This is a genomic window from Antrihabitans cavernicola, from assembly GCF_008297975.1.
Taxonomy (GTDB): domain Bacteria; phylum Actinomycetota; class Actinomycetes; order Mycobacteriales; family Mycobacteriaceae; genus Antrihabitans; species Antrihabitans cavernicola.
Window position 1 is genome coordinate 54,713 of the sequence record NZ_VLNY01000005.1, and the last position, 57,671, is coordinate 112,383.

Below are 57,671 nucleotides of genomic sequence, written 5' to 3' on the forward strand. Positions count from 1 at the left end.
TGGAACGTCGAAACCAGCCCCGCGTCTTGGTCGTGGAAGATTCCGCGGCCATTCGCGAGACCGTCGTTGCCGCCCTCACCGATTCCGGCTACGCATCGACGGGCCGAGCCGACGGCTCCGGGCTCGAGGACCAGATCGACGCGTTTCGTCCCGATCTGGTGATACTCGACGTGATGTTGCCTGGTGAACGCGACGGCTTCACCTTGATCGACGTGGTTCGCGGTAGTTGCGACGCCGGGATCGTGATGCTCACGGCCCGAGATGAATTGGTCGATCGGCTGCGTGGCTTGGACGGTGGCGCGGACGATTACGTCGTCAAGCCGTTCCTGCTCGACGAGCTGGTGTCGAGGGTCGGTGCCGTGCTGCGGCGTCGGGGTCGCTCACCCAGCGCGACCCAGGTGGGCGACCTGGTCGTCGATCGGGCAGCGGGTACCGCGAGCCGAGCGGGCGCCGTCCTCGACCTCACCGCGACCGAGTTGAAAGTGTTGGCGTTCTTGGTCGCTCAGCGTGGACGAGCGATGAGCAAGACCCAGATCCTGACAGCTGTGTGGGGCTATGACGCGTACGACCCGAACCTCGTCGAGGTGTATGTCAGCGCATTGCGTCGAAAGCTGGAAGTTCACGGCCCGCGGCTGATCCATACGGTGCGCGGTATCGGTTACACGTTGCGAGCCGAGCAATGAGCACGCACACTCCATCACTTCGTCGTCGAGTAACGCTGACCGTGCTCGGGCTGTTCGCGCTGCTGCTGGTGTTGGTGGGCATTGCTGTCGACGTGGCGTTGGGCGCTCAGCTTCGCAAAGACCTCGACGCGCGCATCGCGGATCGGATCCAGCGGGCGACGTCGTTGGCCGAAAGTGGCACCACGCCAGAGCAACTCGTATCGGCGCTGAACGGGCCGGGCATCCGAGTTCGAGTGACTACCGCCGACGGACAGTCGTACGGCGACCCCGGCGTGCCGTCGACGCCCGACGCCTGTCCACCACCGCCGCCGGCGCCGGGCAACGGTCCAATCCCACCGGCTCCCCCGTGCCCGCCACCGGGCCCGCCGGATGCGGCACCGACGATCGTCACGCGCGACCTTCCGAACGGATCGTCCGTCACACTGCTCGGCGATACTGCTCAAATCGCCGATGTGCGAAAAGAATTGCGCGAGGTCATGATTGCCGCCGCCGTTGCAACCCTCGCGGTCGCGGGCGTCGTTCTCTACATCTCGATCGGACAGGCGCTCCGACCGTTGCAGGCAATGACAGCGGTCGCGCGGCAGATCACCGCGGGTGATCGGGGACGACGACTGCGTCCGGACCGCAGTTCCAGCGACCTCGGACAATCGGCATCCGCATTCGACGGCATGCTCGACGCGCTCGAGCACGCCGAGACACGCGAGCGCGACGCCGCTGAGGCCGCCCGCCTCGCAGAGGCCGACACCCGCCGCTTTCTGTCCGACGCGGCGCACGAACTGCGCACGCCGGTAGCCGGAATACAGAACATCGCGGAGACTCTGGCCAGGGACGACGGAACCCGTCCCGAGCGCCGCGCCCGATTCACCGAGCTGCTGGTCACCGAGTCCGGTCAGGCGGCGCGACTGGTCGCCGACATGCTCGAACTCGCCCGCATCGACAGCGATCTGCCACCGAACACCGTCGCCACAGACCTTGTGCGGATCGCCGACAACGAGGTGGAGCGGGCGAAGCTGCTGGTCACCGATCTGACCATCGAACGGACGGGCATCGACACCGCGCCGGTGACCGTCGATCCGGACCGGATCGGTCGAGTGCTGCGGAATCTGCTCAACAACGCGTTGCGACACACGCCGTCCGGTGGTCGGATCGTCGTCGAAGTCTCCACTACGGCAACGGAAGCCGCAGTGACCGTCACCGATACAGGCCCCGGCATCCCCGATGCGGAACGCGAACGCATCTTCACCCGACTCGTCCGCCTGCAGGAAGCTCGTGATCGCGACAGCGGCGGCTCGGGCCTCGGCCTCACCATCGCTCGCGGCCTCGCGCGAGCCCATCACGGCGACCTGACCTGCGAGCCCTGCACGAGTGGCGCCGAGTTCGTGCTGACGCTGCCGTTGCAATCAGCCTGATCGCAAAGGTGTCGTATCGCTCGTCGATGGCATGAACTGACTCGGTTGTCTGTCATCACGAGTTCAGGAGCCACAGCCATGTCACGCGAGATCCGTTTCAACGCCTTCGACATGAACTGTGTCGCTCATCAATCGCCCGGTCTGTGGCGCCACCCCGACGATCAGTCGGCGCGGTACAAGGAGCTCGGTTACTGGACCGAGCTGGCAAAGCTGTTGGAGGTCGGCAAGTTCGACGGCCTGTTCATCGCCGACGTCCTCGGCACCTACGACGTGTACGGCGGCAACCACGAGGCGGCCATTCGTCAGGGTGCGCAGATCCCGGTGTCCGACCCGCTGTTGCTCGTGACCGCACTCGCGTCGGTCACCGACCATCTGGGCTTCGGAATCACGGCCGGAACGGGTTTCGAGCATCCGTACCCGTTCGCGCGTCGCCTCTCCACCCTCGATCACCTCACCAACGGACGGATCGGCTGGAACGTCGTCACCGGATATCTACCCTCGGCAGCGCAGAACATGGGCCACGACGACCAGTTGCAGCACGACGACCGCTACGACCACGCCGACGAGTACCTCGAGGTTCTCTACAAACTGTGGGAAGGCTCCTGGGAAGACGACGCCGTTGTCCGCGATCGGGAGACCGGAGTGTTCACCGACCCCGCAAAGGTGCACCCGATCGAGCATCGCGGCAAGCACTTCACCGTTCCTGGAATACATTTGGCGGAACCATCGGTACAGCGCACACCGGTGATCTTCCAGGCAGGGGCATCACCTCGCGGCACCCGTTTCGCCGCCGAGAATGCGGAAGCGATCTTTGTCGGCGCACCCACCAAAGCCATCTTGAAGAACACGGTGGCCAACATTCGTGAGGCACTGAAGAAGGCCGGACGCGACCCCTACTCGGCGCGGATCTACCAGCTCCTCACCATCATCACCGACGAGACCTCGGACGCGGCACACGCGAAACATGCCGAGTACCAGTCGTATGCGAGCGATGAGGGTGCACTGGTCTTCATGTCGGGGTGGATGGGCATCGATCTGTCGAAGTACGACCTGGACGAGCCGATCGGCAACGTGGAGAGCAACGCGATCCAGTCGTTCGTCAGCGCATTCCAACAGGCCAGCGGCGACGGTAGTGAGTGGACCGTGCGCGATATCGCGGCGTGGGGCGGCATCGGCGGTGCGGGGCCGCGCGTCGTCGGATCGCCTGCGGAGGTCGCAGACGAATTGCAGGCCTGGGTCGACGAGACCGATGTCGACGGCTTCAATCTCGCCTACGCGATCACACCGGGAACGTTCGAAGACGTCGTGAAGTACGTGGTCCCCGAGTTGCAGCGGCGCGGCGTCTATCGCACCGAGTACACGGAAGGGACGCTGCGAAACAAGCTGCTCGGAAAGGGCGATCGACTGCCTGACGACCACCGAGGCGCAAGCTACCGAATCGGCGCGAGCGGCTAGTCGCACAGCTCGACGCAACGAATTGTCGTACCTCGCCGATACGGTCCACAGAGAGGTTCGAGGAGCGACCATTCCTCACCTCGACCGCCGTGGAAGAGGAGAGTGCGATGTCGGAATCGGATTTCGATCGTGGGATCGACAACGCGTGGGCCGACTTCCAACGGGTACTTGGCGACTATGTCGGCGCAATGCAGGACGACGACGTTTTGGTATTGGAATCCCGTCACGAGAGCACCAACGACATCGCGGACGTCGGCGGCTGTGTGCAGTTCTTCGCCTGGGGCAACGACATGGTGCGCTGCGAAGTCCCGTCGAATCAGTTCCTCCATCCGCTGCGACAGCTGAGCTCGGCGCAGCAAGATCAGGTTGCAGGCTGCGGTTTCCGGCGCCCGGACGACTCCGCGAACGGGCCGGCGTCGTTCTACGTCGACCGAAACCGGGCGTGGGGCGACTATCTGGCGTTGCGCTGCGTGCAGGTGTTGCGCCAGGTGTGGAACGTCGCGCATCCCTCCTTCCTTGCCGCGTCGACAACGGGCGGCAAGACGACACCGGCCTTCGATTTCACGCCCGCACCTGCGCGCCCTGTTCCAGACCTGGGCTCTGCGGTCGATCCGATCGACCACGAACATCTCCAGGCATTGGTCGACGCGACGATCGGGGCGCTGCTCGGCCACGCCCCGATCAAAGACCGCGAGGGTGACATTCCGCTGCACCTCGACAATCTGACGTTGTTCGTATCTGTGCTCGAATCCGAGCCTGCGGTGGAGGTGGTTGCGCCGCTGATCAGCAATATCGACGATCTGACCCGAGCCGCCGAGGTGATCGCCGATCAGAACCGTCGTTGGCCCGAGATCAAGCTGCTGCTCGCGCACGAAGGTGTTGTTGCCGTGATGCGGATCGATGCGGACCCGTACGTGGGACGGCACCTGCTGAGTGCACTCGATAAGTTTCGTGAGCTTTTGGGTGCCGTCGACCAGGAATTCGTCGAGCGGATCGGCGGCAGCGGACTATGGGCCGACACCGCAGACGAGGCGTTGGTCGACCAGCCTGCGCGCGACGTTCCCGAAGCATTGCTCGATATCGCTCACGAACTCGCGATTGACCCGAAGGACGTCGCACGGCTCTGCGACAACACGCAGGCCACCATTCTCGAGTACATCCGGATCAGCCGCGAGCAAGTAGCCACCTGGCGCGAATCAGAGCTGGAAGCAGCCTATGCCGACGACACAGCGAAGGCACAGCACTGCCACAGCGAGGCACTCGGCTGGGAACAGACCACAAGGGTGCTGTGGGAGGCGCTACGGGTGAATCGGCGCCCCACGCTGCCGATACCGAAGCAGGGGCGACAGCTGGAATTGTTCGGGAACACCTCGGAAGCAACGCTTTTCGACGACACGGCGGAATGAGCAGTCACGCCCTCAGACTTGTCTCAGCTGTCGATGGCACACTCGATAAGAGACAATGCAGACAGCCGTGACTTTCGAGTGGGTGGGATCGACGTGGACGTGGAGGGCATCCCGGATGCCGTGACGAGTGCGGAGCTTGTTCATTTTCGCGCGGAGTTCACGCGATTCATGATGGCCTATCAGTTCGGCGTCGCCGAGTTGATGACCAAGATCAACATCTTGAAGGACGAGTTCACACACATCCACAGCTACAGCCCGATCGAGCACGTCACGTCTCGGATGAAGTCGCCGCAGAGCTTGCTGCAGAAGGTGCAACGCAAGAACACCGCCTTCACCCTCGATGACATTCGCAAGAACATCGTCGACATCGCGGGTGTTCGGATCACGTGCAGCTTCATCAAGGACACGTACCGGATCGCCGAGATGCTGACCAGCCAGTCCGACATCACCGTTCTCGAGGTTCGCGACTATATCGCGGATCCGAAGCCCAACGGCTACAAGAGCTTGCACATTCTGCTCGAGGTTCCCGTCTTCATGAGCGATCGGGTACAGCAGGTGCCCATCGAACTCCAAATCCGCACCATTGCGATGGATTTCTGGGCGAGCCTCGAGCACAAGATCTTCTACAAATACAGCGGGGAGGTGCCGCCGGGATTGCAGGCGGAGCTCACCGAAGCAGCCGAAGCCGCCAACAAGCTCGACGTGCGGATGGAGCATCTGCACGACGAAATTTCGCAGGTCAGAGCTGAGCATCCGATGGCCGACGATCAGTTCGGATTGTCGATCGAGTTGTTGGAATCGTTCGTTCGGCGCCACCGAGAGATCAGCTGACCCAACGACTCACCCGCGCTTCACAATCCACTCGTCGAGCAGTGGACCGATCTGGGTCAACGACGCCTCTGCCAGCATCTCGGTGTGCCGCGACATGATCGGCTGATTCTCGATACGCCCCCGGACGTACGGCTGCCACTTGGAGGCGTCGGCTGCACTCGCCAGCCCCTCCAATTGCGCTGTGAAGAACAACATGTCGCCGTCGAATGCCTGGGGCCGATATTCGTTGACCAGTTTTGCCGCCCCTGCCGCATCGGCAAAGATTCGCTGAATCCGATCTGCGGTGAAGTCGGCGATATCGGCCTGGGTAGCGGCGATGAACTGCTCAGCCTTCTCGGTCGAGAGGTCTGCCAGATCCATGTCGTCGCGGACGGCCACCCCCGTGGATCTGAAGAAGGCGCGCAGCGCCTTCATGAACAGGTCGCTGTCCATTTCGAGGTGGCTGTCCGCCAATGCAAGAACCGACACCTCCGCGCCGGTCGCCTGCAGGTGCACAGCCATCGCATGCGCGACTACGCCGCCCAGCGACCACCCGAACAGGCGATACGGCCCCTCCGGCTGGACCGTACGAATCTCCGCGACATAGCGCGCCGCCATCTGGTCGATCGATGTCGGCGACGGCTCGGAAGCAACGATATTGGGCGACTGAATTCCGACGATGTCGGTTCGGTCGAGGTGCCGCGTCAACGCTAGGTATTGCCACGCGAGTCCACCGACCGGATGAACGCAGAACAGCGGCGGTCCATCACCTGATTCTCGAATGGGAAGCAACACTTCCAGCCCCCCCGTGTCCTCCATGACGACGTCCGGTCGTTCGATCTTGGCCGCCAGCTCGGCCACCGTGCGATGGGTGAACAACCAGCGCAGCCCGACATCGAGCGCGGTCGCGTCCTTGATCTTCGTGATGGCTTGCGCGCCGACCAGCGAGTTGCCGCCGAGTGTGAAGAAATCGTCGTTGCGCCCGACCCGGTCGATGTCGAGCAGTTCGGCAAACACCTCGGCGACAGCGCGCTCCACCGGCGTACGCGGCTCCTCGAACACCAAGTCGTTGGATCGGGTCGGCTTCGGCAATGCCTTGCGGTCCAACTTTCCGCTGGAGTTCGACGGAAACGATTCGAGCACCACGATCGTGTCCGGAACCATGTAGCCGGGCAGCCGATCACGTAGAGCAGACAGCAACCGTTCCGGGGAGGGCGCGGTGCCGGTCACGCCGACCACGTAGCCGACCAGCTGCTCCCCCACCGCCGTTGCGACCACTTCGACGGCCGCCTGCGATACCTGCGCAGACTCGGTCAGAGCAGCCTCCACCTCGCCGAGCTCGATCCGCTGGCCTCGCAGCTTCACCTGGAAGTCGGTGCGGCCCAGGTAGTTCAAACCACCCCGAACGTTCCAGGAGGCCAGGTCACCGGAACGGTACATCCGAGATCCGGCTGCGCCGAACGGATTTGCGACAAACCTGTCCGCGGTCAGATCGGGGCGCGCGACGTAGCCGCGCGCGAGTTGCGCACCGGCCAGATAGAGTTCACCGGTCACACCGACAGGCACCGGTGCCAGATTGGCGTCGAGAACGTAGACCTGGGTGTTCCAGATCGGCCGCCCGATGGGTACCGGTAGCCCATTGGCGAAAGCGCGTGCCGCCGTGACGGATACGGCAGCTTCCGTGGGACCGTACAGGTTGTGCAAGGCGGCATCGCTGACACGGCTCAACGCTGTCACCGTCGCAGGCGGCAAAGCCTCGCCGATCACGAAGACGCACCGCAACGTCGCCAACGCGCTGGGATCGGCTCCGCCTGCAAACACTGCGAGCATCGACGGCACGAAGTCGGTCACCGTGATCCGTTGCTCCGCAATGAGCTTGGCAACGTAGGAAGGGTTGCGATGCCCGTCCGGCGTAGCGAGCACCAGTCGGGCGCCGGAGCGCCACGGCACGAAGTACCCCCACATCGACACGTCGAACGTGGTGGCAGTCTTCTGGAGGTACGCATCTTCCGCGGACATCGGGTAGGTCGACTGCATCCATTCCAGCTGATTGAGGAAGGCCCCGCGTGACACCGAGACGCCCTTGGGGCGACCTGTCGATCCCGACGTGAAGATGACGTAGGCAGGGTTCGTGGCGACCGCGGGCCTGAAACCGGTTGCGGTGGCTGAGTATTCGGCCGCGTCGAGCAGATCGACTCGAACGACGGGCAAGTCATCGGGCACCACCAGGTCGATATCGCCGTTGGTCAGCACGCATACCGGCCCGGCAGTCTCGAAGATGTAGGCGTTTCGGGTCGGCGGGTGGTCGGGGTCCACCGGAACGAACGCTCCCCCGGCTCGCAGAACGGCATACATGGCGACGACCAGATCGACCGACCGGCGAATCGCCAGCGCGACAAGCGACTCCGGACCCACACCCAGCGTCGTCAAATGCGCCGCCAGCAAATCGATCTGCTCGCCGACCTCGGCAAAGGTCATGGCGACGCCCTCGAACGCCAACGCCGTCGCGTCGGGTGTTCGGCGAACTCGATCATCGAATGCCGCCAGGATGTCGGCGTCGACAACCTTGTGCGCGGTGGCATTTCGCACGACCAGCAATTCGTGTCGCTCGTCCGGCGTCACGATGTCGATCGCGCCGATTCGGCAGTCGCCCTCGTCGGCCATCGCGGTCAGGATACGAATGAGACGCTCGCCGAGTGCACTGACCTCGGTGCGGTCGAAAAGGTCGCTCAGGTAACGCAATTGCAGATGGATACCGGTGTCCACGGTCGTCACGAGGGTCAACGGATAGTGAGTGGCGTCCTGCAGCCTCACCCCCGTCAGCGCCATTCCGTCGACGGCACTTGCTTGTTCCGCCAAACCCTGCGCATCGATCGGATACGACTCGAAGACCGTGAGAGTGTCGAAGACCGCCGCACCGTTTGCGGCGCTCTGGATCTCGGAGATGCCCAGGTAATGGTGGTCGAGCAATCGTGCCTGTTCGGTTTGTACTCGAACCAGCAGATTTTCGACGGTCTCGTCCAGGTCGAGGCGGACCCGCACGGGCAGGGTGTTGATGAACAAGCCGACCATCGACTCGACACCCGCCAAACCAGCGGGCCTACCCGACACGGTCGCGCCGAACACCACGTCGTCGCGCGCCAGCATCCGTCCGAGAAGAACGCCCCACGATGCCTGCACCACCGTGTTGAGCGTGACTCCGAGATCCCCTGCCCGGGCTGTCATTCTGGTCGTCAGATCCACATCGAGGTCGAGGCTCACCGAATCCGACAACGCACTCAGCTCGCGCCCAGGATCGATCGCGGCCACCAGCGTGGATTCGGCGCCGGCCAGCTCTGCCTGCCAGATGTGCAGCGACACATCGCGATCCTGCTCACCGACCCAGGCCAGATAGGACCGGTATGGACGCACGCGCGGTAACGCCGAGCCGTCGCCACCGGTCGCGTAGAGGCTCAGGAGATCTTTGAGCAACAGCGGCATAGACCAGCCGTCGAGCAGTATGTGGTGGTTGGTCACCACTAGGGCGGCTGTCCCGTCGCTGAGCGTGAGAAGGGTGAATCTGATCAACGGCGGCCGAGTCACGTCGAAGTGCGCAAGACGGTCCTGGGCGAGCAGCGCCGCCACCGCGCCGTCACGTTCGACCGGCGGTAGGTCGCTGAAATCGACTGCGCGCCAGGGGACGGCCACCGATTCGAGAACCACCTGTGCCGCCGTGCCGTGCCGGTCGCTGACGAAGGCCGTTCGCAGGTTCGCGTGCCGATCCAGCAGTCCTCGAGCAGCGTCGCGCAGCCTCGCGGCATCGACCGCTCCCGACAAATCGAGCACCACCTGGACGTAGTACGCGTCGACCGATGATTCGGCGAGCACAGCGTGGAAGTGCAGGCCGGCCTGCAACGGCGCCAACGGCCATACATCGACCGCGTTCGGGTAACTGGTCTCGAAACGCTCCAGGTCTTCCTGGTCGATGTCCACCAGCGGCGAATCGGACGGCGTCAGGCCTTCGGAGCCGGGCGAAACCGCATGCTGCGCGAGTCCCGTCAGTGCCGCCAGCCAGAGGTCGGCCAAGCGTCGAACATCCTTCTCGGACAGCAGTCGCGACGCGTAGGCGAAAGATGCGCGCAGGGCGGGACCTGCGGCTTCATCGGTGACGATTGCGTTGATATCGATCACCCTGTTGGCGGGCATGTCGAGGTCGGCGGGTGCGGTCACGTCGTCGAACTGTCCCGACGGCGCCCAGCCGACAGGACCCGAACTTCCCGCCATCCCATCCAACAGCACTTGGCCGAGGTAGTTGAAGCTGATCTGCGGTTCCACGAAATCCGCTAGCACCGAGCCGGTTTCAGCATTCAGGTAGCGGAGCAAGCCGTAGCCGATTCCCCGGTCCGGCACGGCGAGCAGTGCTTCCTTGACCCTCTTGATCGCCGCTCCCGCAGCCGCCCCACCGGCGAGAGCATCATCGATCTCGATGCCCGACACATCGAGCCTGACCGGGAACACACTGGTGAACCACCCGACCGCGCGGGAGAGGTCTGCCCCGCTGACGACCTGTTCCTCGCGGCCGTGCCCTTCGAGTTGCAGCAGCACCGACGTGGCGTCGACGCCGCGCTCGGTGCGCCACATTGTCACCGCCAGTGCCAATGCGGCGAGCAGCCCGTCGTTCACCCCACCTCGGAATTGCCCCGGAATGGCTTTGAGAAGCGCGGCTGTGACGTCCGGCGGAACCTGCAGTTCGATCCGCTCGACCGTCGCGACCACGTCGACCGCCGCGTCGAATGCGCGAGCACCCAGCAGTGGATCATCGCCCGCGAGAGTGGCACTCCACCAAGCCAGTTCGGTGATTCGATCGGGTGCGACGGCCTCGTCGGCCATGGCGTGCGACCACCGTCGTATCGATGTCCCAACCGGCGCCAACGTCGTGTCCGGCTGCGCCCATGCGACTGCGAAGTCCGGCAACAGGATTCGCCAGGACACGCCGTCGACCACCAAATGATGCGCGACGATCAACAATTGCCCTGCCGTGGCCCCGCCCCTGTCGAGCCACACGAACTGCAGCATTCGACCGGCGACTGGGTCGAGTCGGCCGAGAGCCTCGTTCATCGCAACGGACGCGACATCCGTCGCCGCAGTTCGATCGAGCGAGTCCGCCAACTCGACTCGGGTGAGCAGTCTTTCGACATCTATGCCGGGTGGCAGCGTCTCGAGACCCCAACCCCGATCATCGTGCACGAGTCGTGAGCGCAACATGTCGTGGTGATCGACCACTCTGGCAATGGTCGCCAGCAGACCGCCCCGATCGATCCCGACAGGCAGGTCGACAACCATGGACTGGTTGCTCCGAACAAATCCGCCCGGGCCCTCCACGAGCGCACGCGCAACCGGGAGTGGCGGCATCCATCCGACGCCGGCGCCGGGCAGTTCCTGCAGCACAACAGCTCTCGACTCGTCGCTCTGCAGCGCCACCTCGGCAAGTTTCGCCACCGTCTTGCGTTCGAACACCTGACGCGGTGTCAGAATCAGGCCGCGAGTCTTGGCCCGCGAGACGAGCTGAATCGAGACGATGCTGTCGCCGCCCAAGGCGAAGAACGAATCATCGAGACCGACGCGCTCGACACCGAGCACCTCGGCGAACACCTCCGCCAAGACCGATTCGACGTGGCTCTCCGCAATCCGGAAATCGGCTGTGCTGGCGAATACCGGTGCGGGAAGGGCTTTACGGTCGACCTTGCCGTTCGGCGTCAACGGCAACGCATCGAGGACCATCACCGCGTCCGGCACCAGATGGGCAGGCAACGACGCCGATACGAAGTGTGTGACTTCGGCGGGCTGCACGGCCACACCGCTCACCGGCACGACGTACCCCACAAGCCGATCGCCCGTCACCTCGTTGGCCCGAACGGCTGCCACAGCGTGCCGCACTCCGGCGAATCTGGCGAGCGCGGATTCGATTTCGCCGAGCTCGATCCGGAAGCCGCGCACCTTGACTTGAGAGTCGGCGCGACCGACATACTCGAGCGAGTTGTCCGCCGTCCACCGGACGAGATCACCGGTGCGATAAAGGCGGGCTCCGTGCGTGCCGTAGGGATCGGGCACGAAACGCGGCGCGGTCAGGCCCGGACGACGGAGATAGCCGCGCGCCAACTGCGTTCCGCCCAAGTACAGTTCGCCGACGACACCCGTCGGCGTCGGCCGAAGCTTCGCATCGAGTACCAACGCGCGGACTCCCCGAATCGGTCCGCCGATGGTGACGCGCCCGCCGGGTACCAGCGGATCGCTGATGTTCGTCATCATCGACGTCTCGGTTGGGCCGTATCCGTTGAACAGGCGGGGAAGAATTGACGGATCGTCCGATACCCACGCTTGCACCAGCGCGGGCGAGCACGCCTCGCCACCGGCGACGATCACCTCGAGGTCGTTCGTGGCTGCATGATCGAGCGTTGCCAGCGCGGCCGGGGTGAAGAAAGCATGCGTGACATGTTCGTCGGTAAGCAATGCCTCGACTTCCGCGCCGCCGTACATGCGTTGCGGTGCAACGATCATCGTCGCACCGGTAGGAACGGCGAAGAGCAGCTCGAGAACGGACGCGTCGAAACTCGGGGACGCGAAGTGCAATGTCCGCGAGTCCGGGGTGATCCGGTATCGGTCCCGCTGCTCGGCACTGAAGTTGGCAAGACCCGCGTGCGTCACCACGACGCCCTTCGGCACCCCGGTGGAACCGGAGGTGTAGATGACGTACGCGGGGTGCTGCGACTGCAGCGGCAAAGTGCGGTCGTGGTCGGTCAGTGCAGCGCCGTCTCGCTTCGCCACCCGGGCAAGGAATTCCGGTGCATCGATGTCGAGCCAGTGCGTTTCCTGTGGTAGCCGTTCTCGATTCGCGCTCACTGTGAGGCCGACCGAGCAGTCCGCATCCGACACCATGTAGTGCGTGCGCTCACTCGGATAGGCGGGATCGATCGGCAGGAATGCCGCACCGGTCTTCGCGATCGCCCACAACGCGACGATCGATTCGATCGACCGTTCGATCCCGATGGCGACGACGTTCTCGGGGCCGACATCGAGGGAGATCAGTTCCCGCGCAATCCTGTTCGATTGCCGATCGAGTTCCGTGTAATCGATCTGACGACCCTCGTATCGAACGGCGATGCCTACGGGGTTCGCCGCGACGGCCGCCGCCAGCAGGTCGGGCAGCGTCGCGGCCATTTCGTCCGGTGCACCGCTGATCTGCGTCAGAGCCGCGCGCTCGTCGGCGCTGGTCAGCTCGATATCACCGACCAGCACCGATGCATCCGCCGCAACCGCCGCAACCGCTTCGATGATACGAAGAAGCCGAGCACCCAGACTCTCTATCGTGGGCCGATCGAAAAGCGCACCGATGTATCGCAATTCGAGATGCATCCGGGTGTCGACGGTCGTGATCAGCGTCAGCGGATAGTGCGTCGCATCCGCCATGCTCACACCGACCAGGGCCATCCCGTCGATCGACTTCGCTTGATCCGCAAGCCCCTGTTGGTCGATGGGGTACGACTCGAACACCGTCAGGGTGTCGAACACGAGGTCCGTGGCACTGGCCGCGATGATGTCGGGCAGCGCCAAGTGGTGGTGGTCGAGCAGCGCGGCTTGCTCACGCTGGACGCGCCGCAACAGGTCCTCGATGCTCTCCTGCGCATCGAGCCGTATGCGGATCGGCAGCGTGTTGATGAACAGACCGACCATGGATTCGACGCCGGGCAGCCCTGCCGGACGGCCCGATACCGTCGCACCGAAGACCACGTCGTCGCGACCCAGCAACCGGCCAAGGAGGATTCCCCACGCGGTTTGCACGACGGTGTTGAGGGTGACACCCCACCTACCAGCGAGTGCGCCGATCGCCGCCGTAGTGTCCTCGGCCAGGTCGACCGTGTAATCGTCGGCGAAGGAATCGAGTCCTCGACTCGTGGCGGCAGGCGCGATCGATGTGCCAGTCGCCCCGGCCAACGCCTGTGACCACGCCTGCTCGGCTGCGTGGCGATCTTGCTCGGCCAACCACCCGAGATACGAGCGATACGCGCGTGCCCGAGGGAGCATCGTGGCGTCGCCGTGGGTGACGTAGAGCGCCAGCAGGTCTTTGAGGAGCAGCGGCATGGACCAGCCGTCGAGCAAGATGTGGTGATTCGTCACGACGAGTATGGATTCGTCGTCGCTCACTGTGACCAGTGTGAACCGCAACAGGGGCGGAGCGGTCACGTCGAAATGTGTTGCGCGATCGGTGGACAGCAGATCAGCCATTGCCGCCGCGCGTCTCGAGTCGTCATCGATACCGCGCAAATCGATTGCGCGCCATGGCACGGGAATGTCGTCGACAACCACCTGCAGCGATGTGCCGTCGTCATTGCTGACAAATCCGGTGCGCAGGTTCGGGTGCCGATCGAGCAAGGCTTGCGCCGCCGCGCGCAACCGAACGGCGTCGACGGTTCCGGACAGCGTGAGCTTCACCTGGACGGCGTAAGCGTCGAGGGAGTCGTGGGCCAGGAGTGCGTGAAACAGCAGGCCGAACTGCAACGGCGCGAGTGGCCAGACGTCGCTGAGAGTCGGGTAGCTGCTCTCCAATTGTTCGATCTCCTGCTGCCGCAGGGTGATCAGGCCAAGATCTGACGGTGTCAGTCCACCTGCGGTCGACCCGCTGGCATGCTCCGCCAGTGCGGTCAACGCACGCACCCACAACGATGCCAAGTCACGGACGGCCGCTTCGGAAATCGCGGTCGACGCGAAGGCGACAGACGCACCGAGAGTGGGACCGTCCAGCCGGTCGGTCACGATGGCGTTGATGTCGACGATCTTGTTGGCAGGCATGTCCGAGTCACCGCGGGCGGAGAGGTCGCCCAGCGCGTTTGCGGGTGCCCAACCGACATCCTCGGCGCCCTCGCCTAGCGATACCTTCCCGAGGTAGTTGAAGCTGATCTGCGGATCCGCCAAATCGGCAAGCTCGGAACGGGTTCGGTCGTTGAGGTGCCGAAGCAGGCCGTAGCCGAGACCTTTGTCCGGAATCGCAAGCAATTGCTCCTTGATGACCTTGATCGCGCGGCCCGCTGTGGGACCACTCGCGAAGGCGTCATCGATGTTCACACCGGACAGATCGAGCCGGACAGGAAACGCCGTGGTGAACCAGCCGACGGTCCGAGCGAGGTCGGCACCCACGACGTCTTCCTCGCGACCATGGCCTTCCACCTGGATCAGCGCCGACGGCTCGTCGATCCCGCGGTCGGCTCGCCACTTGACAAGGGCGAGAGCAAGACCGGTGAGCAGTGGATCGTTCACACTGCCTCGGAACAGCTCCGGGATGGTCGTGACGAGCGCCGATGTCACATCGGCGGGCACAACGATGTCGACGCTGTGCACCGTTGCGACAGTGTCGCGCATCGGATCGAATCGGCGATCTCCCAGTGCGGGGTCGGCTTTCGTGAGCATCGATTGCCACAGTGGCAGTTCGGCAACACGAGACTCGCGATGTGCGTCGTCGACGAGGGCGTGCGCCCACCGTCGCATCGACGTTCCGACTGGCACAAGGGTTGGTTGCTTCCCGGCCGCACTCTGTGCCCACGCGGACATCAAGTCCGGCAGAATTATTCGCCACGACACACCATCGATCACCAAATGGTGCGCAACGACCAACAGGTATCCCGGCCGAGTATCGCCACGGTCGAACCACACGAACTGCAGCATCACGCCGGCCTGTGGGTCCAGGCGACCGAGAGCAGAATCCAGTGCGACAGAGGCGAGATCGGCGGACTCGACGGTGAACTCGATGCGGGTCACCAAGCCGTTGACGTCGATGGAACCGGGAGGAGAGGTCTCGAGTCCCCAGCGAGAGTCGCGGTCGCCGACGAGGCGCGCCCGCAGCATGTCGTGCCCGTCGACGACGGCACCGATCGTGCGGACAATTCCCACGCGATCGATGCCGAGTGGCAGCCCGAGCTGCATGGTCTGACTGTTGCGGACGAAGGAGCCGGGACCGGACACCAGTGCGCGCGCAATCGGGGTCAGCGGCGACCAACCGATTCCTGCCCCGGGAAGTTCTTGCACCACTTCGGACTGTGCATCGACGGCACGGTGTGCGACTTCGGCCAAGGCGGCAACCGTCTTGTGCTCGAACACATCTCGTGGACTGAACACGACGCCCCGCGCCTTTGCTCGCGATACGAGCTGGATCGAGACGATGGAGTCGCCCCCGAGCGCGAAGAAGGAGTCGTCGAGTCCGACACGCTGGGCACCGAGAACGTCCGCGAAGACTTCAGCGATCACGGACTCGACGGGCGTCTGCGCCGCACGGAACTCGGCCTCGCTGGCAAACACCGGCGCAGGCAAGCCCTTGCGGTCGATCTTGCCGTTCGGCGTCAGCGGAAGCACGTCCAGAAGCACGACGGCGTCTGGAACCATGTGGGCAGGTAGGCGACCGCCCACAAAACGCGTCACATCTGCGGGCGTCACCGTGACACCCGCATTCGGAACCACGTAGGCGACCAATCGATCACCGGTGTGTGCGTCAGTTCGGACAACCGCCACGGCCTGCGCAACGCCCGCGCACAGTGCCACGCACGACTCGACTTCGCCGAGCTCGATACGGAAGCCGCGCAGCTTGACTTGGAAGTCCTTGCGTCCCAGGTACTCCACATTGCCGTCGGCGCTGCGTCGCACCAGGTCTCCGGTCCGGTACAGCCGACCTACACCGAACGGGTTCGCGACGAACCGCTCAGCGGTCATTGCCCGCTGGCCGTGGTAACCACGTGCTAGTTGCCGTCCGCCCAGATAGAGTTCGCCCACCATGTCGACAGGCACCGGACGCAGTCGCGAATCGAGGACAAGTCCGGCGACACCGGCAAGCGGCGTACCGATCGTGATATCCGAATCAGGATGCAGCGCAGCGCTGCTCGTCGCGAGGATGGTCGCCTCGGTCGGCCCGTAGCCGTTGAAGAATCGGCGATTGGCCGACCACTTCGCTACCAGATCGGGCGAGAAGGTGTCACCGGCGACAACGACGACCGCCAGGTCGGGCAATCGCTGCGGCGGCACCGTCGCCAGTGCTCCTGGTGTGATCAGCAGGTGGCTCACGTGCTCGCGCGCAAGCAGTTCCGCGAGTTCGTCGCCACCGAAGACTTCTGCGGGCGCGATCACGAGTGCCGCTCCCGCAGTGAATGCTGCCAACATCTCCGCCATCGAGACGTCGAAGATCGGCGCGCACACTTGCAGCACTCGCGCCGTCGCCGTCACGTCGAACTGGGTGCGGACGGCAGCCGCAAGTCCCGCAAGTCCTGCGTGAGTGACGACAACACCCTTGGGCCGCCCGGTCGATCCCGACGTGTAGATGATGTACGCGGCATCATCGACACGGATCGGGCGGGTCCGATCAACGTCCGTGATCGGCGTTGCTGGATAGCGTGTTTCGTCGAAGGAATCCACGAGCAGGGTCGGCGGGTCGAGATCGCGCAGGGCCCCGTCTGAGCGAACGATGACGCACACCGGGGATGCGTCGGTGAGAACGAATTCGATTCGATCACGCGGTGCCATCGGATCCAACGGGAGATACACGCCACCGGCCTTCGCCACGGCAAGCATGGCTACGACCAGATCGACAGACCGGCCCAACGCAACAGCGACCGCCGTCTCCGGTCCGGCGCCCATCGAGATCAGCTGTCGAGCAAGAGAGTTCGCGCGTCGATCGAGTTGGGTGTACGTCAGCGTCGTGTCGCCGAAGACCAGCGCTGCCGAATTCGGCGACAGCTGCACCTGCGCATCGAACAGGTCGGCGAGCGACGCCGGCTCGGCCAACGCAGGCTGATCGCTCATGGAAAGCAGGTGCTGCCGCTCGTCTGCCGCAAGGATGTCGATATCGCCGACCCTCGTGGACGCGTCACGGGCGAACGACAGCAGAATGCGTTCGAGTCGATCCGCTATTGCCGACGCAGCCGAATTGTCGACGAAGGACGGTAGATACTCGAGCGATACCTGCAGTTGCTTACCTACCGATATCAGAACCGATATCGGGTAGTGCGGGGCATCGTTGGAGGTGACACCGTCGATGGTCATTCCGTCTATCGCCCCGGCCTTTTCGGCCAGTCCGGCGGTGTCGACGGGATACGACTCGAACACCGTCAACGTGTCGAACAACCCGCCGACTCCGACTGCCCGGTGTATGTCGGACAGCCCGACGTACTGATGATCGAGCAAGCTCGCCTGCTCACGCTGAACCCGGCGGAGGAGTTGTTCGACCTTTTCGTCCGCATCGAGGCGAACCCGCACCGGCACCGTGTTGATGAACAAGCCCACCATGGTCTCGACGCCTGCCAACTGTGGCGGCCTACCGGACACGGTGGCGCCGAAGACAACGTCGTCGCGACCGGTCATGCGGCCCAGTAGGACGGCCCACGCAGCCTGCGTCGCAGTATTGAGGGTGACGCCGATGCGGGCCGCCAAGCCCGAAAGCCGATCCGTCTGTTCGGTATCCAGAGCGATCTCAATGCGTTCGGTTCGGGCTGTCGCGTTGATCTCGGTCGCGTTCTTCGCGACGAAGGTGGGCTCCACTCCTGCGAGCGCCTCGACCCACGCGTCGACAGACGACGCCGGATCTTGCTCTGCCAGCCAGGCCAGGTAGTTCCGATACGGTCGGACAGCCGAGAGCCCGGCGGTGTCGCCGCGCGTCGCGTAGAGGGTAAGCAGGTCACCCAGCAGCAACGGCATCGACCAACCGTCCAGCAGCACATGGTGATTCGACAGGACAAGACGGTATGAGTCGGCATCGACGGTCACCAGGGTGAATCGCAACAACGGTGGTGCTGCCATGTCGAAATGCGTCGCCTGATCGGTTGCCAGCACCTCGGCAAGCGCGGCGTCGCGTGCAGCGCCGTCATCGAACGAACTGAGATCGACACTGTGCCAGGGCACCTCGAGATCGTCGACCACCACCTGGCGGGCGACTCCCTGCGCATCGGTGACGTAACCGGTCCGCAGGTTCGGGTGGCGGTCGAGCATTGTCTGCGCGGCCCGCCGAAGACGGTCGGCATCGACTATGCCGGACAGGGTGAGAACCAGCTGGACCGAATACATGTCCACCGATGCCTCGGTGAGCAGCGCGTGAAAGAGCAAGCCCGACTGCAACGGTGACAGCGGCCAAACGTCGATCAGCGTCGGGTACCCGTGCTCCAATCGTTCCAGCTCGGACTGGTCGATGTGCACTAGCGGAACGTCCGACGGCGTCAAGCCGCCGGCACCGGGGATCCGGGCGTGCTCTGCAAGTCCCTGCAACGCCTGCGCCCACAGGTCCGCAAGGCGCTGCACGTCGTTGTGGGAGAGCAGCTTCGATGCGTACGCGAAGGTCGCGCCGAGACTCGCGCCGTCCTGCCCGTCGGTGACGACCGCGTTGATATCGACGATCGTGTTCGCGGGCATGTCGGGGTCGCCGGTTGCTGTCAGTGGCCCGAGTGCCGACGTCGGCGCCCACGGCGCGGACTCGGCATCGCCCCCGCCCAACAACACCTGGCCGAAGTAATTGAAGCTGATCTGACCGGACGAAAACGCCGCCAGTTCTGTTGCCGTGTCACTGTTCCCGTGCCGCAGCAGCCCGTAACCCAGCCCCTTGTCCGGGGTCGCGAGGAGTGCCTCTTTGACGGACTTGATTGCCCGACCCGCAGCGGCGCCACCTGCGAAGGCCTCGTCGAGATCGATACCGGTCAGGTCCAGCCGCACCGGGAATACGGCGGTGAACCACCCTACCGTTCGAGACAGGTCAGCACCGGGAACGACCGCCTCTTCGCGACCGTGGCCCTCGAGCTGTATGAGCGACGAACTCGAGGCCATACCGCGCTCACGCCGCCACTGGGCAAGCGCGAGCGCCAATCCGGCGAGCAGGCCGTCGTTGACGCCACCGTTGAACAGGCCGGGTATCGATTTCACCAGTGCAGCAGTCACATCGGCAGGCACCGCGACCTGCACCCGCTCGACCGTAGCGACCACATCGACGGTCGGATCGAATGCACGAGCGCCGAGCCATGGATCGGAACCGGCCAAAGCCGAACGCCACCAGTCGAGCTCGGCCACCCGCGTTCCTGCCTCGTCGGCAAGGGCGTGCGCCCAGCGCCGCATCGACGTTCCGACCGGAGCCAGCGTCGGCGTGCGGCCATCGCCGAGCTGCGCCCAGGCGGAAGCGAAGTCCGGCAACAGAATCCGCCAGGACACCCCGTCGATCACCAGGTGATGCGCGACGATCAGGAGCTGCCCCTCGGTGTCCTGTCCTTGATCGAACCAGACGAACTGTGTCATCACCCCCGCGCTGGGGTCCAACCTGCCCATCGCCGCGTCAAGAGCGGCGTCCGCGTCCACCGAATCGGCAACATCGATGCGCGTGACCAGATCCGAGACGTCCACGCCCCCACGCGGCGATGTCTCCAGGTACGAGTCGGCACCATCGATCACCAGTCTCGACCGCAACATATCGTGATGATCGACAACCGCAGCAAGGGTGGCGAGCAGGATTGTTTTGTCGATCCCGACCGGCAGTGCAACCACCATCGTCTGGCAGTTGCGACCGAATCCGCCGGGAGCCGACACCATCGACCGAACCACCGGTGTGAGCGGCATTCGTCCGACGCCCGCGCCGGGAAGCTCCTGCAACAGTGCGGGTTCGGATTCATCGGCAGATGTGGCGACCAGCGCGAGTCGGGCAACCGTTTTCTGCTCGAACACGTCGCGCGGAGTGATGACGACCCCGCGGGTCCTGGCGCGCGACACCAACTGGATCGACACGATGGAGTCGCCGCCGAGGGCGAAGAAGGAATCGTCCAGGCCGACCTTCTCGGCGCTCAGCACTTCGGCGAAGAGTTCTGCGAGGATCAGTTCAGTGTCGGATTCCGGCGCGCGGAACTCGTCTGCACCGGCGAACACCGGGACAGGCAACGACTTCCGGTCGAGTTTGCCGTTCGGCGTCAGCGGGAGCGCGTCTAGCACGACGACCGCGTCGGGGACCATGTACGCGGTCAAGAATGCCGAGACAGCCTCACGAATCCGGCTTGGGTCGACTGTGACACCGGCCTCGGAGACGACGAAGCCGACGAGAGTGGCGCCGGAGCGGTCGTGCGACCGTATTGCGGCCGCCGCCTGCGCGACACCGGCTACCCGACTCAGCGCCGACTCCACCTCGCCCAATTCGATTCGGAAGCCGCGCAATTGAATCTGCGTGTCGGATCTGCCCACGTACTCGATCGACAGGTCAGTCGTCCAGCGCACCAGGTCACCGGTGCGATAGAGCCGGCCAGCGTCGTTGTACGGGTCGGCGACGAAGCGACCGGACGTCAGCCCCGGTCTACCGTGATAACCGCGGGCCAGCTGCGGTCCCGACGTGTACAGCTCGCCCACCACGCCGATCGGGACCGGACGCAGACGCGAGTCGAGTATCAGCGATCGCATACCCCTGGTCGGGCCGCCGATGGTGACGGCGTCGCCCGCGGCCAGCGGATCGCTGATGTTGGACATGATGGTGGTCTCGGTCGGACCGTAACCGTTGAAGAACCGAAGGCTCCCAACCGATCCCCACCGGTCGAGCAGCTCTGGCGGGCAGGCGTCGCCGCCTGCGACGACGACGCGGAGGTCGTCGAGACCGGTGCGATCGATCGCGGCGAGCGCAGCAGGCGTGAAGAATGCGTGCGTGACACGTTCGGCGGCCAACAGCGAGGCGATCTCGCGACCATCGAAGATCCGTTGGGGCGCAACGACCATCGTCGCGCCAACCGACACGGCGAGCAGGAGCTCGAGCACGGACGCGTCGAAGCTCGGCGACGCGATGGCGAGCGTCACCCCGACTCGGCTGTGACTGCGTACCGATCTCGTTGTTCCGCAGCGAAGTTGGCCACTCCGGCATGCGTGACCACGACGCCCTTCGGCAGGCCGGTGGTGCCGGAGGTGTAAATCAGGTACGCAGGTTGGTCGATGCGCTGCGGGGCAGTCAGTTCGCTCGAATCGATCGCGTCCGGCGAGTGGCTCTCGGCGTGCGGTGCGTCCAGTTCCAGCCACGGCACCGTCGCGGGAAGCGCGTCGCGATGCCGAGTGAGCGTCAGCCCCACCACGCAGCCGGAATCGGCGAGCATATGCGCGATTCGATCGGCCGGATAGCTCGGGTCGACCGGCAGGAAGGCGGCGCCCGTCTTGGCGATCGCCCACAGTGCGACCGTCGAATCGATCGAACGCTCGATCGCGAACGCCGCGTAGGTCTCAGGGCCGACACCACGAGAAACGAGTTCTCGCGCAATTCGATTCGACCGGCGATCGAGGTCGCGGTAGGTCACCGACAGGCCTTCGTACCTCAGCGCAACGCCGTCCGGATTCGACGCGACAGCGGCGGCCAACAACTCGGACAGCAACACCCGCTCGGCACTCGCGGGACCTGAGACACGCAGCAGCGCAGAGCGTTCGACCTCACTCATCAATTCGATGTCGCCGACCACGCAAGCCGGGTCGGTGGCGAACGCACCGAGAATGCGCTCCAGTTGCCGCCCGAACGCCTCGATGGCTACCCGGTCGAAAAGGTCCGGCAGATAACGCAGATGAAGTTGGACGCCGTTGTCGACCGTCGTGACCAACGTGAGCGGGTAGTGCGTGGCACCGTCCATCTGCACATCGGTGATAGCCATGCCATCGATCGTCGCAGCGTGCTCGGCTAGCGCGGCGCGGTCGACAGGATACGACTCGAACACCGTCAGGGTGTCGAAGGCGATTTCGGATGACGTAGCGGCGACGATGTCGGGCAACGCCACGTAGTGATGGTCGAGAAGAGCGGCCTGCTCACGTTGGACGCGCCGCAGCAGGCCTTCGATGGTTTCGGTTGCGTCCAGTCGGATCCGGACCGGAAGGGTGTTGATGAATAGTCCGACCATGGACTCGACACCGTCGAGCGATGCCGGCCGACCGGACACAGTCGAGCCGAAGACCACGTCGTCGCGGGCGAGCAACCGGCCCAACAGAATTCCCCACGCACTCTGAACAATCGTGTTGAGCGTGACGCCCCACTGCGCGGCGCGTGCGGACAACAAATCGGAGACGTCGGCGGCGAGGTCGATGATGACGCTGTCGCCGAGGTCGCCGAGTTCCCGCTTCGGATCGGCAGCCGCCAGCAGCGTCGGTTCCGCACCCCGCAGCGCGTCCGCCCAGACGCGGGTCGAGTTGTCGCGGTCCTGGTGATCGAGCCATGCCAGGTAAGAGCGGTACGGCCGAACGTGGGGCAATACCGACGGATCGCCCTGCGTCGCATAGAGAGTCAGCAGGTCTTGGAGCAGCAGCGGCATCGACCAACCGTCGAGCAGGATGTGATGGTTGGTGACGACGAGCACCGATTCGTCGGTTGTCAGCGACACCAGAGCGAAGCGAATCAAAGGCGGCTGGGTGACGTCGAATCGTGCGGTTCGGTCGTCCAGCGCGAGCGTCGAGAACGCGCTTTCACGTTGCGCTGGAACGAGATCGGACAGGTCGACATCGCGCCACGGAACTGCGACAGAATCGACGATCACCTGAACCGGCGTTCCGTCGGCAGCGGTCACGAATGCTGCGCGGAGAGCGGGATGTCGGTCCAGGACGCCCTGCGCGGCGGCACGCAGCCGCGGCCCGTCGACGGCACCCTTCAGCTGGACTGCGACCTGGATGGAGTAGGCGTCGATCGAGGTTTCGGCCAGCATCGCGTGAAACAGCAAGCCGGCCTGCAACGGGGCCAGCGGCCACACGTCCGCGATGGCGGGATACCGGTCTTCGAACTGCCCGACGTCGAAGGTTCTCGAAAGATTCTCCGGCACAGGCAGATCGGCTTCCGCGAGGACCGCAGCCTTCAGTAGCTCGGCAACGGTCTTGCACTCGAACACGTCTTGCGGCGTGAAAACCAGTCCGCGGGCCTTGGCGCGCGAGACCAGCTGGATGGACACGATGGAATCGCCGCCGAGAGCGAAGAACGAGTCGTCGAGCCCGACCCGGTCGACGCCGAGCAGGTCCGCGAAAACGTCGGCGAGCAGATGTTCGTTGTCGGTCTCGGCCGCCCGGAACGGGGCAGCGCTGGCGAAGACCGGCACTGGCAATGCTTTTCGGTCTACCTTCCCGTTCGGCGTGAGCGGCATCTCGTCGAGCGGCACGATCAGGTCGGGGACCATGTAGGACGGCAGGATCGCCTCGGCTGCCAGCAGCAGGGCAGCCTGCTCGATCGTGGCATCATCGGCACCGACGACATAGGCGACGAGATGTTGCCGACCTTCGGTGTCGGATTGCACGACCACAGCGGCCTGCGCCACCGCGTCGTCGGCAAGCATGGTGCGTTCGATCTCGCCGAGCTCGATGCGCTGGCCACGCACCTTGACCTGAAAGTCGCTGCGCCCCAGGTATTCCAGCTCTCCGTCGGCGTTCTGCCGCACCAGGTCGCCGGTGCGATACAAGCGCGAGCCTGCGGCGAACGGGTTGGCGACGAAGCGTTCTGCGGTCAATCCCGCTCGGCCCTGGTACCCGCGGGCAAGTTGCGGCCCGCCGAGGTACAGCTCCCCCACGACGCCTGTCGGCGTCGGCCGGAGTCGCCTGTCCAGCACCAGTCCGATAACGCCAGGTATGGGTGCGCCGATGGTGATCGGCGCATCGACGTCGATCGGGTTGCTGCGGGTGGCGAGAATGGTGGCTTCGGTCGGACCGTAGCCGTTGAAGAAGCAGCGATCGCGCGACCAGTTGGCGACCAGGTCCGGCCCGAAGGTGTCGCCGACGACGATCACGACGGTGAGATCTGGCAGGTCGTCGGGCGGCACCGTGGACAATGCACCCGGGGTGATGAGCATGTGGCTCACCTTTTCGGCTGCGAGCAGCTCGGCCAGCGCGTCGCCGCCGCCGACCGTCGCAGGTGCGATCACCAGCGCGGCACCGGATGTGAAGGCGAGCAGCATTTCCAGGACCGACACGTCGAACGTCGGCGAGCACACGTGCAGCACCCGTGAGGTTGCGGTGATCCGGTAGTGCGCGAGTTCGGCGGCGACCAAGCCCGAGAGGCCTGCGTGCGAGACGATGACGCCCTTAGGTCGGCCGGTGGAGCCGGAGGTGTAGATGACGTAGGCGGGGTCGTCGACACGGGCGGGTCGTAGGCGGTCGTGATTGGAGATCGGATGGTCGCTCGCCGCATCGATGCGTGCGGCGTCTGCGACGTCGTCGAGCACCAACCAGGTGGGACCCGTCGGCAGCACTGCTCGATGTGCGCCGACGGTGATGCCGAGGTCGATCGCCGAGTCGTCGATCAGGTACTCGATCCGCGACACAGGCGCTTGCGGGTCGACGGGAACGAAGGCCGCGCCGGTCTTGGCGATGGCCCACACGGCGACGATCGATTCGACGGACCGAGTGATCGCGACAACGACAATGGTCCCCGGGCCGGCACCGTGTTCGATCAGAATGCGCGCCAGCCGCGACGAACGCTGGTCGATGTCGCCGTAGGTATAGCTCTGCCCGTCGAATACGACGGCATCGCGATCGTGTGCGGATTCGACCGCAGCGATCAGCAACTGCGGAAGCGTACTGACGCCTCGACGGGTACGACTGCGGTCTCGGGCACCTTTGCGGGGTCGCGGGGTGCGCCGCGGATCTGCGTTACTCATGTCCTACTTTTCTCGACCCGACGACCCTGGAAGGGCCACTTCAGCCGTCCAACGGATCGCACCCCATCCGCTGACCGATCAAGATTTCGTCACGGACCCGTCGCGATCGAATCAAGAGCTTGAGTATGTCAGGAACAGACGTGAGTCACATCACCAGGTCGGGCAAATCGGTCCGCGGGAAATGAGGCGCTGCAGCTCCGTGGTCATGTCAGACGCACTGACCGGTTTCGCCGTCAGCATTTCGCCGCCACGGGTGAGGTAGCGGCCGTCGTTGTCGAAGTCCATCCAGTGGAAGTCGCGGGTGGTTTCGGCTGTGCGCACCGCAATGTGCCCGATGCAGGTGCGGCGGCTGTCGAGGAACGCATCCAAGTCGTCGCTGGCTGAGCGGCCGCGGGTACTGCGCAGAACGGCCGTCGACGGCTCGAGGTCGCGTGTATGAATCGAGAGTCCGCGTCGATTGCCAGCCGACACCGGCGGTAGCGATTCGACGATCCGACTGGCCATGGTTCGCGAACCGCACAGGCTCAGCAGGACGTCGCCGCCGCGGTCGTGATCGCGACCCGGCTCTTGGACGGCGACGGCTCCGATGTCTCGCTGGATGCCGGCATGCATGCGAATCTTGCGGTCCTGGTCGACGCCGGCGAAGCCACACACCTCGACGCTCACCTCAGGACTTGCGAGGGCGAACAGTGCGCGGTGCAGCATGCGGTCGAGTTGTGGACGAATCGCCGCCGCAGCTGCCAAGCGTTGCCGGGTGTAGTCGTCGCGAGTGGATACATCTGGTCGAAACTGCAGCGGGTAAGGCAGCTCCTCGCGGCCTGCCAACTGCCAGAGCAATGCGAACTCCAGCGCGGAGAACCGCCAGGTGCCGGTGGTCACCCTTCGATCACCGGCGGTGCGACTTTGGGCAGATCGCCGATCAGGTTGTTGCCGTTTTCGAGCGTGATCAGGTAGCTCGGCGTCTTGTGTTCGCCGTCCTCGTCGCCTTTGCCGCGGCCGCCGGGCGGGAACATGCCGCCCATTCCGCCTGCGCCTGGGGCGCCGGGGCGAGATGTGCCGCTAGGTTCCGTTCTTGGCATTGAACTGCTCGTCGGTAGGCCTTCCAGGCTGCGGCCGCTTGGGTCTGCGTAGGAGTCGCGGGTCGGGCGGGTGTTTCCGCTGTTGTAGCTGCGCGGTTGGTTTTGGCTCTGACTCAGCGGGGATGGTGTTGGGAGGTAGGCGCTTGGGTGGGTCGATGGTTGGCCGGTCGTTTTGAATCCTGTCGAGTCCGTACCGCCAGCGGTGGTGCCGACCGAATTCGTCGCGGCTGGATGCGCGCCGTTGGTTCCGATTACTGGGTCGCTGCTCTGCGCGGCATTCGTCGGGATGGTGCTGGACTCGCTGCCTCGACCGTTGTCGAGCATCGATGCGGGCGACGTCGTCGCGCGTCCAGACTCGAGCTGTTGCGCTGTGGTGCGCCGCGGGTCGCGAAAGGCTGCGGCCTCGACGTCGTTCGGTTTGCGTTCTGTGCCAATGTCTTCGGAGCCCGGGGCGTCGCCTCCGTAACTGCCGATCCATCGATCGAAGAAGGTGCCGTCTGGCTCACTACGTGGTGCAGATCCAACACCAACAGTCGGCTGAGCGTACGGCGCCGACGTGCCCGCCGAAGCTCGACGGATCGGGTTGTGTGGCGGCGGCAGGATTGGCACGCCGGTATCGGAATCTCTGACCGCCGGTGCATAGATGGTTTGCAGGACGCGGACGGTCTCGGCGTGTGCGGCGTCCCTTTCGCGTTGCATCTTGTGCCAGGTGGGGCCGGGCGCGAAGCTGATCACCTTGTCCAGTAACGAGAATTGCGGGACGTCGGGAACATTGTCCTTGGTGGTCATCAGCCCGTAGTTGAGCGCTTGCACCTTCGCCGCCAAAAGCCCAGTGGCCTGGGTGAGTTGGTGCGATTGCTCGACGTAGTCGGTGATCCCTTTGGCGGCAACGGCTGCGGCGTCGCCTTCCCATTTCGCTTGGATGGCATTAAGGATGCGGGGTCGGAAGGCTGCGAGGTGTTCGTCGGCTCGTTTGCTGATCGCAATCCACGTGTCCTTCAGTGCTGCAACTTTTTCTGGATCGATCCGATCGACCCGCTCTTTGAGTTCTTCATGACTCCTGTCTGCGAACAGTTCCTCGGTATGGACCGAGGGCGGCTGGAACTGCCCCGCAAAATCGTGGAAGTTCGCAAGCGCCAGTCGCCTTACGCCCGCCACGACCTGTTCGGTCTGCGCCCGCTGGGAGCGCAGCATGTATTCGTCGGGTCCGATCTCGCGCCCGTTCAGGAAATCTCGTGCGCGGGATAGGAGCGTGTCGATGCCGTGTTGCATGGACTGCAGTTCGACGATTCCGGGCTCCATCCGTCACACCGACTTGGCCGAAAGCGATTGTGCGTTAGCAAAATCCAGAGAAGTCATCGCTTGCACGGATGCGGCGATCGTGTCGCGCATGAGGCACACGACGTCTTTGTGTTGGCGGAGGATCTGGTCTATCGAATCGGTGCCGCCGGCACCTTTCTTGCCGAACATTGCGGCGAGTTCATGGCCGGAGTCGAATCCGCCCATGCCGTCGACACGTTGCACCATCGTGCCCAGGTTCTCGATGTCTTCGAGGCCGAGAAGCAGATCGTCACAGGCAGCAAGGCAATCGCGTGCCACCGAGGGGTCCAAGAACAACCGGCCGCTCCGAGCTTCGGCGGCCAAATGCTGCCATTGCGACTCGCCGTAGTGCGTCGTCGAACCCGCCATTGTCCCCGTCCTCCCACAGACTTTGTCCTCGATCACTTGGACGCGGCGGGAGGCGAAACGGTTCCGTGGGTTTCAGAAGGTGGAGGTGCGCACCCGTTCCAGTGGTGCCGCGGTTCCCAGTTCTGCGCGAGCATCTGGGTTGTTCGCATAGAACGTCACGAGGTGGTAGAGCACGATGGGGTCGACGTCGAACTTCCTGCAGTCCAACTGGATCATCGGAACTGGAGGCAAACGGTCGATCCGCCACAACCTCGTCGTATTGCGCCGCTCCCACTTGGCATTCGAGTATCCGATGACCAGAACAACCCGAGAATCATGGAAGGCCGCCGTGCCCCCTGCGACCGACTCCCACGGTAGATACGACTCGAAGCTCCAACCGCGCTGGCGAATCCCTTTGGGCGACAACACCACAACTCCCCTTTTGAGCCGACCTGATACGAGATCCACCGAGAACGTGGCGAGGTAGATACCAAACACCCCTGGAATGATCGCGCCGCCAGATCCGCTTCCGCCACCTGTAGCCAGGAATATCTCGACGGCACCACCAAGGCAGAAGATCGTGATCACGACAATGATCAGCACCAGGACTCCTGAGATTGGCAGCGAGTACCTGATCACAGTTCCATCGGTAGAGGTGTGGATATCGTCGATGCTGGTCGGCGTTCGAATCGAGTAGAGGTAAGCGAATACTGCAGTCGAAAACATGAAGAATGCAAACAAGAGTCCGTAGCGTCCCGCGGCAGGCATACCGTTGGCCCAACCGACTATCGCCACGAACACCGCGATCAAACCGAATGCTAAGACGCCAACAATCGAACTGATCGGCCTAGCCGTTGATGGGTTGGGTGGCCACTCAGTCGGCGGCCGTAGGTTTTCAGAAAATTGCATCCCACGCATCCTTGGCGAGTCCGCCGACGGCCTTACCAGTGTCCCCGACAGCGGAGGCTCCATCAGAAATCGCACCGCCGACGCTGTCGAATCCGTTCTGATACATCGAGTCAACTGCCCCCGAGGCAAACAGCCCCGCTATGGCGCCCGCCGCTGCTCCTGCTGCTGTGCCCAGGATCGGAACTGGGATTGCCGTCCCAATTATTGCCCCGGCGGCGACCGACGCGCCGAATCCGATTCCGCCTGATACGACGGCCTGCTCTACCGGCTTGCCCTGGGAAATGTCGTAGGCGATCCCCGCTAAGGCAAGGCCGCCGCCAATCTTTGAACCGATCTTGGCTGCGCTCGCCTCCGCCTTCGCAGATGCCGCGGCTGCATCATCAGCGCCGTATCGCAAGTCTCGTGCCAAATCAACATCGCGATAGATGGTTGCGGCAGAGGTGCCGGGCGGCGCGTTCTTAGCAAGGTCGAGGAACTTCGCACAGTCATCGGCAAGTTGTTCAGACTTCTTCAACAAGGTCGACCAATGGGCCGCGGCGAGCGTGGCCGCACCACCGTTGACTAGGTCTGAAACGGTGAAGAACCATTTCGACTTGATGTCACCCCAGACATTCTTCAGAGTATCGGTCGCCAGGCGGCCCACAAGCCGTGCGGCATCAGCACCCGACTGCGCGTCCGCATATGCCTTGACCAGCGCAACATGATTGTTCGAAGCGAGTAAGGCAGCATTGAACGCGCCTACCGCGGCGGGGGTTGCAACGCTGCCGGTCGGAGGCGCTCCTGGCGATGGAGGGGCTGGGCCTGGTTCTTCGATGATGCCGTTGACGACTGTCAAGCCCGCACCCGAAGCGTTCACGCGGACCGTTTGCATGTCGGTCTGAGCACGCTCGAGCTCAGCGGCAAATGTGTCGAAATCTTGCGCGCTATCGGTCATTGCAGTGCTCAGTGCATCTGCCTTCCGTGCGCCGCCGGTCATTCGAGCACCGAATGCGTCGCCTGCAGCGCCGTCCCAGCCTGAGTCTGCGGCATTCCGCGCACTATAGACGTCGTCGACCGCTGCTGAGACTTTGCTACCGAGCGAGTCCCGCAGCCAATCTGCCGCGCTCCGGACGCTGGCAGGACTCCCGTCGATTCGGGTATCGATGGGCATCGTCAGCGCACTTCCCATTGCGATTTGTTCAGCTTGTCTGCGTTTTCGCCATCTTGGCCTCGGTAACTCGAATTTGCTTCTGCCACAGCACTGCTGGCAGCCGACAGACTGACGACAAGCTGTCCAGCAGCGTCTGTGAGGTGCGCCAAGATTCCTAGTAAGGCTGGTGTCCCATCTCCGCCGTCGACACCGGATGGCGCGGAGGAACCGACACTGTCGACATCCATTCCTGCAGCACCAAGCGTCCGCGATATCGAATCCAGTGCCTCATGGTCGACGAAAAGCGTCATTCCGACCCGCCTCTACGTTGGTCGTCGGGGATCACCACATCGAGTAGCAGGAGTTGAAATGGGTGAGCCTTCTGCAATTCGTCGAGGGCCTCCGTCGGCATGAGCACCCAAGGCTGCTCGTCGCCGCAGCAAGTGTGAAGTCGATCGAGCGCAGAGTACGCGAGCAGTGCAGTTCGCCCGTCGCGTGTTGTACGCATGTCCACACGCGCTTGAGCGGCATCGTCTACCTGCTCCGCGCATGGCAGATACACGACTGGTGGAAAGTCGACCGGAATCGGCGCTCCTGCCATCACATCCCCCTCTGATGTCGGCAATGCCGTCCCCCGACGGCCGCGTTCGGACGAAACGCTACCTGACGGGGTTGGTGTCCGGATTTGCGATTCCCAGAGATCGTTGTGGGTAATGCCGATCCTCATTCAACGAGTGACCCCAGAACTGAGGGGTCGCGCCGAGTCGAAGCCCTGGGCCGATCCGTCGTCTAATAGGGAATGCGAAGGAGTTGGATCCCCATTGCGGCGTGCGTCATCGCTGTCACAGCGGCATCACCCCAAGCCTCGGCCGAGCCGAGCACTGCGATAGGTAGTCCCCTCACCGTCGAGACAGCCTCGCCGCTCGATCCGACTCTGGCACAAGAACTTTCCCGAGCAAGCAACTTCACCTACCAGTCGACTTTCGGGAACGAAACGCCGACCGTTGTCAGCGGCGCGCTGTACGAACCGAAGGGTGCTCCCCCGGCGGGTGGTTGGCCCCTCATCGCTTACGCCCATGGCACGTCCGGTATCAGTGAAGAGTGCGCACCAACGCATTCGCCAGATCTGTTCCAGAACGTGCCGATTGTGAAGGCGTTGGTCGAGCACGGTTGGGCGGTGGCCGCGACCGACTACCAGGGCCTCGGCACGCCAGGCCAGCACCGTTATCTCGACTCGCGCACCGAGGCGCGCAGTGTGCTCGATGCGGCGCGGGCTGCCCGCCGCATGAACCCGACGTTATCCGACCGCGTGATGCTCTACGGAGTTTCGCAAGGCGCGCAGGCAACCCAGGCTGCGGCGGAGGTTGCCGGCAACTATGCGCCCGAGTTGAAGATCCAGGGCAACGCGATGGATTCGCCGGCGTTGAACCTCGTACCTTTCGTCGCCGCGATCGATTCCAAGAGTCTGACGGCTACGCAGTACGCCGTCCTGCCGCTTGTGCTCGTGGGCGTCGCTGCCTCCGATCCCACGTTCCGCCCGAGCGACGTATTGCATGGACTGAGCCAACACGACATCGACGTGCTGGTCTCTTGTACCGGCATCGACAACGCCGAGAAGTTCACGATCGCAGTAGGCATGAACCCGAGCAACGCATACTTCGCCACCATGGAAAGTCGTCTGGAGATGGCAAAGTTTCTGGCTGTCAATGCTTTTCCGCAACGCCCACCGCGTGTGCCCACATTTGTAGCGCGCGGGACGGACGACACGTTGATTTTGCCGTCGTGGACAGATCCTTCGGTGACAGCCATGCGCGTGCTTGGTGGCAATGTGCAAGAAGTGTTGCGGCCAGGCGTCATGGTGGTTCAGGAGATGTTCCTCCGACGTTGGATTGGATCGAGCGACACCTCGGGTGAAGGAATGCGCGCCTCCAGCAGACGAATTGAGTGACCAGTCAAATCGAAATCGCAAGCGGTGAAACGAACTCAACTCGGTACTGAGATCCGAAGCCACTTCATCCGTGTGCCGACGGATCACCCGACGTCGTGCGGAGGGGTACCTTCACAACGCACCGAACCCGAACATGGTCAGGCGCTGACTACTCAGTACGCTGGCCTAAATTCCATCGCTCAATCCGGCGCATTGTCACCTCACTACCAATCTCGCCTCGCGCATCGGGATTGTCGAGGTAATACCTGACCGCTCCTAGCAGCGGCAAGGCGCCGACCGCGAACCAGTCGGTCCTGAGCTCGATCGTTTCGCGCCAATCTTTCGGCTTCAAGAATGCGACCCAACTCTTGCGACGGTGCGTTCCACATCCGCGATGGAGCCTGATCCGGATCACGCGCGATCGGACACGTCCGACGGTTCTCAACCCCGGATCGATCGCAACGACGTCATCCCACGCGACGGATTGATACGTATCCGCTGCCCGGTACACCAGCCCGATTTCCGAAATCGCGAAGTACACGGGCACAAAGGCACCGCGCGTTATTTCGATCAAGGCCAGGATCAGGTAGACGCCGATGACCGTTGCCAAGACAGCAAGGACATAGTGCGCGCTGTGCATCGGCTCGGACCACGGCAGATTGTGCGCGAAATCGTGGTAAGCGAAGAAGAGGGTGAATGCCGCCATTGCAGTCATAAAGCAAATACTCGCAACGAACGTCCCACTCGACGTCACGAAGCGGACGGATCGAGGTGTCGACTCCACGAGAATCACTCCTGCAGTACCTGCATCTTTGCCGGACCTCGAGCCGCGCAATGAAGTGAGGACGACCGCCGAGCCGGTCAACAACGTCAGTGCCCCAAACAGATTGAGCCCGAATTCGCGCCACTGCCGCGAAAGCAAGCTCAATATTGCCGGCACTCCCCATGCAACGCCGAATACGAAGAAGACAACGCCACTTGCGGCCGCGCCCCAGCGCGGACTGGCATCAGCCCACTCGTCTGGCCTTTCCACTACTCCTCCTTCACAACGGAATTCGCGCGTTCAATTCCGCTGAACAACTACTTCGCGGGATCTACGACAACGTCCCCGATTGTCGGGTTATCGCGCAAAGTTCGATTCAACGCCTCGTAGTCGGCCTTCGTCTCCAGCAGGACAGTGAATTCGCCTGGGAATGTATCCGGATCCACAAAATCCGAGAACTGAGGATTGCGCCTGTTGAAGTCGTTGAGTACCTCTGCCGGACTGGAATAGATCACCGATGTCACACCCGCGAATCGACCGAGTGCCATCTTCAAGTTCGCGCACGCTGACTTCTCACACGCCGGATCGTCGGCGCTTACACCTTTGCTCAGGTCGACCGTCGCTTCGAATTTGGCAGACACTCGCACTGGCACAGCCGGTTCGGACATCGGTCGCCCGGAATCGCCACAGCCACTTAGCATCAGAGCCACTAGCCCAGCGATCACAGCACATCTCACCGAAAGCACTTACTTCCCTTGATGTTTCCTGAATGCGCCCATCGCGGGGATGCCTGTAGACCACGACAAGATGCCAACGGCGACTTAGCCGACCGGGTCCGCGCCAATGTCTTTGTATCCCGGCATACCCGCAAGAGCGGATTTCAATTGACCGAGGGCGTCAGCATCGCTTATCCGCATGGTGAAGTCTGCTGGGACATCACCTGGCTTCACAAGCCCGCCAAAGTCTTTGCTACTCGCCTTGTCATCGAACCGCTGGTACGCATCCTGAATATTGTGGTACTCGACCGATGTGACACCTGGGAAGCCCGAAATCTTGGCCTTCAAGCCGGCACATTGCGGCATCGAGCACGACGTATCGGCAAAAACAACAGCGTTGTCGAGGATGACAGTCGCGTCGAGCCCAGGTTTCGCGGTTTCGCTCGTGGCGACGACCACTGGGGCCGCATTCGAGACTGAGCCGTCGCAAGCCGCGACTCCAACGACCACCAGTAGCGCTGCAATGGCAACAATCACTTCGCGCAGTGCCGGTTTCACTGATGACATCGCTCCACCGTCATCAGTTCTCGACGCTGCCGATGACGCCGATTCGACACCAGCCGCAGCCTCGAGTGTGCCAATCTCATCGGAAGCACCGGTCAACGTGCCTGCCAACGCCCGCAGAATCGCCGGATCAACGCGCAAACTCATGACCTCCCCCTACCTTCACCGCCCCCACGGCGCTGCGAGAAGAGTACCAATCGGGCACCAAAAGACAGCGCGAGCGCAGCGAACTTCCGAAAATCGCGGAGCGTTACATACGAATCGAGACGATCTGCGTATGACTACCTAGTCAGTTCTTGCTCGACTGCATCGAGTCGTCGTGCGCCTTCTTTGTCGGTCGCGGAGTAGGACGATGCCGACGCATGCAACTTGATCGCAGCCTGATCGACCTCGTCCAGAGTTTGATTGAGTCGGTCCGTCCACACACGCCGACAATCTGCCAGTGCCGGCGATATCAGCCATCCCGAGTGCGCTTCAGCGGCAACGGCACTCGAATCGAGTGCGTGGTTGGCACGATCGCGTGCCGAGACGGCCAAGTCGCCCATGTCATCGCCAGCTTGGTGAACGCCTCCCGGATCTATGTCGACATTCGGGTTTGTCATCGTGCAGGCTCCGATCGTGCGGTCAATAACATTGTTTACGTAGGGGCTGAGTATCGAAATACGTGTCGTATAGCACCAGCGCTGTAAAGCCGAAATATGCCAATGCGGCGACCAGCAGGACGACCCCGAGAGCCCTGGAGATACCAGCGCCGACTTGGGGAGTCCGCATCGAACGGATGAGATATAGCAGAGCAACAACGACCGCGAGCGCGGCTACAACGACCTGCAGCCAGTTGTATACGAATTGCGAAGTCGGCTGCTGAACAACCGAATGGCACGGCAGACCGTTCATTCGGTCAGCCGCAGCGTCATAGCTGGCGTCACCTCGTGACCCCAGCACGATGCCCACGACAATTAACGCAATAACACCGACACCAAGGAAGTTGTCGAAACGCCTCGGCATTGCGCGCGCCATACTAGCCACCGTTGACCCTTACTGCGACGATCTTCTGGTTGCCGTATGCATCGAGAAGGTTCTCGTCGCGTCCGTTCAAACTCAGGTCGTGCTGATTGTCCGACTGCTGCGTGTAACGAATATCGCCATCTGGTGTTACCGCCGTGACGATCGCGGTATGATGAAACATTCCTTCCTGGCGACTGTCGTCTCCCTGGTCGGGATTTGGCGCATCCTGTTGGAAGAAGATGACATCGCCCGGCTTCACGTCGCTCAGCGGAACTTCCTTGCCGCCTCCGTCGCCGGTCAAGAAGCCATGGAGTCCGGGTGACGTATCCCACGCGGGTGTCCGCAAGTGTTCGTCGATCGACTTCACACCGGAATCGCCAGTTGCAAGCCAGTTTTGATCATCCAGAATGCCGAGCCCGTTGTTGCTTGCTGGTAGTCCGCCGCCACGAAGCACCTCGGACGCGAACTCCGTGCAGTTGTCCGAGAACAAAGTGGTCGCCCCGTACTTGCCATCGTTATAGTGACTTTCTGCCCACTCCACTGCCTTGATCGGATCGTACGACCCGGACCCATGCAGGCTCGCTTTGACGTCCTGCGGAATTCCGTCGAGACCCGCAATCTGTGTCGGTAACGCACGCATCAGTTGTTGTTGTTGTTTGTTTTCGAGCGAACTCCACCAACGCTTCACATCTTCCGGCGAACTCCCGGCCTTTGGCACATCAGCGGCGATAATCGCGAGTTGGTCGTGCGATGCTTGAACCTGAACCTTGTTCACAGCTTGAGACGGATCAGTGATAGTGGACGAGTTGTTAATTCGCTTGATCGCTTCGGCGGCCAAGTTGTCGGCGGCGCCTGCCCGATCCAGCACCGACCGGATCTCTGAGAGGACGACGAATAGCTCGATTGTGGTTGCACCAGAACTGGCGACGGGGTCGACGGTCCCGTCCGGATTCAGTGATACCCGCAGTGCCGGCGCCATCTTCACGATCACATCGAGTTCCGACTGCAACGCTGAAACGGCTTGACTCAGGCCGTCCAGAACCATAGTCGCCCCGCGCATTTCATCGAAAGCCGAATCGAACTTGTTCGCCAAATCGACAAGGGAGGAACGCGCCGTCTCGCCGACTTGATCGGCCCAGTTCGACTCGACCTGTTTAGCTCCTCGCTGATGGACGATATCGGCACAATTCCGTGAGTGGCTCGCCGCGTCGGACCAACCCTGACCCGCCGCCGCCCATAAATTGGGCTGCGCATCCCGCAACTGTGCGCACGTGACCATTGCTCCCCCTACCGACAACCTCCCCGACCGTCAAACGCCCGTTCCAGTCATTTATCCAGACAATCGGAGGCTCCGCAAATAGTAATGGGGCGTTTGTCCCTAATGCCGGAGATCTCGCATTTGCCTAGCTCGCGGGCAGCTACGGCAAAATGCTATCCACATATCCACCATCGACACGTACAGCTCCACCAGTAGTAGCCGATGCGAATGGCGAAGCGAGATAAACAACCATGTTGGCAATCTCTTCCGGCTCGATCAGCCTCTGCAACAACGAATACGGACGATAGTTCTTCATGAACTCACGCTGCGCGTCGTCCCACCCCAACGACTTGTCGACCAGCTGGTAGACGAAATCTTCGACTCCACCGGTGTGCGTCGGACCGGCAATGACCGAGTTCACCGTAACTCCGCTTCCGGCAGCAGCTTTCGCGAAACCACGCGCAACGCCAAGGATTGCCGTCTTCGACACGCCGTAGTGGATCATCTCCGCCGGAATGACGATTCCCGAGTCGCTGGCAATGTATTGAATTCGGCCCCAACCTTTTTCCGTCATCTTCGGCAGGTAGAGCCGCGTCAGTCGCACCGCGGCGAGCACGTTGACCTCGAAGTATCTGCGCCACTCGTCGTCACTGATTTCCAGCGGATCCGCTGTTCCGAAGATGCCGAGGTTGTTGATCAGGATGTCGACGTCGGGCAGCAATTCGATAGCCCGATCGGCACCCCCGTCCGTCGCCACGTCCGCATCGACTGCCACGAACTCGGCGTCCGGCAGGTCGGCCCGCAATTGTTCGATCGACGCCGCCACCTTCGATGCGGTCCGCCCGTTGATACCTACGCGCGCCCCAGAAGCCGCGAGCCCGCGGGCAATCGCGAACCCGATGCCCTGGGTCGAGCCCGTCACCAGCGCCGTCTTGCCGCTCAGATCGATCTGCATCGTTCCTCACTCCCTTCGATGGCATCCGAAACGTAACGAATCGGACTCAACCGCTTGCAACGGCTAACGATCACCCAGCATTCCCGATATCAGTCGCAACGGGGATCTCGGGGAAAATCAAACTGCACCCATGAGTCGGGGAGAACAAGGGGACTCACCTTCGCGGTTCGGTCGTGCTCGCACATAGGTACCGAACAGCGGATCGAACTCTGCTGCAGGCAATTCAATAAGCACTGCCACGAAACACGTTGCAATACATAGCAAGCAGATCATTCGTGCCCTAAATCAGTTGCACCGCAATACTTTCACTAGATAACAAGTTGGCTTCACACGCTAACGACCGTCTTGCGATCCCGATATTCCGGGCATCGGGGACCACAACGCATCCATGAGCCATATCGAACGAAGGAGACTCGAATGCGCAGGTCAATTCTCACCCCAGCCCTGTTCGCCACCACCATGCTGGTAGCCGGGCTTGGCGTCGGAGTCGCACACGCCCAGGACGATCCCGCAACTCCCGCAATACCGGCGGTTACCAGCCTTCCCGGACTTCCGGATCCCTCCAACCTGCCGGAAGTCCCCACCGTGCCGAAAATTCCGACCACCACGGTCGAAGCGCCGGTGACATCGGCGCCGCCTGTCACGAGCGCTCCGCCCGCCACCAGCGCTCCCCCCACGACAGGGGCACCGACGACGTCCGAAGCGCCGACCACAACGGGCGTCCCGACCACCACCGTCGACAACCCTGTCGACGAAGGGGTCATCACCATCACCGCAGGAATCCAGCCGGGCAACGCTCCCCTATCGGGCGTGACGGCTGACATTTCCGCCTGCGACACCGGTGATCGTATAGCGTCGATCTCCACCTCCGACGACGGAAGTGTCTCTCGCACTTTCCCGTTGGGGTGCTACTACATCGCACGAGCGGCTTGGCCCGCCGACTACGTCGACGTCGGCGACGACGGTTACGGGATCACGTTGACGCCGGACAAGCCGAACTTCACGGCACACTTCGACTTCCAATCCGGCCATGCCCAAGGTCTCACCGACGGCACGCTGGTCAAGAAAGACCGCATCACGGGAGCTGTCCTCGGTCGAGCCACGTACGAGGTGTCGAGTTGCGCTGACGACAACACCGACTGGCATCGGCTGACCACCGGCGACGACGGCACCGCACGGTTGGCCTTGGCGGCCGGCTGTCATAAGGCCGTCGAGATCGTCGCCCCCGAGGGCTACGAGCTCGAGAAGTCACCGGTCTACTTCGACGTCAGCGAAGGTCAGGCGTACACGGTGAATGCGCTGGACACCCCCGTCGGTTACCAGCCGGTGGAGCGCAATGTCGGCAATCGCACTCCGCTGCAGTCGATTCCATCGGGCCCGGTCGTTCGACCGTAGGCACGAACCGAGAGGTGCGGCGCGGACGACACGTCGTCCGCGCCGCCCTTCAACCCACTCGAAAGGCCAGAAACCATGCGCAGATTCGCTCCCCTGCTGGCTGCCGCAACGCTCGGCACCGCCTTGCTCATCTCGGGTTGCGGCTCCGACGGCCATACGACCTCGAGCCAGAGCGACCTGCGGGCACCGGTTGTCGCAACCGTCGACGATCCGTCACAGCCGGTCAGCCTGTCGCTCGGCGACAACACCGCACCCACCGATCCGGTGGCCACCGATGCCGACGGCGTGCTGTTGCCACCGCAGGACGTCTCGCACCTCGGTTGGTGGGCCGACTCGGCGCTCCCCGGATCGAACACCGGGACCATCGTGGTAACCGGCCACATCGACGACGCCTCACAGGGCGGCGGCTTCGCGAAGAAGTTCAGCGGACTCAAAGAGGGCGACGAGGTGACGCTCAGCGGCAAGGACGGACATACCTGGACCTACCGGGTCGACACCGTCTCCAGCGTCAGCAAGAACGGCGGACTTCCCCTCGATGAACTGAACCGACTGGACGGCCCGGAAACGCTGGCACTCGTCACCTGCGGCGGAAAGTTCATCGGACCACCGCTGGGCTACGAGAACAACGACATCGCGTTCGCCTCTCGTATCGAAACGTAAGCAGACGTACTCTTCCCGTCATGACTTCTCGGGGATGGGCGCTCTTGACGACGATCGCGGCGGCAACGCTGCTTGCAGGATGTAGCGAGTCGGTGCAGGGCGCGGCATCGCCCGAACCCGGCAGCGCGGCGCCGACCTCCTCGGCACCTACCACGACCGAGGCTCCGACCACGACGGCCGCTCCGACCACCACCAAGACACCACCGGCCGCGCCCGCCGACTTAGCGGGCACGGAGCCAGGGCAGTACTACTTCACGACACCGAGCACCAAGTTCGAATGCGCGATCTTCACAGGCGATCGCTCGGTCGCCGGCTGCCACGGCACGTTCCCGGCTTCGGCTCCGCCGGTAGCGGGTGCGGGTTCACCCGACACCAAGGGCCCACCCAACGCGGTCGAGGTCAGCGGGAGCGACGCAGGCCAGTTCGTCAGCGTGGGCGATCCGGAGTTCCACCGCTTCGAGGGCTCCACCAAGGCGCTCCCCTACGGCGCACCCTTGGCGGCAGGCGGCTTCACCTGCTCGATCGACGAGAAATCCGGCGTCACGTGCACCAGTGCAGCCGGACACGGATTCACAGTGTCGGACACCGCGTACCGCGTCTGGTAGGTCGCGCGTCCAATTCGCATCGAACGAGCGAGCGCTACTCGCGAGTAACAAGAATCGCGAAATGTTAAAGGGCGCAACCCTACTCACGAGTACGACAGCGCGTCGGTGAATAGCCAGAAATGTCACACTCCGACGAATATCCATTCGTATCAATGTCTTTCAGGGCACCAAGATCAAACATCGTTGTCCGCGAACGATCCTCAGATGACAAACGCCACCACGATGCTGCATTCTGGTCCCCGAGCAGGTGCCGGTCGGGGATTCCGGAGCGGCACCTCTGACGATCAAGGCGGCGGCCGAACGACCTGCCTCGCCCTGTTCCCCCCAGCGTCGAAAAGCGGCAGCATTGCCGCATCGCTTCGATACGGGTATGCCCGCGGCTATCGTCGTGAGCAGAAGTTCTTCGACCACGCCACCCGCATAACTAACTGCGGTATCGAGAAACGGACAGCACCGAGCAATGTTCAAGCGGATAGCAGTAGTCAACCGAGGCGAATCGGCAGTACGGCTCATCAGGGCCGTGCGCGAATTGAACGCAGAGTACAACTACGGCATCCAGACCATTGCCCTGCACATCGAGAGCGAACGTCGGGCCATGTTCGTCCGGCAGGCCGACGAAGCGCTGTGCCTCCGCAACACCTCTTCCGGCACGCCATACCTCAACCACGCCGAACTCGAGCGCGCCCTGCTGGAGGCCAAAGCCGACGCCGTGTGGGTCGGCTGGGGCTTCGTTGCCGAGGACCCCGCATTCGCGGATCTGTGCGCCAAGCTGAACATCACCTTCATCGGCCCATCGGGCGACTCGATGCGGCTTCTCGGCGACAAGGTGCAGGCCAAGATCCTCGCCGAGAAGGTGGGCGTTCCAGTGGCGCCGTGGAGTGGTGGTCCGGTCGAGACCCGCGCCGACGCGCGTCGCCACGCCCAGGCGATCGGCTACCCGCTGATCATCAAAGCGCGCAGTGGTGGCGGCGGTCGCGGTATCCGCAAGGTCTACGCCGAGGACGAGCTGGAGCTGGCCCTCGAGCGCACCCAGGGTGAGGCCGAGCGGTCCTTCGGTGACCCCGTCGTCTTCCTCGAGCGCTTGGTGACGGATGCGCGCCACGTCGAGGTTCAGGTGATCGCCGACAAGTACGGCAACGTCTGGGCGCCCGGCGTTCGCGACTGTTCCATTCAGCGCAAGAACCAGAAGGTCATCGAGGAATCCAGCTCGCCGCTGCTCACCAAGGAGCAGGCCGACCACCTCCGGCAGGTGTCGGCCGAACTGGTCGTCGCCGCCGGCTACCACTGCGCAGGCACCGTCGAGTACCTCTACCAGCCCGACCAGAAGACGTTCACCTTCCTCGAGGTCAACACCCGCCTGCAGGTAGAGCACCCCATCACCGAGGCCACCACCGGCCTCGACCTGGTGAAGCTGCAGATCGGTGTCGCCAACGGCGATCGTCTGGAAGGCGACTGCCCGCCCGAGTTCGGCCACGCCGTCGAGGCCCGCCTCAACGCCGAGGACGCGGACAACGGTTTCGCCCCAGCGCCCGGCACCGTCCAGCTGCTGAAGTTCCCGCTGGGCTCCGGCATTCGTGTCGACACCGGCATTGCACAGGGCGACGTGATTCCTCCCGACTTCGACTCCATGGTCGCCAAGGTGATCGCCTGGGGTCGCAATCGCTCGGAGGCGTTGGCACGCCTACGCACCGCGCTGCGGGAAACCACCGTGGTGCTCGACGGCGGAACCACCACCAAGTCGTTCCTTCTCGATCTCCTCGACCGCGAGGAAGTGATCTCCGGATCCGCCGACACCGGTTGGCTCGATCGCACCGGGGCCGGCTCGCCCGAGGGTCCGACGCGTGTTGCGGATGTCGCTTTGGTCGCCGCCGCCATCGAGGTATACGACGCGGAAGAGGCGCGCGAGCGTACCGGCTTCCTCGCCTCGGCCCGCGGTGGTCGGCCTCGCGCCAGCCACGCGATCGGCCGCACCGTCGAACTCAGCTACCAGGGTCAGGCCTACAAGCTGACCGTCGGCCAGGTCGGTCCGCACCGCTACCGAGTCGACGGCGACAGCGGCGACCTCGAAGTGGCCGTCGATCGCCTCGGCGAATTCGAGCGTCGGCTGGTGATCGGCGCCGACCGCCACCACGTCGTCTCCGTTGCGGGCCCCACTCACTACCTGGTCGAGGTCGACGGCGTCAGCCATCAGATCAGCCAGGACGAGGCCGGCCTGGTCCGTGCTCCTGCCCCGGCCGTCGTGGTGGCCGTCCCGGTCTCCGTCGGTGACGACGTCGAAACCGGCGCCACCCTGGTGGTGCTCGAGAGCATGAAGATGGAGACCGCCGTCCGCGCCCCGTACGCGGGTCGCGTTCGCGAGGTCCTCGCCACCGTGAACTCTCAGGTGGATGCCGGGGCCGCACTGCTCCGCGTGGACCAGGTCGCCGAGGAGAAGTCGACCAAGCAGGCGCCGCGAGTGCAGTTCACCAAGCCTGCGGCAATCGACGGCGGCGACGCACGGGCCGAGGCCATCGCCCGACTCGACGCCTTGAGCGCTCTCATCACCGGCTTCGACGTCAGTGGTGCCCGGGCGCGAACCCTCCTCGCCGAGTACGACGCGTTGCGCGCGGAACTCCCGCACGAGGATCGCGGACTGGTGCAGGCGGAGCTTGCTCTGCTGACCGCCTTCGCCGACGTGTGTGAGCTGTCCCGTAACAGGCCCACCATCGCCGAAGAAGACAACGACGATCGCGTCAATAGCCCGCGCGAGTTGTTCCACAGCTACCTGCAGTCGCTCGATGTCGAGGTGCAAGGACTGCCGGAATCGTTCCGCACCAAGCTGTCTCGCGCACTCCGCCACTACGACATCAGCAATTTCGACGCAGGAGAACTGCAGCGCGGACCTGAACTGGAGGAAGCGGTCTACCGCGTCTTCCTCGCCCTGCAGCGCATGGACAACCAGATTCCGGTGATCGCCGGAATGCTCGAGCATTGGCTCACCGATCGAACGGTCGCGCCGGACGCCTCGCAGGCGCTGAGCGAGGTGCTCGAGCGCCTCATCATCGCCACGCAGGTTCGCTACCCCGTGATCGGCGACGCCGCCCGCACGCTGCGCTTCCAGTTCTTCGACGAGCCGGTGATCCGCAAGGTGCGCGACAACGTCTACGACCAGGTGCGCGGCGGCTTGCAGTATCTCGCCGAGCGCCCCGACGCACCCGACTACAAGCAGCGCATCGAGGCGTTGGCGGCAACACCGGAACCGTTGGTGAGCCTGCTTGCGCGACGGGTTGCCGACCCGGGCGCCCTGCTCGAGGTGGTGACGCGTCAGTACTACCGCATTCACACTCTCGATCACGTACAAGCAGTGAACCAGAACGGTTTTCACTACGTCACCGGCAATTTCGACCTTGCGGGCGATCGTGTCAGCCTGATCTCGACGGCGACCGATCTTGCTGGACTGCCGAAGGCGCTCGACGGCGTCGACCAGCTTTCCGGCTCGTCCCCCAAGAACCTCGTCGTCGACGTCTACCTGTCGTGGCCGGACGCCCCCAACGGCGACGACCTCTCCGATGCGATTCGGGAGAAGCTGGCACAACACGGCGCGGTCCGGTCGTGGCGTCGCGTCACCGTGACGGTGCTCGGCGCAGCTACCACCGAGGTTCGCCAGGTGACGTTCCGACTGGTGTCCGCCGAGACGGCTCTGGATTCACTGGTGGAAGACCGCATCGTTCGCGGTATGCACCCGTTGACGGGTCAGCGCCTCGACATGTGGCGGTTGAAGAACTTCACCGGTACGCCGCTCCCCGCTGCCGTCGATACGTACCTGTATCAGCTTGTGGCCAAGGACAATCCGGCAGACGAGCGCCTGATCGCCATGGCCGAGATCCGCGACGTCACCGTGCAGCGCGGTGAGGGTGACGAGATCATGACCGTCCCCGCGATCGAGCGCACTCTCGCTGCCTGCATGGACGGCATCCGTCGTGAGCAGACTCGACGCGGCAAGCGCCGTCTCGACAACAACCGTGTCGCGCTCTACGTGTGGCCGGTGCTCAACGAGCCGCTCGAGAAGCTCGCACGCATCGCGCAGCACACCGCGCCACTGACCGTCGGCGCAGGCCTCGAAGAGGTCACTCTGATGGCGCGGTTGCAGGAGCCGCACGATCCCGAGCCGTACGACGTCGCATTGCGCTTCTCCTACCGCTCCGGCGCGGGCGTGGTGGTCAAGCTGACCGATCCGCCGACCGAGCCGCTGCAGCCGCTCGACGAGTACACACAGAAGGTGCAGCGTTCACGCTCGCGCGGCACCGTCTACCCGTACGAGTTGGTGCCGTTGCTCGCGGGCGCCGAGGGCGAGTTCACCGAACACGACCTCGACGATTCCGGTCGACTGGTCCCGGTCAAGCGGCCGCACGGCTTGAACAAGGCGGGCATCATCGTCGGCCTCGTCACCACGCCGACCGACCTGTACCCCGAGGGCATGACTCGCGTCGCACTGTTCGGCGATCCGACGAAAGCCCTTGGCACAGTGGCGGAAGCGGAGTGCGCACGCATTGTCGCCGCCATCGACATGGCCGAGAAGCTCGGCGTGCCGGTCGAATGGTTCACCCTGTCTTCCGGTGCCACCATCTCGATGGGCAGCGGCACCGAGAACATGGACTGGGTGTCGCGTGCACTGCGTCGCATCATCACATTCACGCAGAACGGTGGCGAGATCAACGTCGTCGTCGCAGGTATCAACGTCGGAGCGCAGCCGTACTGGAACGCGGAAGCCACCATGCTCACCCACACCAAGGGCATCTTGGTGATGACGCCGGACAGCGCGATGGTGTTGACCGGTAAGCAGTCCCTGGACTACTCGGGTGGCGTCTCGGCGGAAGACAACTTCGGCATCGGTGGCTACGACCGCGTGATGGGCCCCAACGGCCAGGCGCAGTACTGGGCACCGAACTTGACGGCCGCGGTGGGCGTCCTGTTCGCGCACTACGATCACGCGTACATCGCACCGGGAGAACGCTTTCCGCGTCGCGCGGAGACCGCCGACCCCACCGAGCGCGACGTCCGCAGCTACCCGCACGTGCACCCGTCCAGCGATTTCACCACCGTCGGTGACATCTTCTCGTCGGAGACCAATGCGGAGCGCAAGAAGCCGTTCGACATCCGCACCGTGATGCGCTCGGTGGTCGATCAAGACCACACCGTGCTGGAGCGTTGGGCCGACATGGCAGGTGCCGACACCTCGGTGGTGCTCGACGCACACCTCGCCGGATACCCGATCACGGTGGTGGGCATCGAATCTCGGGCCATCCCGCGCAAGGGTTGGTTCCCGACCGACGGCCCCGATCAGTGGACGTCGGGGACGCTGTTCCCCAACTCGTCGAAGAAGACGGCACGGGCGATCAACGCGGCGAGCGGCAACCGCCCGCTGGTTGTGCTGGCCAACCTGTCCGGTTTCGACGGCTCCCCCGAGTCGCTGCGCAACATCCAGCTCGAGTACGGCGCCGAAATCGGTAGGGCCATCGTCAATTTCGACGGTCCCATCGTATTCTGCGTGATCTCGCGCTACCACGGCGGCGCGTTCGTCGTGTTCTCCGGGGCGCTCAACGACAACATGGAGGTGCTGGCCGTCGAGGGTTCGTTCGCCTCGGTGATCGGCGGCGCGCCGGCAGCGGCTGTGGTGTTCTCTCGTGAGGTGAACACCCGCACCGCAGCCGATTCCGGTGTTCGCGACCTCGAGGCGGAGCTCGCTGCCGCGGACGACGACATGGAGCGTGCCCGCTTGCGCGTCGAACTGGCAAACGCGCGCAAGGCAGTTCGCTCGGACAAGCTCGGTGAGGTGGCCTCGGAGTTCGAGGCGATTCACAACATCGAGCGCGCCCGCGAGGTGGGTTCGGTGCACAGCATCGTTCCCGCGGCGGAACTGCGTCCACGGATTGTCGCGGCAGTGGAGCGCGGCATGCGGCGCACGCTGGACGGGGCAGGCCGCTAGGTCACTTCGAGATCAATGTGCGTGCGGGGCAAGCAATTCTGCTTGCCCCGTTCGCCGTTCTTCGGCAGGAACCAGGGCGTCGAGCCACTCGTTGGTGCTCTTCTCGGCTCGGGTGATCAACTCGTCGGCCTTGCCGAACTCGGCGGGGCTGACATCGTGCGGACACAGCGGCGGCACCACGCGTAGATCGACCTTGCTCTCGTAGCGTTCGATGTCGAGTGCCATCCGATCGTTGATCGCCAGCACCAGCCCGCGCAGACCCATCCCGAGAGCACTCGTGGGCGCCTCGGTCAACGTGCAGCCGGAACCGGTGGTGAGAACGTAGACACGATCGGCACCGAGTTCGACGGCATGGGTGATCGGGGTGTTGTTGACGGTCCCGCCGTCCATGTACGGAACGCCGTCGATGACGACCGGCGGCAGTAGCGCAGGAATCGCCGAGCTGGCGAGAATCGCATCGACGGCGTCACCGGTGGAGAACCGCTTGTCGGCGCCCGTCAACACATCACCCGCGACAACGTGCAGCGGTATCGGCGCGTCCTCGAGGCGGTCGAACTTCAGGTTGTCCACCAACAGCTTCTTGATGCCACGATTCGACACCAGGTGATTGCGCTTACCGAGGAAGCCGGCGAACCCGATCACCAGATCCGCAGGGAAGACTGTGTTCCGGGTGAGCCCGCGCCACAGATCACCAAGTCGCCGAACATCTTCCGACGTCGATGCCCCCGACAGCCAGCCGCCGTTGATGGCACCTGCCGAGGTACCGACGATGAAATCGGGACGAATGTCTCGATCGATCAGCGCCTGCAGCATCCCGACCTCGATGGATCCGAGGCTCGCTCCACCCGACAGTACGAACGCGGTAGTCATACTTCACAGTACGACTGCCCACGCGTCACATGTCGGCGGTCGCCGCAAACTACACGTCGGCTATCGCCTCCAGCGGCCGCGTGCGAGCAGCCCGCACCGCAGGCCACAAGGCCGCAAGCACTCCGACCACCGCGGATCCGATCAGCATCGCGATCACTTGCGTCCATGGCACCGAGATCTGGCCCAGTCCTTGGTCGCGCAGCGTTCTGATGAACCCAGATCCCAGGGTCAAGCCGAGCAACACCCCCACGATCGCACCGAAGACGGCGATCAACACGGACTCCAGATAGATGGTGCGCCGAACCTGCGCTCGTTGCATACCGACGGCTCGAAGCATCCCGATCTCCCTGCGGCGCTCTACCACCGACAGCGCAAGCGTGTTGATGATGCCGAGGATCGCAATGACGATGGCCAACGCCAGCAGCCCGTACAACACTCCGAGCAGCGTGTCGATCTGCTTGCCCTGGGTGCCCTTGAACTGCTCACGATCCTGCACCTGCACGATCACGAATTGTTTGGTCGCCTTCTCCAGATCGCCACGCATGGCAGCGATGTCGGCCCCCGGCTTCGCCTTGACGAGGACGACGAAGTCGGTCATCAACGCAGCAGGCGTCACCTGTTGATACACCTGCTCGGACACCACCCACTTACCCAGAATCTGGTTGTCCTTGTAGATCCCGCTCACCGTGGTCGGCACCTGTTTGCCGTCGTACGTGGTCATCGTGACGGTGTCGCCGAGCTTCCAATTCTTCTCCGACGACTGGGTTTCCGAGACCAGCATGTTGTTTCCGGTGACCTGGTCGCTGCCCGAGGTGATGTCGTAGGCGAACGCTTGATTCAGCGCGCCGTCGACCGCGGCACCGGTGGCGTCGTCGTCGCCGATCTTCACCAGCACCGGATGCAATGCAACGCTGTCCTGCACCCCTGCAACGCTTCTGGCTGCCGCGCCTGCGCCGATGGGCACACCGATCGCTTGCGGACCGGTCAACACGTAGTCGGCCTTGACTCCCTGATCCACCAACGTGTCCACACTCGCCTTGGCCGACGAACCGAAGATCCCGATGGCCGAGACCAGCATCAAGCCCAACGTCAACGCGAACGCGGTTGCCGCCGTTCGCCGTGGATTGCGTACGGCGTTGCTGCGAGCCAGCTTCCCGACCGACCCGAACGGTCGCGCGATCACCGCCCCCAAACCGCCCACGATCGGACGCGAAAGCGCCGGAGCCGCAAGGAGTACCGCGAAGATCAGCGCGAGCGCGCCGACACCCACCGTGCTGGCCGCACCGCCACCGGTCGACTGCGCACCGACCACAACGGCGATGACACCGACGATGCCGAACACCACACCCACGATCGTCCGCATTCGCAACGAATCGCCCGTGGAGGCAAATTCTTCCCGCATCGCCTCGACGGGAGGGATCTTCGCCGCTCGCCGGGCAGGTGCGTAGGCGCTGATCACCGTCACGACCACCCCGACGAGCAGGCCGACGACGATGGTCCGCGGCGCCACCTGCAGCGAGCCGCTGGGCAGGCCGAGATCGAACACGTTGAGCAGCGACCGCAAGCCGTACGCCAACGCGACGCCGGTCGCGAGTCCCAGTGCGCTTCCGACCAATCCGACGATCAGCGCCTCCAACACCACCGATCGGCCAACCTGTTGCCTGCTCGCACCCACCGCACGCAGCAGCGCGAGCTCGCGCAACCGTTGCGCCACGATCATCGAGAAGGTGTTGTAGATGATGAACGTCCCGACCAGCAAGGCAATCGCACCGAAGGCCAGCAGGAAATAATTGATGAAGCTGAGCGCCTTCTCGATGTCCGCCTTGGACTCGGCGCGCACCTCGTCGCCGTTCTGCACCTTGAGATCCGGGAAGGCGGCCTTGATGCGATCGCGTAGTACGTTCTGCGACACGCCGTTTCCGGCGACGTCGATATAGGCGGCGTGCTGGCCGTCGGTGAACAGCTGCCGCGCCTGTGCGTCGTCGAACAGCACACCGATGAATCCGCCTGTGTCACTGGCCACGTCGTAGATTCCGGTCACCGTGACGTCGGACAGCCCTCGGGCGGGCACCAGGACCTTGGTCTTGTCGCCCACAGCCAGGTGCGCCTTCTCGGCACCACCGGAGTTGAGCGCGATCTCGCCCGCTTTGGTAGGCGGTGTGCCGGCGACGAATTCGTCCGGTTTGGCAACGGCTTTGTCCGGCGGCAGGTAGGACTCGCCGATGCTCGGCGCACCTCCGGTTTGCACAGCGGTGCCGTCCGGTGTCAGCAACACCACCTGGCCACCGACCGACGGTGCCACCGCTCGCACCCCGTCGATCGCCGCGACCTTGGCGACGTCGTCGAGCGGTACACCACTCGACTGCGCATCCTGCGGGCTCACGCGGACGTCGACCCCCTGCGCGGTGCCCTCGAAGATGCCGTCGAAGGTGCGCTGCAAGGTGTCGGTGAAGACGAACGACCCGGCGACGAATGCGGTGCCGAGAACAACCGAGAGCAGTGTCAGTGCAAGCCGAACCTTGTGCGCGGCAAGGTTACGCAGCGACACCTTGCCCATCGGCGACGTCAGAATTTTCGCCACAGATTCAGACCTTTTCCAGTGACTTCATCCGGTCGAGGACCGAGTCGGCGGTGGGTGAACGCAACTCGTCGACGATCTGCCCGTCGGCGAGAAACACCACCCGATCCGCGTAGGCAGCGGCGCGCGGATCGTGGGTCACGATCACCACGGTCTGCCCGAATTCGTCGACAGCCGCACGCAAGATGCTCAACACCTCCCCCGATGACCGTGAATCGAGGTTGCCGGTCGGCTCGTCGCCGAAGATGATCTCGGGCTGACCGGCCAGTGCTCGGGCACACGCCACCCGCTGCTGTTGACCGCCGGACAGCTCACCGGGCCGGTGGGTCAGGCGATCTTTCAGCCCCAACCGGGTGAGGACGGTGTCGAGCCACTCCGCGTTGGGCTTGCGTCCCGCGATGTCGAGCGGCAGCGTGATGTTCTCCAGTGCCGTCAACGTCGGAACCAGATTGAACGCCTGGAATACGAATCCGATCCGATCGCGCCGCAGCGCCGTCATCAGCTTGTCGGACAGTCCGGTCAACTCGGTGTCGCCGATCAGAACCGATCCGGAGGACGCCGAATCCAGGCCTGCGAGACAGTGCATGAGCGTCGACTTTCCCGAGCCGGACGGTCCCATGATCGCCGTGAACTCGCCACGCGCGAAGTCCGCGGACACCCCGGCCAGTGCGCGGACCGTCGTGTCCCCCGAGCCATAGGTTTTGACGAGATCGATCGCGCGGGCCGCGGTGGCGCTCCGCGTATCCCGTGTGTCGAAGGTATCCACTGCCTCGGAGCTCATGGCTGCCTTTCCTGTTCGATATGACACGCGCCGACCTCGACGCAGGTTCACTCCCCCGACCTCATCGAGCTCCATCCTGTCCGGTTTTGCCGATCCCGGCCATCGGGGACCACCCTGATCTTCGCCGGACTCGCTGTCAGGGTTACCTCCTGCTGGTTGACTGATGCCATGAGCTCATCACCGGTCGAGATCACCGTCGCGGGCCGCGCGGAAGTCTCCTACCAGCCCGAGCGATGCACGGTTCACCTCCGCCTCGGGTTCGAGTCCGAGCGCAAGGCCACCGCGCATTCCGCGACCGCGGCGTTGTTGGCGGACCTGCAGAAGCGCATCAGGAAGCTCTACGACGCGACCAAGGGGCCGGTGAACTGGTGGTCCGCGGATCAGCTGCGCAATTCACAGCACCGGCCGTTCAACCAGGACGGCAAGCAGCTGCCGTTCGTCTACTCGTCGGCGGTAACCGTGGAGGTCAAGTTCAGCGACCTGAGCGCAGTCGGCTCGTTCGTCGAACAACTCGGCGAGGTCGACGGTGTCAACATCAACCGACTGGAGTGGGCGCTGACGTCGAAGAGCCGCGACGGCTACACGCAGCACGTTCGCGACCTCGCCGTCCGTGACGCTGTCGCCAAGGCAACCACGTATGCGCGCAGCCTCGGCCTCGGCACCGTGTCACCACTGGCGATCGCCGATCCTGGACTCCTCGGTCGCGGAGCTGTCGGCGGGGCGCCCGTGCAGGCCGCGAGGTTCATGTCGGCCAAGGCAGGCGGCGGCGGTGACCTCGAGATGAAGCCCGACTACATCGAACTCGCGGCGGATGTCGAAGCGAGGTTCGAGGCGCGGTAAGGCTGTCGGTGCGTGCCGATACGCTGGCTCCATGCGTATTGGTGCACACGTTCGGACCGACGGCGATCCCACTGGAACCGGTGAATCGCTCGGTGCCGATCTGATCCAGATGTTCGTGATCGACCCGCAGAGCTGGGAGAAGCCGAAGGCGCATCCCAAAGCCGCGGAGATTCTGGCGAGTCCGGTCGATGTGGTGGTGCACTCCTCGTACCAGATCAACGTGGCGAGCCTGAACAATCGGCTGCGGATGCCGTCGCGTCAAGCTGTGGCAGCGCAGGCGAAGGCAGCGGCGGATCTCGGAGCATTCGGACTCGTGGTGCACGGTGGCCACGTCCGCAACGACGGCGAGATCGACGAGGGAATCAACAACTGGCGCAAGCTGTTCGAGCGGCAGGCCGAAAAGGGCGGGTTCCCCGTGCCGATCCTGATCGAGAACACCGCTGGCGGCGACCATGCAATGGCGCGCTACTTCGACTCGATCGCGAAGCTGTGGGACGCGGTCGGCGAATTCGGGGCCGGCTTCTGTCTGGATACCTGCCACGCGTGGGCGGGGGGCGAAGATCTGGTTGGTGTTGTCGATCGGATCAAGGCCATCACAGGGCGCATCGACCTTGTTCATCTGAACAACTCCCGCGACGAGTTCAACTCGGCCCGCGACCGGCACGCCAATCTGGCCGACGGCACCATCGATCCGCAGTTGCTCACCGAGGTGTGCCGGTCCGCCGATGCGCCGGTCATTCTCGAAACGCCCGAGGACGGCATGGCGAAGGACCTTGCGTACCTGCGCGAAGCCCTCGGCTGAAACTGCGGTTCAAGAAACTGCCGCACATGGCACGCTGAGCACATGACTCAGGACGACATTCGACCGTTGGCGGGCGTCCGCGTACTGGAGTTGGGCAACTACATCGCCGCTCCGACGGCCGGGCGAATGCTCGGCGATTTCGGCGCCGAGGTGATCAAGGTCGAGCGCCCGCAGACCGGCGACGAGATTCGTACTTGGCGCCTGTACTCCGGCGACACTTCGATGCTCTACCGCACGATCAACCGGAACAAGAAGTCGATCGTGCTCGATCTCAAGACCGATGCAGGCCGCGAGATCGTGCTCGAGCTGGTCAAACAGTGCGACGTGCTGCTCGAGAACTTCCGCCCCGGCACCCTCGAGCGTTGGGGACTCGGCCCCGACGTGCTCGACGCCGCCCATCCCGGTCTGATCATCACCAGGATCTCCGCGTTCGGGCAGACGGGCCCGATGGCGCAGCGACCCGGCTTCGCCGCTGTCGCGGAAGCCATCGGCGGCCTTCGCGAGCTCGTGGGTGATCCCGATCGGCCGCCGGTCCGCGTCGGCGTCTCGATCGGCGACTCCATCGCAGGCATTCATGCCGCCTTCGGGACGGTGATGGCGCTGTTCCAACGGGAGCGATCCGAGAGCGCGGTTCCGTTGCCGCACCGCATCATCGACGTCGCGCTCAACGAATCGATCCTGTCGGTGATGGAATCGTTGGTGCCCGACTATCTGGCCTACGGGATCAACCGCGAGCGAGTCGGCGGGCGGATGGAAGGCATCGCACCCAGCAACGCCTATCCGTGCAACGACGGCGCCAGCATCATCATCTCCGGCAACGGCGACGCGATCTTCCAGCGCTACATGGGGATCATCGGAAGACCCGATCTGGGCGCCGATCCGGAGTTGCAGACGAACGCGGGTAGGTGGCGACGTCGCGACGAGGTCGACGAGGCAATCTCCGCGTGGTCTCGCCTGCACTCTTCGGCCGACGCGCTCGCGATTCTCGACGCGGCGGAGGTGCCGTGCGGACCGATCTACACGGCAGCAGACATCTGCGCCGACGAACAGTACGCCGCTCGCAACATGATTCAGTCGTTTGCGGTGGACACCGGTGAGGCCGAACCGAAGGACGTCGGCTTCACAGGCATCGTGCCGGTGATCGGCGAGCGGTCGCTGCCGATCCGAAACGTCGGTCCGGACCTCGGCGCCGATACCCGGGAAGTCCTCGCCTCGGTACTCGGCAAGAGCGACGCCGAAATCGACGCCATCACCGCGACGACGCCATGACCTTCGAGTACCAACCTGCCGCGATACTGCGTGACGTGACGCTGCGGGACGGATTGCAGCTGACCGGGAAAGTCCTTCCGACACAACGCAAGATCGACGTCGCCCGTGAGCTGTTGGCGCTCGGTGTTCCAGCACTCGAGATCGGCTCGATGGCTCGCCCCGATCTGGTGCCGCCCATGGCCAACACCCTCGACGTCATCGGCGAGCTCACGCCCGACGAGTTGGAACGCTGTTGGGTGTGGGTGGCAACGCCGCGCCATGTCGAGAAGGCCGCAGCGGCGGGTGCCAGGAACTTCCAATACTGTTTCAGCGCTTCGGATTCGCACAACAAGGCGAACATCGGTCGCAGCACCGAGGACAGCATCGCAGCCATGCCCGACGCCGTGCAGCTGACCCGAGACGTCGGCGGCGCGATCCAGCTCTGCATCGCGACGTCGTTCACCTGCCCGTTCGAGGGTGTGGTGCCCGAGCAGCGAATCATCGATATCGCGAACGATCCGCGGACGGACGGCACCGACGACATCGTCATCGCCGATACCCTCGGACAAGCGGTTCCGGCGCAGGTGTCGAGGCTTATCGAGGCCGTGCGTACTCGAACTAGCCAGCGACGCATCGTCTTTCATGGACACGACACCTGGGGACTCGGCGTTGCCAATTCCTTGGCAGCGATCTCGGCGGGTGCCTCGGTGGTCGACGGCGCGCTGGGCGGGCTCGGCGGCTGTCCCTTCGCGCCGGGTGCCAGCGGCAACACGTCGAGCGAAGACCTGCTGTTCGCAACGCGGCCCGCGTGGTTCACACCCACCGTCCTTGCGTCGATGGTGGAGCTCACCGACGGCCTTCTCGCCGACCTCGGCGAGCCCAACCGGTCGAAGGCCGCGCAAGGCGCGCGATCCGAGGCGAAAGCCTTCGAGTGGGTCGTCACGGAAAAGTCGGCCTGCTGCGCCACCACTGCGTCGCATCCTGATACCGCTTGGCCGCGTTGAGGACTCGCACATCGGCGTGCCGCGGGCCCACGATCTGCAGACCGACAGGAAGACCGGCCGAGGTGAACCCGCACGGCACCGAGATCGCCGGCTGCTGGGTGAGATTGAACGGGTACGTGAACGGCGTCCAACTCGGCCAGAATTGTTGGGCAGCGTCAGCAGCCCGGTCCTGCGGAACCTGCACTGTCGCATCGAAAGCGGCGATCGGCATGGTCGGCGTGACGAGCAAGTCGTAGGTTTCGTGGAATGCCCCCATCTGCACGCCGAGGCTCATCCGCCGGGCGGTCGCTTCCAGGTAGTCCTGCGCCGAGTAGGTCAGGCCTTGCTCGGTCGCCTTCACGAGGTCGGGATCCATCTCCGCGGTGAAGTGCTCCGTCGCCTTTGCCGCACCGGAGAACCAGAGGCACTCGAATGCCCATACCGGGTCATCGAAACCCGGATCGGTCTGCTCCACCTGCGCACCAAGCGATTTCAGGATGTCGACGGCATTCCTCACAAGTTCGGCAACCTCCGGGTCCACGCTCGCGAAACCCAGATCTGGACTGTAGGCAATACGCAGACCGGTCAACGGGGTGTCGAGCTCGTCGCTGAAACGGACGTTCGGCGTTGCGAGCGCAGACCAGTCGCGGGAGTCCGGCCCAGTGATGACGTCGAGCGTCAGGGCAGTGTCTTCGACGGTCCGGGTCAACGGACCGACGTGGGCGAGCGTGCCGAAAGGACTCGGCGGATAGTTCGGCACCGTGCCATACGTGGGTTTGAAACCCACGACGCCGCAAAAGCTTCCGGGGATGCGGACGGATCCCCCGCCGTCGGTGCCGATGCCGATCGGACCCATCCCGGAAACAACTGCGGCGGACGCACCCCCACTGGAGCCGCCCGCATGCTTGCTCGTGTCCCATGGATTGCGCGTGATGCCGGTGCGCGGACTGTCGGTGACGCCCTTCCACCCGATTTCCGGCGTCGTAGTCTGTCCGACGAACACAGCTCCACCCTCCCGCAGGCGGGCGACAACGGGCGAGTCGATGCTCCACTCCTGGTTCGGATCGATGGATTTGGAGCCGCGCAGGTTCGGCCAGCCGCGCGTCAGCAACAGACCCTTGATGGACGTGGGCACGCCGTCGAGCGCGCTCAGCGGCGCGCCCGCCCGCCACCTGCTCTCCGACGCCTTTGCGGCAGCGAGCGCCTCGGTGGGATCGGTAAGACAGAACGCGTTGATCGGGCCGTCAGCGGAGTCGATTCGGTCCAGAACCGATTGCGTGGCGTCGACCGGCGAGAGCTCGCGCCGACGGTAGGCAGCAACCAGTTCTGTCGCGGTCCAATCTGCGGGTTCGCCTTGCTGAGCAGTCACCGATATCCCCTTCCTGAGCTGCGGTTCGGCAGCGTTTCCACAAATCGTAGATTGTCGACAATCGTCTGTCATCCGGCGGCGAAATTCATCGGCGCGAGCACTGGCGAAACGGCGTCACTGGACTCACAATGACTCTTTACACCAGCGCAACAGCGCAAGACCGAAAATTTGCCGATACCTGGCCACAATCAACGGAGATTGTCGACTACGCGAACGAGGTGACGATGAACAACCGACCCGAAGAGACATACCTGGGCGTCATCGTTCCCTACGACTTCGCGCTCGATCGCGAGATCTGGCGGTGGACACCGAAGCGGCTGAACCTGTTGATCACCCGAACCCCGCAACTGGGTCTGCCGTCGACGGTCGAAATGGCGGAGAACATCAGCAGCGACGAGACCGTGCGCAACGCGACGCGGCAACTGCTGACCACCGAGCCCGCCGCCGTCGTCTACCTGTGTACATCGGGAAGCTTCATCAAGGGCCCCCACGGCGAACGACAGATGCGTTCGGTCATGCAAGAGGCGGGCACACCGATCGCCGTCACAACCGCAGGTGCGCTGATCGAGGCGTGCACAGCCCTCGGTATCCGCAAGATCGCGTTGGCAACGCCGTACATCGCGAGCATCACCGACAAGCTTCGCTCATACCTCGAGGAGTCGGAGGTCGCCGTCACGTCGAGCATCGGCCTCGGCCGCGAGGACCGCATCTGGCAGGTCAGCGAAGAGCGCATCCGAGAGTTGGTCCTCGACGCCGATCACCCCGATGCCGACGCCATCTTCGTCAGCTGCACCAACTTGCGCACCTACGCGTTGATTCGGGAGCTCGAAGCCGACCTCGGCAAGCCGATATTGACGGCCAACCAGGTATCGATCTGGGCCGCGATGCGTGCTGCAGGCATCAAGCAACCCGACATCAAGCAGCGACTGTTCATCGACACGTGGCAGGGCAAGCGGCGAAACGGTCCGTCAAAGACCACCGTCGCGGCGCTCGAATCGCAGCGATTCACCCTCCACGCCTCGCAACCAGAGGTCTTGCGATGCGGCGGCGATGTCGTCGAGACCCCGAACGATCGTGGCGAACACGTTTCCCCGGACGAAACCGAAGTCGGGGTTGAGCAGTAGGTTGTTGCGCTCGTAGAACAGGGCGAGGTCAATTTTCCCGCCCGATGCTCCGTAGCCGTGCGACTTCGCGGTGAGCTGCCAGGGCGCGAAGGTGAAGTACATGATGTCGCCGGGGATCGGCGTGATGGTTGGGTTCTCCGGCCCCGGTTCTTGCGCCGCGAATGCGTCGATCAGCGTGTAGATCTCGTTGCGCGCATATTTGGCGTGGTAGGCATTCTCCCCCAGCGGCAACGCATTCCAGACCGCATCACACGTTCGCGGGGCCAGATCGTCGAGCAGTTCGGCCACGCACGTGACGCCGCGCTTGGTCAACGAAATGTCGATGTACCGGGTCATTCATGCCTCCCGTTGGGCAAAATGTATATTGTTGACAATCATACGTGCTCGTCGCGGAGGTGACATGTCGAAGCAACTACCGACGGTCGGAATTCTGTATCCCGGGTATTCGGCAGAGGACGATTTCCCCCGCTTCGAGTCCCTGCTGGACAACGAGATCGCGCTGCCCGTTCAGCACACGCTGATGAACGAAGACGCGCATCGACTCGACGCGCTGCTCGACTGGGGTCGACCCGAAACCCTGTCCGCGGGAGCCGCAGCGCTGCAGACAGTTTCGCCCGATGCGGTGATGTGGGCGTGTACCAGCGGCAGCTTCGCGTACGGCTGGGACGGTGCGCACGATCAGGCCGCGCAGCTTGCCGAATCCGCAGGCGTGCCGGCGTCGAGCACGTCTTTGGCGTTCGTGGATGCATTGCGGTCGTTACGAATTCGCAAGGTCGCCATTGCCGCCACCTACCCTGCCGATGTCGCGGCGTTGTTCGAGCAATTCTTGGCCGCGGCGGACATCGAGGTGATCCGCGTCAGCAGCCACGAGATCTTCACCGCCGCCGAGGTGGGCACCCTGTCACGTGAGCGCTTACTCGACATCGCACAATCCGGCGACGACGCGTTCGCCGACGCAATCCTGTTGCCCGACACAGCCTTCCACACCGCCGGTCATCTGGAGGCGCTGGAAACCCAGGTGGGCAAGCCGGTACTGACAGCCAACCAGGTGACCGTCTGGCAGGCATTGCGGTTGGCACGAACATCGACTCGA

36 protein-coding genes and 1 pseudogene (2 of these 37 running past the window's edge) are annotated in these 57,671 nt (G+C 63.8%); 16 read left to right on the top strand and 21 right to left on the bottom strand.

What is annotated here, in order from left to right; all coding sequences use genetic code 11:
• From FOY51_RS12210 to FOY51_RS12230, 5 genes are all read left to right on the top strand, one after another.
• Positions 1-683: the 3' portion of a response regulator transcription factor gene (locus FOY51_RS12210; protein ID WP_149430520.1), read on the top strand. The gene continues 1 nt to the left of window position 1, outside the view; the window shows 683 of its 684 coding nt (coding positions 2-684); the start codon is cut by the window's left edge — 2 of its three bases fall inside, at positions 1-2; it ends in the stop codon at positions 681-683.
• Positions 680-2,092, top strand: a complete 1,413-nt coding sequence (locus FOY51_RS12215) for a HAMP domain-containing sensor histidine kinase (protein ID WP_149430521.1) — start codon at positions 680-682, stop codon at positions 2,090-2,092. Before FOY51_RS12210 ends, FOY51_RS12215 begins: the two co-directional genes overlap by 4 nt.
• Before the next feature lie 78 nt (positions 2,093-2,170).
• Complete coding sequence (locus FOY51_RS12220) at positions 2,171-3,547, top strand: LLM class flavin-dependent oxidoreductase (protein WP_149430522.1); 1,377 nt, start codon at positions 2,171-2,173, stop codon at positions 3,545-3,547.
• 107 nt (positions 3,548-3,654) lie between these two features.
• The gene (locus tag FOY51_RS12225; RefSeq protein ID WP_149430523.1) at positions 3,655-4,953 is read left to right on the top strand and encodes a TY-Chap domain-containing protein; all 1,299 of its coding nucleotides are present in this window, start codon (positions 3,655-3,657) and stop codon (positions 4,951-4,953) included.
• A 168-nt stretch (positions 4,954-5,121) separates the two neighbouring features.
• Positions 5,122-5,784 carry a GTP pyrophosphokinase gene (locus FOY51_RS12230; protein ID WP_235916310.1) on the top strand — a complete coding sequence of 221 codons (663 nt, stop codon included), beginning with the start codon at positions 5,122-5,124 and terminating at the stop codon, positions 5,782-5,784.
• A 9-nt stretch (positions 5,785-5,793) separates the two neighbouring features.
• Here FOY51_RS12230 and FOY51_RS27785 read toward each other — a convergent pair whose 3' ends face one another.
• The 9 genes from FOY51_RS27785 to FOY51_RS27970 form a co-directional block, all read right to left on the bottom strand.
• Complete coding sequence (locus FOY51_RS27785; protein WP_149430525.1) at positions 5,794-21,579, bottom strand: non-ribosomal peptide synthetase; 15,786 nt, start codon at positions 21,577-21,579, stop codon at positions 5,794-5,796.
• Positions 21,576-25,385, bottom strand: coding sequence for a non-ribosomal peptide synthetase (locus tag FOY51_RS27790; RefSeq protein WP_149430526.1), 3,810 nt, complete (start codon positions 25,383-25,385; stop codon positions 21,576-21,578). The genes FOY51_RS27785 and FOY51_RS27790 overlap by 4 nt, the downstream gene beginning before the upstream one ends.
• Before the next feature lie 150 nt (positions 25,386-25,535).
• Positions 25,536-26,264 (bottom strand): ESX secretion-associated protein EspG, encoded by a 729-nt coding sequence (locus tag FOY51_RS12245; protein ID WP_187776284.1) that lies wholly within the window; start codon positions 26,262-26,264, stop codon positions 25,536-25,538.
• Positions 26,261-27,766, bottom strand: a complete 1,506-nt coding sequence (locus tag FOY51_RS27170) for a hypothetical protein (protein ID WP_187776285.1) — start codon at positions 27,764-27,766, stop codon at positions 26,261-26,263. The genes FOY51_RS12245 and FOY51_RS27170 overlap by 4 nt, the downstream gene beginning before the upstream one ends.
• Positions 27,767-27,769: 3 nt before the next feature.
• Positions 27,770-28,153 carry a hypothetical protein gene (locus FOY51_RS12250; RefSeq protein WP_149430528.1) on the bottom strand — a complete coding sequence of 128 codons (384 nt, stop codon included), beginning with the start codon at positions 28,151-28,153 and terminating at the stop codon, positions 27,770-27,772.
• A gap of 72 nt (positions 28,154-28,225) precedes the next feature.
• Positions 28,226-29,050: a hypothetical protein gene (locus FOY51_RS12255; RefSeq protein ID WP_149430529.1), complete on the bottom strand. Its 825-nt coding sequence runs from the start codon at positions 29,048-29,050 to the stop codon at positions 28,226-28,228.
• Positions 29,028-30,209, bottom strand: a complete 1,182-nt coding sequence (locus FOY51_RS12260) for a WXG100-like domain-containing protein (protein WP_442862202.1) — start codon at positions 30,207-30,209, stop codon at positions 29,028-29,030. The genes FOY51_RS12255 and FOY51_RS12260 overlap by 23 nt, the downstream gene beginning before the upstream one ends.
• Complete coding sequence (locus tag FOY51_RS12265; RefSeq protein WP_149430531.1) at positions 30,194-30,481, bottom strand: hypothetical protein; 288 nt, start codon at positions 30,479-30,481, stop codon at positions 30,194-30,196. Before FOY51_RS12265 ends, FOY51_RS12260 begins: the two co-directional genes overlap by 16 nt.
• A complete protein-coding gene (locus FOY51_RS27970; RefSeq protein WP_353961365.1) occupies positions 30,478-30,897 on the bottom strand; it encodes an SAV_915 family protein in 420 nt (139 codons plus the stop codon). Before FOY51_RS27970 ends, FOY51_RS12265 begins: the two co-directional genes overlap by 4 nt.
• Positions 30,898-30,969: 72 nt before the next feature.
• On the opposite strand from FOY51_RS27970, the gene FOY51_RS12275 reads away from it, so the two are divergent.
• Positions 30,970-32,118: a lipase family protein gene (locus tag FOY51_RS12275; protein WP_149430533.1), complete on the top strand. Its 1,149-nt coding sequence runs from the start codon at positions 30,970-30,972 to the stop codon at positions 32,116-32,118.
• A 148-nt stretch (positions 32,119-32,266) separates the two neighbouring features.
• Here the strand turns inward: FOY51_RS12275 and FOY51_RS27380 are convergent, their stop codons facing one another.
• The 7 genes from FOY51_RS27380 to FOY51_RS12310 all read right to left on the bottom strand — a co-directional run bounded on the left by FOY51_RS27380 (position 32,267) and on the right by FOY51_RS12310 (position 37,358).
• A complete protein-coding gene (locus FOY51_RS27380; RefSeq protein ID WP_214633093.1) occupies positions 32,267-33,130 on the bottom strand; it encodes a hypothetical protein in 864 nt (287 codons plus the stop codon).
• A gap of 47 nt (positions 33,131-33,177) precedes the next feature.
• Positions 33,178-33,501 (bottom strand): permease-like cell division protein FtsX, encoded by a 324-nt coding sequence (locus tag FOY51_RS12285; RefSeq protein WP_149430535.1) that lies wholly within the window; start codon positions 33,499-33,501, stop codon positions 33,178-33,180.
• A 180-nt stretch (positions 33,502-33,681) separates the two neighbouring features.
• A complete protein-coding gene (locus FOY51_RS12290) occupies positions 33,682-34,287 on the bottom strand; it encodes a permease-like cell division protein FtsX (protein ID WP_149430536.1) in 606 nt (201 codons plus the stop codon).
• A 134-nt stretch (positions 34,288-34,421) separates the two neighbouring features.
• Positions 34,422-34,685, bottom strand: coding sequence for a hypothetical protein (locus FOY51_RS12295; RefSeq protein WP_235916286.1), 264 nt, complete (start codon positions 34,683-34,685; stop codon positions 34,422-34,424).
• A gap of 79 nt (positions 34,686-34,764) precedes the next feature.
• Positions 34,765-35,157 (bottom strand): hypothetical protein, encoded by a 393-nt coding sequence (locus tag FOY51_RS12300; RefSeq protein ID WP_149430538.1) that lies wholly within the window; start codon positions 35,155-35,157, stop codon positions 34,765-34,767.
• A gap of 1 nt (position 35,158) precedes the next feature.
• On the bottom strand, positions 35,159-36,424 hold the full coding sequence (locus FOY51_RS12305) for an amidase domain-containing protein (RefSeq protein WP_149430539.1): 1,266 nt from the start codon (positions 36,422-36,424) through the stop codon (positions 35,159-35,161).
• 139 nt (positions 36,425-36,563) lie between these two features.
• Positions 36,564-37,358 carry an SDR family NAD(P)-dependent oxidoreductase gene (locus FOY51_RS12310; RefSeq protein WP_149430540.1) on the bottom strand — a complete coding sequence of 265 codons (795 nt, stop codon included), beginning with the start codon at positions 37,356-37,358 and terminating at the stop codon, positions 36,564-36,566.
• Positions 37,359-37,775: 417 nt separating this feature from the next.
• Between FOY51_RS12310 and FOY51_RS12315 the strand changes: the two genes are divergently transcribed.
• From FOY51_RS12315 to FOY51_RS12330, 4 genes are all read left to right on the top strand, one after another.
• Entirely contained in the window at positions 37,776-38,753 is a 978-nt protein-coding gene (locus FOY51_RS12315) for an MSCRAMM family protein (RefSeq protein ID WP_149430541.1), read from the top strand.
• Positions 38,754-38,828: 75 nt separating this feature from the next.
• A complete protein-coding gene (locus FOY51_RS12320; protein WP_149430542.1) occupies positions 38,829-39,413 on the top strand; it encodes a class F sortase in 585 nt (194 codons plus the stop codon).
• A gap of 20 nt (positions 39,414-39,433) precedes the next feature.
• The gene (locus FOY51_RS27175; RefSeq protein ID WP_187776288.1) at positions 39,434-40,018 is read left to right on the top strand and encodes a hypothetical protein; all 585 of its coding nucleotides are present in this window, start codon (positions 39,434-39,436) and stop codon (positions 40,016-40,018) included.
• A gap of 460 nt (positions 40,019-40,478) precedes the next feature.
• The gene (locus FOY51_RS12330) at positions 40,479-45,983 is read left to right on the top strand and encodes an ATP-binding protein (RefSeq protein ID WP_149430543.1); all 5,505 of its coding nucleotides are present in this window, start codon (positions 40,479-40,481) and stop codon (positions 45,981-45,983) included.
• A gap of 12 nt (positions 45,984-45,995) precedes the next feature.
• Here FOY51_RS12330 and FOY51_RS12335 read toward each other — a convergent pair whose 3' ends face one another.
• The 3 genes from FOY51_RS12335 to FOY51_RS12345 are packed head-to-tail and all read right to left on the bottom strand — an operon-like array spanning position 45,996 to position 50,212.
• Entirely contained in the window at positions 45,996-46,853 is an 858-nt protein-coding gene (locus FOY51_RS12335; RefSeq protein ID WP_149430544.1) for a patatin-like phospholipase family protein, read from the bottom strand.
• Positions 46,854-46,902: 49 nt separating this feature from the next.
• Positions 46,903-49,410, bottom strand: coding sequence for an ABC transporter permease (locus FOY51_RS12340; RefSeq protein ID WP_149430826.1), 2,508 nt, complete (start codon positions 49,408-49,410; stop codon positions 46,903-46,905).
• A gap of 28 nt (positions 49,411-49,438) precedes the next feature.
• The gene (locus tag FOY51_RS12345) at positions 49,439-50,212 is read right to left on the bottom strand and encodes an ABC transporter ATP-binding protein (RefSeq protein ID WP_149430545.1); all 774 of its coding nucleotides are present in this window, start codon (positions 50,210-50,212) and stop codon (positions 49,439-49,441) included.
• Positions 50,213-50,380: 168 nt separating this feature from the next.
• On the opposite strand from FOY51_RS12345, the gene FOY51_RS12350 reads away from it, so the two are divergent.
• Genes FOY51_RS12350 through FOY51_RS12365 form a run of 4 tightly spaced genes read left to right on the top strand, consistent with a single transcriptional unit; the run spans position 50,381 to position 54,106 of the window.
• A complete protein-coding gene (locus tag FOY51_RS12350) occupies positions 50,381-51,052 on the top strand; it encodes an SIMPL domain-containing protein (RefSeq protein WP_149430546.1) in 672 nt (223 codons plus the stop codon).
• Positions 51,053-51,083: 31 nt separating this feature from the next.
• Positions 51,084-51,854, top strand: a complete 771-nt coding sequence (locus tag FOY51_RS12355; protein WP_149430547.1) for a deoxyribonuclease IV — start codon at positions 51,084-51,086, stop codon at positions 51,852-51,854.
• A gap of 42 nt (positions 51,855-51,896) precedes the next feature.
• A complete protein-coding gene (locus tag FOY51_RS12360) occupies positions 51,897-53,123 on the top strand; it encodes a CaiB/BaiF CoA transferase family protein (RefSeq protein ID WP_149430548.1) in 1,227 nt (408 codons plus the stop codon).
• Positions 53,120-54,106, top strand: coding sequence for a hydroxymethylglutaryl-CoA lyase-like TIM-barrel protein (locus FOY51_RS12365; protein ID WP_149430549.1), 987 nt, complete (start codon positions 53,120-53,122; stop codon positions 54,104-54,106). Before FOY51_RS12360 ends, FOY51_RS12365 begins: the two co-directional genes overlap by 4 nt.
• Here the strand turns inward: FOY51_RS12365 and FOY51_RS12370 are convergent.
• Positions 54,042-55,454, bottom strand: coding sequence for an amidase (locus FOY51_RS12370; protein WP_235916287.1), 1,413 nt, complete (start codon positions 55,452-55,454; stop codon positions 54,042-54,044). The two genes, FOY51_RS12365 and FOY51_RS12370, sit on opposite strands and share 65 nt — an antisense overlap.
• A gap of 371 nt (positions 55,455-55,825) precedes the next feature.
• Between FOY51_RS12370 and FOY51_RS27575 the strand changes: the two are divergent.
• Positions 55,826-56,347, top strand: a pseudogene (locus tag FOY51_RS27575) (maleate cis-trans isomerase family protein); the annotation flags it as partial.
• Between the two features lie 75 nt (positions 56,348-56,422).
• On the opposite strand, the gene FOY51_RS12380 reads toward FOY51_RS27575, so the two are convergent.
• On the bottom strand, positions 56,423-56,914 hold the full coding sequence (locus tag FOY51_RS12380; RefSeq protein WP_149430551.1) for a DUF3830 family protein: 492 nt from the start codon (positions 56,912-56,914) through the stop codon (positions 56,423-56,425).
• Positions 56,915-56,978: 64 nt separating this feature from the next.
• Between FOY51_RS12380 and FOY51_RS12385 the strand changes: the two genes are divergently transcribed.
• A protein-coding gene (locus FOY51_RS12385) for a maleate cis-trans isomerase family protein (RefSeq protein WP_149430552.1) crosses the window boundary here: on the top strand, positions 56,979-57,671 show its 5' portion. The gene runs 33 nt beyond the window's last position; only the first 693 of its 726 coding nucleotides appear in the window; the start codon lies at positions 56,979-56,981; the stop codon falls past the right edge of the window.

Bases quoted from the DNA above. Each gene is read 5' to 3' on its own strand.
- FOY51_RS12215 (WP_149430521.1), top strand. From the start codon at position 680: ATGAGCACGCACACTCCATCACTTCGTCGTCGAGTAACGCTGACCGTG.
- FOY51_RS12220 (WP_149430522.1), top strand. From the start codon at position 2,171: ATGTCACGCGAGATCCGTTTCAACGCCTTCGACATGAACTGTGTCGCT.
- FOY51_RS12225 (WP_149430523.1), top strand. From the start codon at position 3,655: ATGTCGGAATCGGATTTCGATCGTGGGATCGACAACGCGTGGGCCGAC.
- FOY51_RS12230 (WP_235916310.1), top strand. From the start codon at position 5,122: ATGATGGCCTATCAGTTCGGCGTCGCCGAGTTGATGACCAAGATCAAC.
- FOY51_RS27790 (WP_149430526.1), bottom strand. From the start codon at position 25,385: ATGAGTAACGCAGATCCGCGGCGCACCCCGCGACCCCGCAAAGGTGCC.
- FOY51_RS27170 (WP_187776285.1), bottom strand. From the start codon at position 27,766: ATGGAGCCCGGAATCGTCGAACTGCAGTCCATGCAACACGGCATCGAC.
- FOY51_RS12250 (WP_149430528.1), bottom strand. From the start codon at position 28,153: ATGGCGGGTTCGACGACGCACTACGGCGAGTCGCAATGGCAGCATTTG.
- FOY51_RS12255 (WP_149430529.1), bottom strand. From the start codon at position 29,050: ATGCGTGGGATGCAATTTTCTGAAAACCTACGGCCGCCGACTGAGTGG.
- FOY51_RS12260 (WP_442862202.1), bottom strand. From the start codon at position 30,209: ATGGGAAGTGCGCTGACGATGCCCATCGATACCCGAATCGACGGGAGT.
- FOY51_RS12265 (WP_149430531.1), bottom strand. From the start codon at position 30,481: ATGACGCTTTTCGTCGACCATGAGGCACTGGATTCGATATCGCGGACG.
- FOY51_RS27970 (WP_353961365.1), bottom strand. From the start codon at position 30,897: ATGAGGATCGGCATTACCCACAACGATCTCTGGGAATCGCAAATCCGG.
- FOY51_RS12275 (WP_149430533.1), top strand. From the start codon at position 30,970: ATGCGAAGGAGTTGGATCCCCATTGCGGCGTGCGTCATCGCTGTCACA.
- FOY51_RS12290 (WP_149430536.1), bottom strand. From the start codon at position 34,287: ATGAGTTTGCGCGTTGATCCGGCGATTCTGCGGGCGTTGGCAGGCACG.
- FOY51_RS12295 (WP_235916286.1), bottom strand. From the start codon at position 34,685: ATGGGCGACTTGGCCGTCTCGGCACGCGATCGTGCCAACCACGCACTC.
- FOY51_RS12300 (WP_149430538.1), bottom strand. From the start codon at position 35,157: ATGGCGCGCGCAATGCCGAGGCGTTTCGACAACTTCCTTGGTGTCGGT.
- FOY51_RS12305 (WP_149430539.1), bottom strand. From the start codon at position 36,424: ATGGTCACGTGCGCACAGTTGCGGGATGCGCAGCCCAATTTATGGGCG.
- FOY51_RS12310 (WP_149430540.1), bottom strand. From the start codon at position 37,358: ATGCAGATCGATCTGAGCGGCAAGACGGCGCTGGTGACGGGCTCGACC.
- FOY51_RS12315 (WP_149430541.1), top strand. From the start codon at position 37,776: ATGCGCAGGTCAATTCTCACCCCAGCCCTGTTCGCCACCACCATGCTG.
- FOY51_RS12320 (WP_149430542.1), top strand. From the start codon at position 38,829: ATGCGCAGATTCGCTCCCCTGCTGGCTGCCGCAACGCTCGGCACCGCC.
- FOY51_RS27175 (WP_187776288.1), top strand. From the start codon at position 39,434: ATGACTTCTCGGGGATGGGCGCTCTTGACGACGATCGCGGCGGCAACG.
- FOY51_RS12330 (WP_149430543.1), top strand. From the start codon at position 40,479: ATGTTCAAGCGGATAGCAGTAGTCAACCGAGGCGAATCGGCAGTACGG.
- FOY51_RS12335 (WP_149430544.1), bottom strand. From the start codon at position 46,853: ATGACTACCGCGTTCGTACTGTCGGGTGGAGCGAGCCTCGGATCCATC.
- FOY51_RS12340 (WP_149430826.1), bottom strand. From the start codon at position 49,410: ATGGGCAAGGTGTCGCTGCGTAACCTTGCCGCGCACAAGGTTCGGCTT.
- FOY51_RS12345 (WP_149430545.1), bottom strand. From the start codon at position 50,212: ATGAGCTCCGAGGCAGTGGATACCTTCGACACACGGGATACGCGGAGC.
- FOY51_RS12350 (WP_149430546.1), top strand. From the start codon at position 50,381: ATGAGCTCATCACCGGTCGAGATCACCGTCGCGGGCCGCGCGGAAGTC.
- FOY51_RS12355 (WP_149430547.1), top strand. From the start codon at position 51,084: ATGCGTATTGGTGCACACGTTCGGACCGACGGCGATCCCACTGGAACC.
- FOY51_RS12360 (WP_149430548.1), top strand. From the start codon at position 51,897: ATGACTCAGGACGACATTCGACCGTTGGCGGGCGTCCGCGTACTGGAG.
- FOY51_RS12365 (WP_149430549.1), top strand. From the start codon at position 53,120: ATGACCTTCGAGTACCAACCTGCCGCGATACTGCGTGACGTGACGCTG.
- FOY51_RS12380 (WP_149430551.1), bottom strand. From the start codon at position 56,914: ATGACCCGGTACATCGACATTTCGTTGACCAAGCGCGGCGTCACGTGC.